Genomic DNA, 57,671 nt, shown 5'->3' on the forward strand with positions numbered 1-57,671 from the left:
GCGGACGGCTCCTACACCATCCCGGAGGGCAACCTCTTCGCCCCGGGCACCGAGAAGACCCGTCCCGAGATCTATGCGATGGGCTTCCGCAACCCGTTCCGGATGAGCGTCGACGACAAGACCGGCATCGTGTACGTGGGCGACTACGGCCCCGACGCGGGCGCGGCCTCCGCGACGCGCGGCCCGGCCGGGCAGGTCGAGTTCGCCAAGGTGACGAAGGCCGCCAACTTCGGCTGGCCGTTCTGCACCGGCAACAACGACGCGTACAACGACTACGACTTCGCCACCAAGGAGTCCGGTCCGAAGTTCGACTGCGCCAACCTGAAGAACACCTCGCCGCACAACACCGGCCTCACGGACCTCCCGCCGGCCCAGGCCGCGTGGATCCCGTACGACGGCGGCAGCGTGCCCGAGTTCGGCACCGGCTCCGAGTCCCCGATGGCGGGCCCGGTCTACCGCTACGACCCGGACCTCGACTCCAAGGTGAAGTTCCCCGCGTCCTACGACGGTGACTTCTTCGCGGGCGAGTTCGGCCGCCGCTGGATCAAGCCGATCTCGCAGAACGAGGACGGCTCGGTCAAGGAGATCAAGACCCTGCCGTGGACCGGCACGCAGATCATGGACATGGAGTTCGGCCCCGACGGCGCGCTCTACGTCCTCGACTACGGCGTCTCCTGGTTCCAGGGCGACGAGCACTCCGCGCTCTACCGGATCGAGAACGCCGAGGACGGCTTCTCGCCGCTGGCCGAGGTCAGCGCCGACAAGACGTCCGGACCGGCCGGTCTCAAGGTGAAGTTCACCGGCTCCGCCAAGGACGCGGACTCGACCGACCTCACCTACAGCTGGGACTTCGGCGACGGTACGAAGGGCGAGGGCCTGACCCCCACCCACCAGTACAAGAAGATCGGCACCTACACGGTGACGTTCACGGCGAAGGACCCCGAGGGCAACACCGGCACCGCCAACGCACGCATCGTCGTCGGCAACACCGAGCCCAAGGTGAAGATCGACATCCCGGGCAACGGCAGCCTGGCCGAGTTCGGCAAGCCCGTCCCCTTCAAGGTGACGGTCACCGACCCGGACGAGACGGTCGACTGCTCCAAGGTCAAGGTCGCGTACAGCCTCGGCCATGACTCCCACGCACACGAGCTGACCAGCGAGATGGGCTGCGAGGGCACCCTCACGCCGCCTCCGGGTGACGGTGGCCACGACCCCAACGCCAACATCTACGGTGTCGTCGGCGCTTCGTACACCGACGGCGGCTCCAACGGCCAGGAGGCGCTGACCGGTACGGCCCGCGCCGTGCTCCAGCCGCTGCACCGCCAGGCCGAGCACTTCGGCAAGCAGTCGGGCGTCAAGGTCTACGACAAGGCCGGTGCCAACGGCGGCAAGACCGTCGGTGACATCAACGACGGCGACTGGATCTCCTTCAGCCCGTACAAGTTCTCCGGGCAGAAGAAGATGACCGTACGGGCCTCATCCGGCGGCGCGGGCGGCTTCATCGAGCTGCGCACCGGCTCGCCCACCGGTCCGCTGCACGGCTCCGCGTACATCCCGCCGACCGGCAGCTGGGACACGTTCCAGAACGTCGACGTGCCGCTGCGGGCCCTGCCCGCCAAGACCACCGAGATCTACCTGGTCTTCAAGGGCGGCGAGGGCGCGCTGTACGACGTGGACGACTTCGAGTTCTCCACCGAGCCGTTCAAGTCCGGCAAGAAGGTCCTGGTCTTCTCCAAGACCGCCGGCTTCCGGCACGACTCCATCCCGACGGGCGTCGCGGCCCTGAAGGAGCTGGGCGCACCGGCCGGCATCACGGTCGACGCGACCGAGGAGGCCGGACAGTTCACCACCACCAACCTCGCCAAGTACGACGCGGTGGTCTTCCTGTCCACCACGGGTGATGTCCTCAACGAGGCGCAGCAGAAGGCCTTCGAGGGGTACGTGGCGAACGGCGGCGGCTACATGGGCGTCCACGCGGCCGCCGACACCGAGTACGACTGGGAGTTCTACGGCGGCCTCGCCGGCGCCTACTTCCAGTCGCACCCGGCGATCCAGAAGGCCACGGTCCGCGTCGAGGACCACGACCACCCGTCCACCGCGCACCTGGACACCAAGTGGGAGCGCACCGACGAGTGGTACAACTACCGCACCAACCCGCGTGACAAGGCCAAGATCCTGGCGACCCTGGACGAGACGACCTACCAGGGCGGCACCATGAAGGGCGACCACCCGATCGCCTGGTGCCAGAGCTACGGCGGCGGCCGCTCCTTCTACACCGGTGGCGGTCACACCAAGGAGTCGTACGCGGAGCCGGCCTTCCGCACCCATCTGCTCGGCGGTCTGCAGTACGCCTCCGGCCAGGTGAAGGCCGACTGCAAGCCGGACACCGGCTACCGGGACATCTTCAACGGGGAGACCCTCGAAGGCTGGAAGCAGGCCGGACCCGGCAAGTTCGTGGTCAAGGACGGGGTCATGGAGACCGAGGGCGGCATGGGGCTGCTCTGGTACCAGGCCAAGGAGCTCAAGTCGTACTCCCTGAAGCTCGACTGGAAGATGCAGGGCGACGACAACTCCGGGATCTTCGTGGGCTTCCCGGCCTCCGACGATCCGTGGTCCGCGGTGAACAAGGGGTACGAGATCCAGATCGACGCCTCCGACGCGGCCGATCGCACGACAGGGGCGGTCTACTCGTTCAAGTCGGCGAACATCAAGGCCCGTGACCAGGTGCTTCGGCCGCCCGGCCAGTGGAACTCGTATGAGATCAGGGTCCAGGGGGAGCGCCTCCAGGTGTTCCTCAACGGAGTCAAGATCAACGACTTCACCAACACGGACCCCGCGCGGAGCCTGACCGACGGCTACATCGGTCTGCAGAACCACGGCTCCGCCGACCATGTCTCCTTCCGCAACATCCAGCTGAAGAACCTGCCCGTTCCGGGCGCCTAGTACGGCGTCGGGCGGCGGACGCCGGACCTCCGCCCGACGTCTCAGGTCCTGTCGCCCCCGGGTGAGCAGGACCAGGCCGGACCGGCTGTCCCCGAATTGATCACGGGGGCGGCCGGGCCCGGTCCCTCTCTTCCGGCGACGAACCGGCGACTGGCGGCATGGTCCGCCGGTGGCCGGGATCTGTCCGGTGGCCGGCGGCTCGTACCGCCGGCGGCCGGACTGTCCGGCGGCTGGGCGGCGTATGCCGACAGCGGCCGGCACTATCCGGCAATGGTCCGTGCACGACAGGAGGCTCCCTGTGTCCACGTCCGAAAGCTCCCAACCGCCCACCACCGCACCCGCCTTGGGAGTGTGGCTCATCGGTGCCCGCGGCTCCGTGGCCACCACCGTGGTCGCCGGCGCGGCGGCCGTCGCCGCCGGGCTGCACCCGGCGACCGGCATGGTCACCGAGACGCCTCCGTTCGCGGACTGCTCGCTCGCGCCGCTCGGGTCACTGGTGTTCGGCGGTCATGACACCAACAGCTGCCCGCTGCCCAAGCGCGCCGAGCACCTGGCCGCCGGGGGAGTGCTGCCGTACGGTCTGCCGGCCGCGGTCGGCGCCGAACTGGCGGCCGCGGACGCGGAGATACGGCCCGGCGGCCCGCTTCCGGGCGACGCGCGCACGGACGAGGAGCTGATCGACGCCTTCGCCGCGGACCTCACGGATTTCGTACGGCGCCGTGGCCTCGCCCGGGCCGTCGTGGTGAACGTGGCCTCGACGGAGCCCCTGCCCGATCCCGACTCGGACCGGCTGCCCGTCAGCTCGCTCTACGCTGCCGCCGCACTGCGGGCCGGGCACCCGTATGTCAACTTCACCCCCTCCACGGGGATGCACCACCCCGCGCTGGCCGACGCCTCCGCCTCCTCAGGGCTCACCTGGGCCGGGCGTGACGGCAAGACCGGCCAGACACTGCTGCGTTCCGTACTCGCGCCGATGTTCCTGCAGCGCGCACTCGACGTACGGGCCTGGTCCGGCGCGAACCTTCTCGGTGGCGGCGACGGTGCCGCGCTGGCCGACCCCGCCGCGGCGGCCGCCAAGAACGCAGGCAAGGAGCGTGTCCTTGCCGACGTGCTCGGTGCCGCCCCGCAGGGCGAGGTGCACATCGACGACGTCCCGGCGCTCGGTGACTGGAAGACCGCCTGGGACCACATCGCCTTCGACGGCTTCCTCGGCTCGCGGATGGTGCTCCAGACCATCTGGCAGGGCTGCGACTCGGCGCTCGCCGCACCGTTGGTCCTCGACCTGGCCCGGCTGGTCGCGCGCGCCGGGGACGTGGGTCTGACGGGCCCGCGCCCCGAACTCGGCTTCTACTTCAAGGACCCGGACGGCGAATCCTCCTCCCTCGGCGAACAGTTCACGCACCTGCTGTCCTTTGCCGATCAGCTGAGGGCCACCCGGTGACCGGCTCCCGGATACGTCGCCTCTCCTTGGCCGGCGCGCTGGTATTGGCGGGGGTTGTGGGGGCGGCTTGGTCGGGAGCGGGGCGCGGTGGTGGACGTCGGTCCGCGCCCGCGACCGGTGGTGTGGGTGGACGTCGGTCCGCGCCCGCGACCGGTGGTGCGGACGGAAGTCGGTCCGCGCCCGCGACCGGTGGTGCGGACGGACGTCGGTCCGCGCCCGCGACCGGTGGTGCGGTGACGGTCGAAGGAACCGCCGCCACGTCACCGGGCGAGCCTGGAACGCGACCCGGGCCGCCGCCCGGAACTGGTGATGTTTCCGCTGGGGAGAACGTTGTCAGTGGTGCGGGCGGCACGTCGGGCGCGAGCGGTACACCTCCGGAGCCGGGCGGCGCGCCGTTGCGGGAACGAGAGGTGGCATCGGGCGGCGAGGCCTCAGGTGTCGTGCCGTTGTGGGACCGTGGCGTGGCATCCGGCGGTCAGGCGTCGAGCGACGTGCCGCTGGGGGATCGCACCGGCGCTGCGCGCGGCCAGGCGTCCGGCGCCTCACCGCGGGGAGGCGCCGTCTCCGACGGGCAGCCGAACCCCGCGCACCGGCCCGGCACTGTCCCGCACGCGGAGGCACTCCCCGACGCGGACCCACCAGCACGCCACCGCCCTCGCCTCGGCGACTGGGCCGAACTCCTGCGCGTCTCCGCCCTGTTCACCGTCCCCGGTGACGCCCTCGCCGGCGCCGCGGCGAGCGGTGCGCGACCGCGCGGGCGCACCCTGCTCGCGATCGCCTCCTCCCTCTGTCTGTACGAGGCCGGGATGGCCCTCAACGACTGGGCCGACCGCGAGGTCGACGCCGTGGAGCGCCCCCACCGGCCCCTGCCCTCGGGGCGCATCACCCCGTTCGCCGCGCTCGCCGCGGCCGCCGGACTCACGGCTGCCGGGCTTGCGCTCGCGTCGCTGGCCGGGCGGCGTCCGCTCGCCGTCGCGGGCGCGCTTGCCGGCACCGTGTGGGCGTACGACCTGGGTCTGAAGAACACCCCGGCGGGTCCGCTTGCCATGGCCGGAGCCCGTTCGCTCGACCTCCTCCTCGGCGCCGTCGCCACCACCGGCCGGGTGCGCCCCGCCCTGTCGGCCTCCGCGCTGCTCGGCGCCCACACGTTCTCCGTCACCACTGTCTCCCGGCGCGAGGCGGAGGGCGGCTCAACCCTCGCCCCGCTGACGGGACTTGCTGTCACGGCGGTGCTGTCGCGTGCGGTGGCACATGGGCGCGTGGGGAGCGGGACGGCGGTCCCCGGACCGGCTGGCCCGACGCCCTCACCCCACCAGCTCCCGGCGGGCCGAGGAGTCGCAGCCGCCCTCGGCCTGCCGGGCCCCACCCCCACCGACAGCCTGCGCTCCGCACTGGGCGCTCTGTACGCCCTCACCGCGGCGCAGCCCCTCTTCCATGCGCTCCTCAACCCTTCGCCCCAGCTCACCCAGCGAGCCGTGGGCGGCGGGATCCGCGCGATGATCCCGCTCCAGGCGGCCCTCGCGGCCAGGTCGGGCCACCCCGGCGTCGCGGTGGTCACCGCGTCACTTGCCCCCGTCGCCCGCCGGTTCGCACGGAAGGTGAGCGTCACATGAGCCTCCGTTTCGGCTACGGCACCAACGGCCTGACCGATCTGCGCCTCGACGACGCCCTCGGCCTGCTCGCCGACCTGGGGTACGAGGGCGTCGGTCTCACCCTCGACCACATGCATCTGGACCCGATGGCGCCCGACCTCGCGGCCCGCACCCGCCGGGTGGCCCGCCGCCTCGACCAGCTCGGCCTCACGGCGACCGTCGAGACCGGCGCGCGCTATGTCCTGGACCCGCGCCGCAAACACGGCCCGTCCCTCCTCGACCCCGATCCCGACCGCCGCGCCGCCCGCGTACGGCTGCTGATCCGCGCCGTACGCGTGGCGGCCGACCTGGGTGCGCATGCCGTGCACTGCTTCAGCGGCATCAAGCCCGAGGACACCGCCGACGATGTGGCGTGGAAACGGCTCACCGAGGCGATCGTCCCGGTGGTCGAAGCGGCCGAGGGCGCGGGCACACCTCTGGCGATCGAGCCCGAACCCGGGCACCTTCTCTCCTGCCTCGCCGACTTCCACCGGCTGCGCACGGATCTGGGCGCCCCGGAGGCTCTCGGGCTCACCCTCGACATCGGTCACTGCCAGTGCCTCGAACCGGCATCGCCGGCCGACTGCGTCCGGGACGCCGCACCTTGGCTGCGGCATGTGCAGATCGAGGACATGCGCCGCGGCGTCCATGAACACCTCCCCTTCGGTGAGGGCGAGATCGACTTCCCGCCCGTCCTCGAGGCGCTGGCCGCCACCGGCTACCAGGGCCTCACCGTCGTCGAACTTCCCCGGCACTCCCACGCCGGTCCCCAACTGGCCGAGGAATCCCTCGAGTTTCTGCATCTGGCCCAGGCGGCCGCGGAACGCCGCGCACAACAACGCCGTACGGCGGGAGCCGAACACCGGGAGCAGGGGCGGCCCGCCCCCGGACCGGTCACGCCGCGCCCGGCCGTCCAGGCGGCACCCCTCGACGCCCAGCCCGCCGAAGGAGGCAGGCCATGACCGGCACCCCCGCCCTCGGGGCACTCCGCGCCCGCCTCGAATCCGCCCTGGACGACGAAGCCCGGACCTGGCTCGCCCAGGCCCTGACCACGGCGGCCGCCCACCGGGCCGACACCGACCAGACCCACCCCGATGGCGCCGCCTCGCACCGTGCCGACCCCGACCAGGCCCATGCCCACCCGTCCGCCCCAGGCCAAGGACCCGTCCCCACCTGGGAGTTGCGCTTCGCCCAAGCCGGCCGCCGCTGCGGACCCGAGCACGCCGATGACGCCCGGCTGCTCCTCCTGCACGCCGCCCGCGCCGACGCCGCCACCCTCACCCGCCTCTACGAGCAGGGCACCGCCGCCGAACGCCGCGCCGTCCTGCGCGCCCTCGGGCACCTCGTGCCCGGACCCGAGGCGCTCGGGCTCACGGAGGACGCCCTGCGCACCAACGACACCTCCCTGGTGGCCGCAGCCGTCGGCCCGTACGGCGCCGAGCACCTCGACGCCCACGCCTGGCGGCATGCCGTACTCAAGTGCCTGTTCACCGGCGTGAGCGTCGATGCCGTCGCCGCACTCGCCGACCGCGCCAGAGGCGACACCGAACTCGCCCGCATGCTCGGCGACTACGCGCGCGAGCGCACCGCCGCAGGCCGCCCCGTCCCCGGCGATCTGCAACGCGTCCTGGCCCTCACCGAGGCGCTGACCGAGGCGCTGACCGAGGGTCCCACCGAGCAGCCCGCCGAAGCCGCCTCCGCCGCGTCCCCCCAGGAGTCCTGATGCGCATCTTCGACCCCCACATCCATATGACCTCCCGCACCACCGACGACTACGAGGCCATGTACGCGGCCGGTGTCCGCGCCGTCGTCGAGCCGGCCTTCTGGCTGGGCCAGCCCCGCACCTCCCCGTCCTCCTTCTACGACTACTTCGACTCGCTCCTGGGCTGGGAGCCCTTCCGCGCGGCGCAGTACGGGATCGCCCACCGCTGCACGATCGCCCTCAACCCCAAGGAGGCGAACGACCCCCGCTGCACCCCGGTCCTCGAGCAGTTGCCGCGCTATCTGGTCAAGGACAACGTCGTCGCCGTGGGCGAGATCGGGTACGACTCGATGACCCCGGCGGAGGACGCCGCACTGTCCGCCCAGCTCCAGATGGCCGCGGACGCCGAACTCCCCGCACTCGTGCACACCCCGCACCGCGACAAGCTCGCCGGTCTGCACCGCACCATCGACGTCGTCCGCGAGTCGGCGCTGCCACTGGACCGGGTGCTGCTCGACCATCTCAACGAGACCACGGTCAAGGACGCCAAGGACGCCGGCTGCTGGCTCGGTTTCTCCGTCTATCCCGACACCAAGATGGACGAGGACCGTATGGTCGCGATCCTGCGGAGCTACGGACCGGAGCAGGTCCTCGTCAACTCGGCCGCGGACTGGGGCAAGAGCGATCCGCTGAAGACCCGCAAGGTGGGCGACGCGATGCTCGCCGCCGGGTTCACCGAGGACGAGGTCGACCAGGTCCTGTGGCGCAACCCCCTCGCCTTCTACGGTCTCAGCGGCCGGCTCGACCTCGATGTCGTGGGCACCGAGGCCACGCACGAGGGGAACTCGATTCTGCGCGGAGGTGAGTGAGCCATGCGCTTCCGTCACCCCGACGGCTCCACCGTCCACCTCGCGTACTGCACCAATGTGCACCCCGCCGAGACCCTCGACGGTGTGCTCGCCCAGCTCCGCGACCACTGCGAACCCGTCCGCAAACGGCTCGGCAGGGACCGGCTCGGCATCGGTCTGTGGCTCGCGCGCGACGCTGCCCGCGCGCTGATCGCCGACCCCGCCGCGCTGCGCGGGCTGCGCGGCGAACTCGACCGGCGCGGCCTCGAAGTGGTCACCCTCAACGGCTTCCCGTACGAGGGCTTCGGCGCCGAAGAGGTCAAGTACCGCGTGTACAAACCGGACTGGGCCGACCCCGAACGCCTGGGCCACACCACCGACCTGGCCCGGCTGCTCACCTCGCTGCTCCCCGACGACGCCACCGAAGGCAGCATCTCGACGCTGCCGCTCGCCTGGCGCACGGCCTACGACGACACCCGCGCCGCCCTCGCACGCGACGCCCTCACCACCCTGGCCCAGCGCCTCGACGCGCTCGAGGAGCTCACCGGCCGCTCGATCCGTATCGGCCTGGAACCCGAACCCGGCTGCACCGTTGAGACCACTGCCGACGCGATCGCCCCACTGGCCGACGTCGGTCATGACCGCATCGGCATCTGCGTCGACACCTGCCATCTCGCCACCTCCTTCGAAGATCCGGGGACCGCACTCGACGCCCTGGCCGTCGCGGGCATCCCCATCCACAAGGTCCAGCTATCCGCCGCACTCCACGCCGAGCAGCCCCAACTGCCCGAAGTCCGCACCGCGTTGGCGGCCTTCGACGAGCCCCGCTTCCTGCACCAGACCCGCACCCGCGCGGCCGGCCGGCTGCACGGCACGGACGACCTGGGCGAGGCCCTCGGCGGCGACGCCCTGCCCGAGACCGCACCCTGGCGATCCCACTTCCACGTCCCGCTGCACGCGGCTCCGGAGCCGCCCCTCACCTCCACGATCGATGTCCTCAAGGACGTCCTGACCCGCCTGGTGGGCGGCCCGACACCGCGCACCCGCCACCTCGAGGTCGAGACGTATACCTGGCAGGCGCTGCCCGACGCACTGCGTCCGCGCGCCCGCACCCAGCTCGCCGACGGCATCGCCGCCGAACTCACCCTCGCCCGGGACCTCCTCGTCGACCTGGGCCTCAAGGAGCTGCCGTGACCGTCGCCCCGACCCCCGACACCGCGAACTCCGACGGCGGCCCCACCCCGCTCCTGGTCCTGGACGTCGTCGGCCTCACCCCCCGTCTGCTCGCGCACATGCCGAACCTCAAGTCCCTTGCCGCGGACGGCTCCCAGGCCACCCTCGGCACGGTGCTGCCCGCCGTGACCTGCGCCGCCCAGTCCACCTTCCTGACCGGCACCATGCCCGCCGAGCACGGCATCGTCGGCAACGGCTGGTACTTCCGGGAACTCGGTGACGTCCTGCTGTGGCGCCAGCACAACCGCCTGGTCGCGGGCGACAAACTCTGGGACGCCGCACGCCGGGTGCACCCCGGCTACACGGTCGCCAATATCTGCTGGTGGTACGCCATGGGCGCGGACACCGACATCATCGTCACCCCCCGTCCCGTCTACTACGCCGACGGCCGCAAAGAGCCCGACTGCTACACACGGCCACCGGCGCTGCACGATGAACTCACCGAGAAATTCGGCACGTTCCCCCTCTTCACCTTCTGGGGCCCGGGCGCGAATCTCACCTCCTCGCAGTGGATCATCGACGCGACCCGCCACATCATGCGCACCCGCCGGCCCGATCTGACGCTCTGCTACCTCCCCCATCTCGACTACGACCTGCAGCGCTTCGGCCCCGACGATCCGCGCTCGCTGCAGGCGGCCAGGAATATCGACAGGGCCCTCGGCCCGCTCCTGGCCGACGCCAGAGCCGAAGGCCGCACGGTGGTCGCCCTCTCCGAGTACGGCATCACCAAGGTCAGCCGCCACGTGGACATCAACCGCGCCCTGCGCAGGGCAGGACTGCTCGAGGTGCACACCCAGGACGGCATGGAGTACCTCGACACCATGGCCTCGCGCGCCTTCGCCGTCGCCGACCACCAGCTCGCGCATGTGTATGTGCGCAGCCCGGAGGACATGGACGCGACGAAGCAGGCCCTTGCCGGTCTCGAAGGAATCGACGAACTCCTCGACGACGAGGGCAAGAAGAGCCACGGCCTCGATCACCCGCGCTCCGGCGAGCTCGTCGCCATCGCGGAGCCGGACGCCTGGTTCACGTACTACTACTGGCTCGACGACGAGCGCGCGCCCGACTTCGCGCAGCTCGTCGAGATCCACCGCAAACCCGGCTATGACCCGGTCGAACTCTTCATGGACCCCCTCGACCCCTATGTGAAGGTCAAGGCGGCCAAGGCCCTGGCACGCAAGAAACTCGGCATGCGCTACCGCATGGCGGTCGTGCCCCTGGACCCGTCACCTATTCGCGGAAGCCACGGCAGGCTCCCCGAAGATCCGCAAGACGGTCCGCTCATCCTGTGCTCCACCCCCCGCGCTGTCGATGGCCCCCTGAAGGCCACCGATGTGAAGTCGCTGTTGCTCACCCTCGCGGGACTGGCCTGAACACGGCCCGCTCCCGCTGCCCCGATCCACCACTCAACTCAACCAGACACCACTGACAACGCTCCAAAACAAAGGAGTTCCCGCATGACCCGCACACCTCGTACTCCTCAGGACCCGGAGCTCGCCCAGCGCCTCAGCAGACGCAACGTCCTGGGCGTGGCCGCCGGAGTCTCGGCCGCCGCCTTGATCGGCGCCGCCGCGACACCGTCCGCCGCGGCGGAAGCGCAGACGCAGGGCGACCTGCCCGGTCGGGGCCGACCTGTCCTGCCCGAAGGCCGCCTCGGCATCCAGCTCTACAGCCTGCGCGACAAGGTCTCCACGCTCGGCTTCGCCGCCGTGTTCGCGGAGCTCCAGAAGTACGGCTACGACGAGGTCGAGTACGCCGGCTACACCCAGGGCTCGGCGGGCGCCATCACACTGGCCCAGCTCAAGCAGGTCACGCGTGACCACGGCCTCAACGCGATCGGCAGCCACGTCGGTTACTACTCCAACGACCCGAACGCCTACACGTTCGCGACGAACCTCACCAAGGTCCTGGACGACGCGGAGGCGCTCGGCCTCAAGCACATCGGTACGGCCTCGGGCCCGTTCCGCTACGGCGACACGGTCGACGCGTGGAAGCGCGCCGCCGAGGAGTTCAACACGTACGGCGCCGCTGCCAGGAAGCGCGGCATGAAGTTCTACCAGCACAACCACTCCGAAGAGTTCATGTTCGCCTCGGACAAGCCGAACGTCCGCCTCTACGACGTGCTGCTCGCCGAGACCGACCCCGACCTGGTCTTCCTGGAGATGGACATCTTCTGGGCGTACGCGGGCCAGTTCCGCTTCTCGAAGCAGGTGGACGGGACCCCGCGCCCCTTCGACCCGCTGCGGTACGTGCTCAAGCAGCCGCACCGCTATCCGCTGTTCCACGTCAAGGACGGCACCAAGGACCCGACGTCCACGTACGGCTACCGCATGACGGACGTCGGCGACGGCGACATCGACTACAAGAAGTTCCTCTCGGAGGTGACCCGCAAGTCCCACAACGGCCGCCGCTACCACCACTGGCAGGCCGAGCACGACAACCCGGTGGAGTCCTTCGCGTTCGCCCGCAAGTCGAGCGAGCACCTGCACTCGCTGCGGGAGCGGTGCGGCGACTGACCGCGTACGACCGACGAAGCCCCTGGCCAGGCAGCCAGGGGCTTCGCTTCGGTCAAGGTCGTGCCGGCGTCCGATTCAGATCAGCACTTCACCACGCTTCGGGCGTACGGCCCGGTGGAGAACGGGCTCACGGTGCTGAATCGTCGCTTCTCCCCGTACGGGATCTTCTGGCAGCCGTCGTCGGGGGCGTAGGCGAAGTCGACCTTGAAGCTTCCGGTCCGGGCACAGTTCTTGACGACGGCCCAGGCGCTGTCGTTGTCCCCACCCTTGTCGGTGATGAAGGTGGAGGTGGAGCCGTAACACGGGGGAGGCGGGTCGGCGAGAGCGGTTGCGCTTCCCAGGCCGACGGCCGACACGGTGACCACGGCGACAGCCGCTGTTCTGAGAACGATCTGCAGTTGTCTCGACACGAGAATCCTTTGAGTCGACGCTGATGGGATATGTCCGGTGACTCGATTAGCGTGCGCCCCTTGCGAGCCACGGAATACATTTCCAGGATTTCGTTGATTCCGGGTGTTTGTTGAGCAGCATCTGAGATTGCATTTCCCCGACCGTGGATGATCTCCAGATCCGCTGCCCAAGCATTCTCGTGACGCAAGAAAGCGGGGCACCGGTAGTGCCGGTGCCCCGCTGAGTTTCGCTCAAGTCACTTGGCCTCACTCCACCTCTCGACTGATTGGCTGAGGATTGGCATCGACCTTGGCGACCTTTACGCGCCCCGGTTGAGTCAGAGTCATGGAGACGAATCCCGCGAAGACGGCGATGCTTCCGGCGAGGATGAATGCGCCGTTGGCGCCCCAGGCGCTGTACACCATGGCGCCGAGGCCGGATCCCGCCAGGCCTGACACCAGCTTGGAGCTGTAGACCATGCCGTAGTTGGAGGCGTTGTTGTTCTCACCGAAATAGTCCGCGGTCATCGCCGCCATCATCGGGAAGACCGCGCCGCCGCCGAAGCCGGAGATGCTGGAGAACAGCAGGAACAGCGGCAGGTTTCCGGCGTTGGCGGAGGCGAGCAGCGCGTATTGCGAAACGCCGAGGATGAAGAAGACGGTGACCAGGCACTGCTTGCGGCCGTACAGGTCGGACAGCCAGCCGATCACGCCGCGTCCGGTGCCGTTCACGACGGCCTTCAGGGCCATTGCCGTGGCCACGATGCCACCGGCGAAGCCGGCCCCATCGCCGAGCTTGACCTGGAAGGCGATGCCGAAGATGTTCACGCTGGAGGAGCACAGCAGGCAGAACCACATGATCGCCACCCGCCCGGTCTTCCAGGCCTCCTTCGGCGTGTACTGCCGAACCGACGGCGGGTTCTTCTTCAGGGACCGGCGAGCCCGCGGGTCGTCCGGCGGGTTGAGCGGGTCGACGTCGTGAGGCCACCAGTTCTTCGGCGGGTCCTTGAAGAAGTAGCCGGCGACGATCACCACCGCTGTGAGGAACAGCCCCACCAGGATGAGAATCCAGCGGAAGTTGGTGGTGTCCATCTGGTTCTTGAAGATGAAGACGAAAGGCACCGAGCCGTAGGCGAAGCCGCCGTTGACGAAGCCGGTCTTGCCGCCTTTGCGCTCCGGATACCACTTGCCGACCATGTTCACGCAGGTCGCGTAGACGAAGCCGGCGCCCATGCCGCTGAACATGCCGAAGCCGAGATAGGCGACGATGACATGCGGCGTATAGGCCAGCGAGAGATAACCGAGCAGCGTGCCCAGCGCGCCCAGCATCATCGCCGTCCGGGCCGGCAGTTTGCCGGACTCGCGGAGTTTGCCGGCAGGGAAGGCCACCGCCGCCTGGAAGAAGACCCACACGCCGAGCAGCCAGAAGACGTGCAGATGATTCCAGCTGTGCGCGGTGGCCAAGGTCTCCTCGGCGGACGCGAACGCGTACTCCGCCGAGGAGATGGCCATCATGGCCACCCACGGAAGGATGACCATCCACTTACGCTTACGTCCCAGGATGTCGACGTCGGTCTCACCGACCCGGTACACCCGGCCGTTCTTGTCTGTCAGCTCCCGATATGGAACCGACGTAGGCAGATCAGTTGTAGTCATTGAGCTTCAGCACCCCTAGCGTCGAAGAAGCCTGGCCAGCGCCCCCTGTCCAACTTCCTTCTGGTGCCGGGGCCTGCGGCGAGCGGTCACCGCAGGCCCCGTGGTGAGCTCGGTCAGCTCATCGACCGCCCCCCAACAACCCCGCCGCGCGCGCCCAGCGGTACTTCGCACCGAGCACCGCGACCGGCTTCTCCGTGGTGTAGGGGTAGGCGACCACGCCGTGTTCGAAGAGGTACTGGCAGGCCTCTTCGACCTCAACATCGCCCGCGAGCGACGCGACGACCGGCTTCTCGATGCCGCGTTCCTTGAACTCGGCCACCACCTTCGCGGTGAGCTCGGCGAAGACCATCGGGGGAGTGACGATCGTGTGCCAGTAGCCGAGCACCAGGGAGTGGATCCGTGGGTCCTCGAGTCCGAGACGGATGGTCGCCTCGTACGTCGAAGGGGGTTCGCCGCCGGTGATGTCCACGGGGTTGCCCGCGGCACCGAACGGCGGGATGAACTTCCGGAAGGCCGCGTCCAGATCCTCCGGAATCTCCATCAGCTCGAGGCCGTTGTCCGTCACCGCGTCGGAGAGCAGCACACCGCTGCCGCCCGCGCCGGTGATGATCACGACGTTGTCGCCCTGGGGAGTGGGCATGATCGGCAGCGCGCGCGCGTACTCGAGCATGTCGTTGAGACCCGGCGCCCTGATGACGCCGGCCTGCTTGAGGATGTCCTCGTATACGGCGTCGTCGCCGGCCAGGGCCCCGGTGTGCGATCCTGCCGCCTTGGCGCCGGCCGCCGTGCGGCCCGCCTTGAGGACCACGACCGGCTTCTTCGGCACGGTGGCCCGCGCAGCCTCCACGAAGGCCCGGCCGTCCTTGAGGTCCTCCAAGTGCATCGCGATGCAGTCGGTGTTGGGGTCCTCGCCGAACCAGGTGAGCAGATCGTCCTCGTCGAGGTCCGACTTGTTGCCGAGGCCGACGATCGCCGACACACCCGTCTTGGTCGACCGCGCGAAGCCCAGGATCGCCATCCCGATGCCGCCGGACTGACTGGTCAGCGCCACGCCGCCCTTCACGTCGTACGGCGTGCAGAACGTGGCGCACAGGTCGTGCCACGTCGAGTAGTAGCCGTAGATGTTGGGCCCGAGCAGCCGTACGCCATGGCGCTCGGCGATCTCCACGATCTCGTCCTGGAGGGCGTGTTCACCGGTCTCGGCGAAGCCGGAGGGGATGAGCACGGCGTTCGGTATGCCCTTGCGTCCGACCTCCTCGAGCGCAGAAGCCACGAACTTGGCGGGGATCGCGAAGACCGCCACATCCACCTCACCCGGAACGTCCGTGACACTCTTGTACGCCTTGCGGCCCAAGATGTCATCGGCCTTGGGGTTCACCGGATGGATCTCTCCGCCGAAGCCGCCGTCGATCAGGTTGCGCATGACCGAATTGCCGATCTTGCCCTGCTCGTTGGAGGCGCCGATCACGGCGACCGAGCTCGGCTGCATCAGCCGCTTCATCGACCGCAGGATCTCCTCGCGACCGTACTTGCGGCGCTCCTTGGGCACCTCATCCGTCAGGATCACGCGGATGTCCGCGGCCATCGCACCCTCGGGCGTGGCGATCACCGGGTTGAGGTCGACCTCCACGATCTCCGGGAAGTCCGTGACCAGTTCGGAGACCCGGCGGATCTGCTCGGCGACCGCCCAGCGGTCCACCAGCGGGGCGCCGCGCACGCCGCGCAGGATCTCGGCCGCCTTGATGGAGTCGAGCATCGACTGCGCCTCGTCCGGGCTGACGGGCGCGAGCCGGAAGGTGACGTCCTTCAGGACCTCGACGAGCACACCGCCGAGCCCGAAGGCCACGACCTTGCCGAACGTCGGGTCGGTGACGGCACCGACGATCACTTCCTGCCCCGGCGGCAGCATCTGCTGCACCTGGATCCCGTCGATCTTCGCCTCGGAGTTGTACGCCCTGGCGTTCTCAATGATCTTGTAGAAGGCGGCCTTCACGTCGGCGGCGCCCTCGACTCCGACGATCACGCCGCCCGCGTCGGTCTTGTGCAGGATGTCGGGGGAGACGATCTTCAGGACCACCGGTCCGTCGAAGCGCGCCGCCGCGGCCACCGCCTCGTCGACATCACGGGCCAGCTCCTCGCCGGGTACAGCGATGCCGTACGCGTCGGCGATCACCTTGCCTTCCGGCGCGGTGAGAGTGCTGCGCCCCTCGGCGCGTACGGAGTCGAGCAGGGCCCGCACCGTCAGCGCACGGTCTTCGGCCATCACTTCAGATCACTCCAGTCGACTTGAGCAGACGGATTTCCTCGTCGCCGAGCCCGAGCTCGCCGACGTAGACCTCTTCGTTGTGCTCACCGAGCAGCGGCGAACTGACCACGTCCACCGGGGAGTCGGAGAGCTTGAGGGGGGAGCCGACCGTGGTGAACTCACCGCGCTCGGGATGCGGGACCTTCACGACCATCTCGTTGGCGACCAGCGAGTCGTCCTCGATGATCTCCTTGGTGGAGAGAATCGGACCGCAGGGGATGTTGTGCGCGTTGAGCTTCTCGAGCACCTCCCACTTGGGCAGGGTCGAGCTCCACTCCTCGATGAGCTGGAACATCTTGTTGAGCTTCGGAAGCCGTGCCTCGGGTGTCGCCCAGTCCGGGTCCTCGGCCAGCTCGGGCCGTCCGATCAGCTCGGATATCGGCTTCCAGCCGACGGGCTGCACGATCACGTACACCCAGTCGTTCGGGCCGCCCGGCGCGCACTTGACCGCCCAGCCCGGCTGGCCACCGCCGGAGGCGTTGCCCGAACGGGGAACCTCGTCACCGAAGTCCTCGTTCGGATACTCGGCGAGCGGCCCATGGGCCAGGCGCTGCTGATCGCGCAGCTTCACCCGGCAGAGGTTGAGCACGGCGTGCTGCATGGCCACATTGACCCGCTGCCCCCGGCCCGTGCTCTCCCGCTGGAAGAGGGCCGCCAGAATGCCGGCGACGGCGTGGATGCCCGTGCCCGAGTCGCCGATCTGCGCCCCCGTAGCGAGCGGGGGACCGTCCTCGAAGCCCGTGGTGGACATCGAGCCGCCCATGGCCTGAGCCACGACCTCGTACGCCTTGAAGTTGGTGTACGGGCCGTCGCCGAACCCCTTGATGGAGGCATAGACGATCCGGGGGTTGATCTCCTGGATCTTCTCCCACGTGAAGCCCATGCGGTCCACCGCGCCGGGGCCGAAGTTCTCGACCATCACGTCCGAGCGGCGGATCAGCTCGGTGAGGATCTCCTTGCCGCGCTCCGTCTTGGTGTTGAGGGTGATGCTCCGCTTGTTGCAGTTGAGCATCGTGAAGTAGAGGGAGTCGACATCGGGCAGGTCACGTAGCTGCTTGCGGGTGATATCTCCGGTCGGGGCCTCCAACTTGACCACGTCCGCGCCGAGCCAGGCGAGCAGCTGTGTCGCCGATGGTCCGGACTGGACATGTGTCATGTCGAGGACGCGGACGCCGTCCAGTGCCTTCGTCTGTGTCATGGCACAGCGCTCCTCTACTTGTTCCTGGTTTGGTGGGTCTGGTGGTGCGGCTGGTTCACGGATCCGGGGAGGTACGCGTCCGGGTCGATCCGTACGGCGACGAGCGCCGGTCTGCCCGATGCGCGGGCACGCTGCAGGGCGGGGCGGATCCCGGCGGGATCCCGGACGTCCTCGCCGTAACAGCCCTGCAGCCGGGCCTTGTCGAGGCAGCGGGAGACGTCGCCGGTGTGCGCGACGATCCCGATGAAGCGGAGATGAGGGCGGACCAGGGCCTCGAAGTCCCAGTCCGCCGAGGTGGACGGATCGCCGTCATAGAGGACGACGCTCTCCTTGTCCGCGTCCGCCCGCCGTACGGCGAGCGCGAACGGGATGCCGGCGCCGGCGGTGCCGACGGGACCCGGGTCCATCCAGTGCCCGGGAGTCCTGGGCTGTACGAGCCGGCCGGCAAGATCGGCCGACCAGGGGTCGTCGGCGATGAACACCGAGTCCTCCGTGAGGAATTGATCGATCTCGGCCAGCAGCCGGAAGGGGTGGACAGGAGCGGCATCCGAGGTCAGATGCCGCTGCCACAGGGCCTGCGCTGTCTGCTCGGCGGTCCGCAGCTCGTGTATCCACTCCTTGCGACGCGCGGCCGCACGGTCCGGGCGCGGCTGGAAGGCGCGCCCGGCGGCGGCCAGTGCCACGGACCGCAGGAGCCGGCCCCCGCCGCCCGTCTCGATCTGTACGAGCGTCGCGTGCGGGGAGAGCCTGCTGCCGTACGCGGCACGGAAGTTGCGTACGGAGGAGGGAGCCCCCACCACGAGGATCACGTCGGATCCCGCGAACGCATACGCCCGTGAGTGCTGGAAGTGTTGCGGGTCGCCCGGCGGCAGCGTGCCGCGCGCCGCGCCGTCCGCGTAGGCCGGCATGCCCAAGGTGCGGATGAGCTCGACCGCCGCGTCCGTGGCGCGGTCGGTCCACACCAGGCTGCCGAGGACGACCACCGGCTGCTCGGCGTGGGCGAGCAGATGCGCGAGGCCCTCGACCTCAGGGAGCGCGTCGGCCGCCGGCCGTGCGAGGTGCGCGGTGATCAGACCATCGGGCATGGCGAAGTCCCTTCTCTCCCTGAGGAGTCGGAGCGCACCCGGGCCGCCGGAAAAGCGGCCGTGAGCAGCGCATCAGTGCTGTCGCGGTAGATTGCATACAGTCGACGAATACTGTATGAAGCTTGTTATCCCGCATCCGGTGGGTGGTGTCCAGGGGGCGTGCGGCACTTTCGAGTCAGGAGCCGAAATTGGACCTGTACGAGCACCAAGCCAGGGAACTCTTCGCGGACTACGGCGTGTTGGTGCCGAACGCGGAAGTAGCAGACACCGCCAAGGAGGCCCGCGCGAGTGCGGAACGCCTCGGCGGCAAGGTCGTCGTCAAGGCACAGGTGAAGACCGGCGGACGGGGCAAGGCGGGCGGCGTCAAGCTGGCCTCCGACGCCGCGGCGGCCGAGATCACGGCACGTCAGATCCTCGGTATGGACATCAAGGGCCACACCGTCCACAAGGTGATGCTGGCTCAGCCGGTGGACATCGAGAGCGAGTTCTACGTCAGTTACGTGCTCGACCGAGCGGCCGGGCGGTTCCTCGCCATCGCCTCCGCCGAGGGCGGCATGGACATCGAGGAGGTCGCGGCGACCCGACCCGAGGCGGTGGCCCGTATCCATATCGACCCCACCGAAGGCGTCACCGCCGAGAAGGCCGCGGAGATCGCCGCCGCGGCACAACTCCCGCCCGAGAGCGCCGACATCCTGGTCCGGCTGTGGACGGTCCTCACCAAGGAGGACGCCGTCCTCGTCGAGGTCAACCCGCTCGTCCGTACCAAGGACGGCCGGCTCATGGCCATCGACGGCAAGGTCACCCTGGACGACAACGCGCGTTTCCGGCAGGCCCGTTGGGGCGACGGCGAGAGCGCGCACGACGATCCACTGGAGGCCAAGGCCGCCGAGAAGGGCCTCAACTACGTCAAGCTCGAAGGCCAGGTCGGTGTCATCGGCAACGGCGCGGGCCTGGTCATGTCCACCCTCGACGTCGTGGCCGGCTGCGGCGCGAAGCCCGCGAACTTCCTCGACATCGGCGGCGGCGCCTCCGCCCAGGTCATGGCCGACGGGCTGTCCGTCATCCTCTCCGACCCGGAGGTGAAGTCCGTCTTCGTCAACGTCTTCGGCGGCATCACGGCCTGCGACGCGGTGGCCGACGGCATCGTCCAGGCGCTCGGCGAGGTCAACCTCACCAAGCCCCTGGTCGTACGGCTCGACGGCAACAACGCCGCGCAGGGCCGCGCCATCCTCGACGCCCATGCCCATCCGCTCGTCGAGCAGCAGCCCACGATGGACGGCGCCGCCCAGCGGGCCGCCGACCTCGCCGTCGCCAAGTAGCCGTCACCCACAGGACACAGGAGCAGACCATGGCCATCTTTCTGACCAAGGAGAGCAAGGTCCTCGTCCAGGGCATGACCGGCGCCGAGGGCATGAAGCACACCCGCCGTATGATCGCGGCCGGCACGAACGTCGTCGGCGGCGTCAACCCCCGCAAGGCCGGGCAGACGGTCGACTTCGACGACCGCGCCGTGCCGGTGTTCGGCGGGGTGCGCGAGGCGATGGACGCGACCGGCGCGGATGTCACGATCGTCTTCGTGCCGCCCACGTTCTGCAAGGCGGCCGTCATCGAGGCCGCCGACGCCGGGATCGATCTCGCCGTGGTGATCACCGAGGGCATCCCCGTACACGACTCGGTCACCTTCGTCGCGTACGCGAAAGAGCGCGGCACCCGCATCGTCGGCCCCAACTGCCCCGGCCTGATCACCCCCGGCCAGTCCAACGCGGGCATCATCCCGTCCGACATCACCAAGCCCGGCCGGATCGGCCTGGTCTCCAAGTCCGGCACACTCACGTACCAACTCATGTACGAGCTGCGGGACATCGGCTTCTCCACCTGTGTGGGCATCGGCGGCGACCCCGTCATCGGCACCACGCACATCGACTGCCTGGAGGCCTTCCAGGCGGACCCCGACACCGAACTCATCGTGCTCATCGGGGAGATCGGCGGCGACGCGGAGGAGCGCGCGGCCGCGTACATACGCGAGCACGTCACCAAGCCCGTCGTCGGATACGTAGCCGGCTTCACCGCGCCCGAAGGCAAGACCATGGGCCACGCCGGCGCCATCGTCTCCGGCTCGTCCGGGACGGCGAAGGCCAAGCAGGAAGCGCTCGAAGCCGTAGGAGTACGGGTGGGATCCACCCCGTCCGAGACGGCGCGCCTGGTCCTGGAAGCCCTCGACACCGAGCGCTGACCCGGACCCCGGCCGCGGGCCACCTGGGACCGTCCCAAGTGGCCCCGGCCACAGCCGAGTTGCCGTACTACGCCCTACCGTCTGGTAGCGAGCGCCATAACCCCGCCCCGACTGTGCACCGTGAGCGGAGACCCTTCATGGCAACAACCCTCAACACCTCCGACACCCTCGCCCTCAAGCCAGGGACTTCATGGAGCGACGCCTGGCAGCGCTGCCTCGCCGTCGCCCCCGAGGCCTTCCAGGACGACCGCGTCCGCAATCTGTGGAACGGCACCTGGCAGGCCGACGGCCGCGCCCTGCCGGCCACCAGCCCCGTCGACGGCAGCCCGATCGCCGGACCGCCGCGCCTCGACTCCGAGACCGCGCGGGCCGCGGTCCGCGCCTCCCTCGACCAGCACCGCGCCTGGCGCCACGTGCCGCTCGAGGAGCGCCGGGCCAAGGTCGCCGCGACCCTCGACGCCCTCACCGAACACCGCGAACTGCTCGCGCTGCTCCTCGTCTGGGAGATCGGCAAGCCCTGGCGCCTGGCCCAGGCCGACGTCGACCGTGCGATCGACGGCGTGCGCTGGTACGTGGACGGCATCGAGCCCATGCTCGAAGGCCGCTCCCCGCTCGACGGCCCGGTGTCCAACATCGCGAGCTGGAACTACCCGATGTCCGTCCTGGTCCACGCGATGCTGGTGCAGGCCCTTGCCGGCAACGCGGTGATCGCCAAGGCCCCGACCGACGGCGGCGTCGCCTGCCTCACTCTTGCCAGCGCCCTCGCCGTACGCGAAGGCATCCCCGTCACGCTCGTCAGCGGCAGCGGCGGCGAACTCTCCGAGGCCCTCGTCCGCTCCCCGGAGATCGGCTGCGTCTCCTTCGTCGGCGGCCGCGACACGGGAGCGGCGGTGGCCACGGCCGTCGCCGACCTCGGCAAGCGCCACAACCTCGAACAGGAGGGCCTGAACACCTGGGGCATCTGGAACTTCTCCGACTGGCCCTCCCTTTCCGCCGTCATCCCCAAGCTCTTCGACTACGGAAAGCAGCGCTGCACCGCGTACCCGCGCTTCGTCGTGCAGCGCTCCCTGTTCGACCAGTTCCTCGACGCGTACCTCCCGGCCGTACGGGACATCCGCATCGGCCACCCGCTGGCCGTCGCCGACCCGTCCGACCCGCTGCCGTCCCTGGACTTCGGCCCGCTCATCAACGCGGCCAAGGCCAAGGAACTGGCCGACCAGGTGGCCGAGGCGATCGACCGCGGCGCCGTGCCCCTGCACCGGGCCTCACTCGCGGACGGCCACTTCCTGCCCGGCCAGGACACCTCGGCGTATCTGACCCCCGTCACGCTCCTCAACCCGCCGCCCTCCTCACCGCTGCACCACGCGGAACCCTTCGGCCCGGTCGACACGATCGTCCTGGTCGACACGGAGGCGGAGCTGCTCGCCGCGATGAACGCCTCGAACGGCGCGCTCGTGGCCACCCTGTCCACCGACGACAAGTCGACCTACGAGCGGCTTGCCCCGCAGATCCGCGCCTTCAAGGTCGGCCACGGCAAGCCCCGCTCACGCGGCGACCGCGAAGAGCTCTTCGGCGGCTTCGGTGCCTCCTGGCGCGGCGCCTTCGTCGGCGGCGAACTGCTCGTCCGCTCGGTCACACATGGCCCGGCGGGGGAGCGGACCCCCGGCAACTTCCCGGACTACCACCTGATGCCGTAGCGGCACATCGTCGGGCGTTCGCTCCTCAGCCGATCCCTTGGTCTCCTCAGCTGGTCTGCTCAGCCGATCCCTTGGTGATCCGGATGAAGGGCGAACGCCCGGTCCGCGGCCTGTGGCACCGCGGCCTCCACCGCCTCCACGAGCAGCGCCCGGTGCCGCAGCAACGGCCGGCTGCGACCGGCGGGCGCGAGCAGCAGCAGGTCGTCGAGGCCGGCGATCATCCGTCGAGTGACCTGGGGCTGGTCCGGTGCATGCAGACGGATCTCCGCGAACCCCAGATCGACCAACTCGTCCCAGCCGGGCACCGGTTGGATCAGTCGCACCCGTCCGCGCCGGTCGCAGTGCCGCACGGCCTCCAACGGTTTGTCGACCAGCGCGGCCAGGAACTGGACGATCCGGTCCAGGGCCTGGACAGCCGTCGTCGGATCGTTCACCGCGGGCGACAGCGCGCGCAGCGCGATGTCCGACAGCTGCCGCAGCCCGAACCCCAGATCCTGATGGAAGGTCCGCTCGACGCCGACCGACACGGTGTACGCGAGTGCCCGGCGCGAAGGCGCCGCCCCGCCGTGCACCGCGAGCACCGGAGTCCCGGGCACGACGAAATCCCCGATCCGCGGAATCAGCCGCAGCGTGGTGCCCTGCTTGCGAGCCGCCCGCACCAGCCGCGCGATATGCACGTCCCGCAGCACGCCGGCCCGCCCGTGATGCGCGATCCGCGCGGTCTCGACCGCCGGCTCCCAGCCTGCTGACCGAGCCGAGGGCTGCTTGTCCACCACCCGGAACGCCTCGCGCGTGATCCGGTCGATCACGAAGCCGACCCGCATCATCCGCAGCGTCCCGTTCACGTAGCCGATGAACAGGAACAGACTCAGCCCCACCATCACCAGCGCGAGCACGGCCTGGACCATGGGCACGCTGTCCACGGCGCGCGGGTCGGGCTCCCCGTCGTACGACATGAGCACGAGCAGCGAGAGCAGAAACGTCGCCAGAAAGACGGTGAAGGTCAGCTTGGCGATCCGGGACCGCACGAAGATCCGCACCACCCGCGGACTGAACTGCCCACTGGCCATCTGCACGGCCACGAGCGAGATGCTGAACACCACACCGATGAAGGTCATCATCGCCGAGCTGATGGCGGTGACGACGGCCTTCACGTCATCGGCGAACCCGATGGCGCGGGTGAGCGCCCGGTCGTCGTCATCGGCCCGCAGCGCTTCGAGAATCTCCTGATCGGTATACGAGGCCACCAGCCACAGCCCGAAGATCACGACGATCCCGGCCGTGGGCGCGAACCAGAAGCTGTCACGCAGATGCTCCCGCAGCGGCGACAACGGCCTCGGCAAACGCCCTGGTACGCCATCCGTGACGACACGATCACTCATGGTGAGACGGTAGATCGGCCCGGCCCCGCACCCCCGCAGCCGCCCCGAATACGCAGGTGAAAGGCACTCCGAAAGCTTGGTATTGTTGTCCATGTCGCCGCGGGGAACACCCCGTGAACGACAGACACCTTGTCCGGGTGGCGGAATGGCAGACGCGCTAGCTTGAGGTGCTAGTGCCCTTTATCGGGCGTGGGGGTTCAAGTCCCCCCTCGGACACTCGAGAGCAATGAAGCAGGCTGCGACGGAAGTCGCAGCCTGCTTTTGCGTGCGCGGAAGGGTCGCCGATTCCCCTGAGGCGCTGCCCGGTCGAGGCCGTTCACCGGTCCGTGGACGAGCCGAGCTGCTGTCTGGCCCGGAGGCGGGAATCCCGCAGGCGCTCCCGGCTGTCGTGGCGGCCGGGCCCGTCGGGGTTCCGAGGTGCCGGAACGCTGTGACGGGTGCCGTCCGACTGCGTGGGCGGGTGGGCGGTGAGGTCCAGCGCGGCCGCGAGCGCCCGCAGGTTCGGGCGCTGGAACAGCAGGAGCGGGTCCACGTCGCGGCCGAGCACGGTGCTCAGCTCCGCCCCGAATTGCAGCAGGGTGATCGAGGTGAAGCCGGCGTCGAAGAAGTTGACCGTCTCGGACACGGGGCGTCCGAGCACCGCCGCCGCGGTGTCCTGGAGCCGGTCGACGAGTGACGCCGCAGGCCCGCCGGAAGCGGCAGTGCCCGGGGCGGCCGGCTTGAGATTCGCGGACAGGGACAGGCGGTCGACGATCGTGATCGTGGCCGGCAGCGCGGGCGCGGCGAGCACTTCGGTGAGATGCGCGCGTACGGCTGCCTCCGGCGGAGGCGACTGGGGGGCCAGGGGCTGTACCCACAGCCGTAGCGCCTGGTGGTCCTCGTCGCCGACGAGTTCGGCCACCGCGTCCCCCACCCCGGGACAGCCGCGTGCCGCGGCCTCGACCTCGTCGAGCAGGACGCGGTGGGAGTTGACCAGCACCTGCCGATCGAGGCGGCCGACCAGGTGGAGCAGCCCGGTCGCGTCACGCCGGACGAGGTCGCCGGTGCGCACCAGACGCACGGAATCGGTGACGAACCGCTCGGGCGCCTCGGTGAGGTATCCGGACGCGATCCACGGCTCGCCGACCCGGAGTTCACCGCGTTCTCCGTCGGCGCACCGGTGCCCGTCCTCGGTGAGGAGCTCGACGTGTCTGCCGGGCAGCGGACGGCCGATGGGTACGTGGGAGGTGTCGGGGAGCGGGTCGTCGGGGTCGAGGCGGTGTGCGACCACCAGTTGCGGGGTCTCGACGCATCCGTAGCCGTTGACGATCACGGCCTTCGGGGCCCGTGATCTGATCAGTGCCGCTGTCGCGGTGGTGAGCGGGGCACCGCCGCAGATGACCACGCGCAGGTGGGGCAGCAGCTGGGTGTCCCGGGCCGCGCCGAGGACGAGGGCCAGCAGCGTCGGCGTCGCGCTCAGGACGCTGATCCGCCGGGTGTGCAGCCAGTGCGCCAGCCTCGTGAGGTCGGCCTGCTCGCCGGGCGAGGGCAGACACAGGCATGCGCCCGTCCGTACCGCGAGACCGATGTCGCGCAGAGCAGGGTCGTGGGCGGGTCCGCTGAGCAGGGCGATGCGGTCGTCGGCGCCGACCTCGAGCCAGCTGGCCAGGTCGGCGATCGCGGTGTCGGTGACGGGCGTCGGTATCAGGACCGGGAGCGGATCCGCGGTCGTGCCCGAGGTGAAGAGCACATGTGCCGCCGTGGGGAGGCCGGGCGCCTTCCGGACCGGCGTGGGCAGGGCTGCCGGCGGGCCGTCGTCGTCGGGGAAGGCATGGCAGGCGCGGCTGCCCAGAACCGCCGCGTCCCGGCGTGCCCGCGGCCACGCGGCATCGATCAGTACGGGGGTGACCTCGGCGCGCATGCAGGCGAGCAGCCGCTCGACGAAGAGCCGGTCCCGTCGTGCGGGCAGGGCGACGAGGTCTCCGGGGCGAGTCGTTGCGCGCACCTGCGCGGCGCGGGCGGCGACGGCACGGTCCAGCGTGTGCCGGTCGACGAGTTCGTCGCCGGTGTCGAGCGCGGGGGCGGAGGGCTGCTCGGCCGCCGTACGGGAGAGGAGTTCGGCCGTCGAGGGCGCGTGCGCGGGGGCGGCTGGTGCGGTGCTGGGTCCGCCGGTTCGCGAAGGCGGCAGAAGCTCGACCAGCGGGCGCTGTGGTTCCGTCGCGGCGGCCGAGCAGACCTGCGCCACCTGCTCGGCGAACTCGGTGAGTTCGGCGAGGTCGTGGGCTGCTGACTGCTGCGGGACGACGAAGTGCATGCGGTAGCCCGCAGCCGCGCGGGTGACGTACAGGCTGAGGTCGAACAGGGCCCACCCGGGTGCGAGGTCGTGCTCGGCGCTCGCATGGTCGCCGAACCGTGCCGGCGGAGCCGCCCCGGTGAGGTCGTTGAACCACAGGCGGATGAGCGGACTGCGGGATGCGCGCGAGAGCTGCAGACCGTCGAGGATCTCGTCGTAGGTGGGCGTCGCGTGATCGACGGCGTCGAGGAGCGTCAGCCGTGTCGCCGCGCACGCCTCGAGGACGGTGCGCCCGTCCGCGGCGGGATCGCCGGGGTCGAGGAGGAGTGTGTCGAGCAGGAAGGTGACGGTCTGCTCGTCCGCCGCCTCCGAGACCCGCACGCTCGGCACGCCGACAACACCCGGGTCGCCGCCGGATCGTGCGGCGAGAACCGTCGTGGCCACGGTCAGGAAGAAGACGGCAGGCGTGAGTCCGGCGCCGCGCAGCATCGAGTCCACCGCTCGGCCGGCCAGGGGTGGCAGGTCGACGGTGAGAGTGGTGCCGCGGTGCCCGTCAGGACCGGATGCGAGGGGGGCGGGCGCGGCCGGGGCGGTGCGGGCGGCCAGGCGCCGGCGCCACCAGTCGAGATCGGCTCTCCACCGTGCGGAGTCGGCGAGTTCGCCTTGGCGGCGGAGGTGGGGCAGTAGCCCGGGGGCCGGGCGCGGCCACTGCGGTGCGGAGCCGTCACGGCGGGCGGCGTAGGCGGTGGCCAGGTCGTCGAGCACGATGTCCGAGGCGCGCAGGTCGCTGATGAGGTGGTGCATCACCAAGGCGATCCAGGTGCGACCGGTGCCGGGCGACCAGATGAGTCCGCACCGCCACAGCGGTCCGGCGCCGAGAGGGATCGGCCGGTCGGCGAACCGGCGCAGTGCGGCGTCGACTTGGCCGCTCACGTCGTCGTGCGAGGAACCGCGGACGACGTCGATCATGGGGGGCACGGACACGGTCTCGTCGAGGACGATCTCGGCGCGGGCCGGTGAGGGTTCGACGACATGGCAGCGCAGGGCGTCGTGCCGGCCCGCCAGGTCCGCCAGGGCGGCACGCAGCGGCGCCGGCCGCACCTGGGCGTCGAGCGTGAGGACCCGTACGACGTTGTAGGCGGGGGAGTCCGGATGGATCCGGTGCCAGGTCCAGACCCTGCGCATCGCAGGAGAGATGGGCGCCGATACGGGGTGATGGCCGGCGGTCGTTTCCGGGGCGGGGGGACGTGGGCCGGCCGGGGCGGGTCCGTGCGCGGCCTGCTCGACCAGCGCGACGAGGTCGTTGAGCGAAGGGTTGTCCCTGATGAGGGCGGCGAGGCCGAGTGTGGCGTCGAGTTCGGTGCCGATCCGTGCGATCAGTCTGGCGGCCAGCACCGAGTGTCCGCCCGCTTCGAGGAATCCGGCCTCCGGATCCGTATCGCCGAGCAGATCGGTCCAGATGGCGTGCACTTGACGGGCGAGACCGTCGTGGGGGCCGGTCATCGGCGCTCTTCCGAAGGGGCGGCCGAATCCGCCTGGAGCACGAGCTGTGCCAGCGCGGCCCGGTCCACCTTGCCGTTCGCGGTGAGTGGGAGGGCGTCCAGGCGGTCGAGATGGCTCGGGATCATGTACGGCGGAAGACGGGATGCCAGCAGCTCACGCATCTCCGCGGCGGCCGTCCCCTCTCCGCGGCAGGTGTAGAAGCCGGCGAGCGTCCGATTCCCCGCGCGGTCGCAGGTGACGACGGCGGCCGACCGGATGTTCTGCGCACTGGCCATCACGGCCTCGATCTCCTCGAGTTCGACGCGGTATCCGCGGACCTTCACCTGGTGGTCGATCCGGCCCAGCAGCTGCATCTGCCCGTCCGCCCTCAACCGGCCGCGGTCCCCGCTGGCGTACATACGCTGCCCTGGCCGGAACGGATCGGGGACGAAGCTCCGCGCGGTCTGTGCGGGGTCGCCGTGGTAGCCGAGGGCGAGGGAGTCCCCGGCCGTGTAGATCTGGCCGGCCTCACCGGGGGCGGCGGGCTGCCGCTGTTCGTCCAGGATGTAGTAGTGGGAGCCCTTCAGCGGGCGTCCGTAGGGAATGCTCGGCCACTGCGGGTCCACGGTGTCGATCTCGTAGAAGCACGACCAGACGGCAGTCTCGGTGGCGCCGCCCAGATTGACGATCCGGACCTTGGGAAAGACCTCACGGGTTTCGTCCGGCATGGAAAGCGGGATCCAGTCGCCGGCGAGCAACATCAGGCGCAGCGACGTGCGTTGCCGAGGGGGCGCGTCGCCGCCGGTGAGGAACGGCAGGAGCCAGGCGAACATCGAGGGTGCCGAGTTCCACAGGGTGATCTCCTCGTCGAGCAGTACCCGTGCGAGCTCACGGGGTTCGGCGAGTTCGGTGTCGTCGGCGATGCGCAGGGCGCCTCCGGCCGACAGCACCCCGAAGACATCGAATATGGAGAGGTCGAAGCAGAACGACGTCACCTGCAGAAGTCTGTCGTCGGCATGGACAGCGAACTGTTCGGCAGAAGCCGACAGCGTATTCATCAGTGCGCTGTTGCTGACCGCGACACCTTTGGGGCGGCCGGTGGAGCCCGAGGTGTAGATCACGTAGGCGACGTCACCCGGCCCGGCCGAGACGGGCGGCGGGGAATCGGGCTGCCGGGCGATGTGCCACCGGGTGTGGATGCGCTGGGCGCACCCGCCTGTCGAGTCCGGCGGAAGGTCCGTACGGCGCAGCACGGTCGTCCGCCCACCCGGCGTCGGTGGCTGCAACGACCAGGCCTGGTCCGGTGCTTGCACGAGGGGACCCGGGAGGAGTACGGCACCGCCGGGCCGCACGACCGTCGCGAGGGAACTCAGCGCGGCCGGGGAGGGTGCCGCGGTCAGGACGGCCAAGTCGACGGTTGTGGACAGGAGTTCATCGAGGCGTTCGGGGTCGCCGGCGACCAGATCGGCGAACACGCCGTGGTCCTCGGCCCACTCGGCTGCCTTGCGCAGCGCGTCGTCGTCCGCGTCGACGGCGGTGAACAGGTCCACATGGGGTCCGACAAGCTTCAGGAGCTCGCCCTGCCCCAGACCGATCTGCAGTACGGTGCGGGCCTGTTCGGCGAGGACGCGGTCGGCGATCTCCGCGAAGTCGCTTGCGGTGGCGCCTTGTTCAGCGGCCGGCAGGGCGGGCCGCGGCTGCGCGGGGCGTTCTGTGTGGACATCGAGGAGCACGATCTCGTCGAGATCGGGACAGACGGCCGTCAGTTGCTCGAACAAGGCCAGGTCCTCGGCGAAACCGAGAAGGCAGCGGACCCGTGTCGAGCGCAGTACGTACGCCGTCCGTTCGAGCGGCCACTTGTCGCTGATGGGCACGAACGCGGCCCCCGCCAGCGCGGTGCCGAGTATCGCGACGACGGAGCCCGGGGTACGGCGTCCGATGAAGGCCACATGGTGTCCGGCTTCGATACGGCGCTCGTGCAGGAGCCGGGCGACCTGAGCCGAGAGCTTCAGGAGCTCCTGGTAGGTGTGGACGACGCGGTCCGCTTCCACGACGGCCGGTGCGTCCGGCGTCCGCCGCGCCGCACGCGCCACGAGGCTCACCGCGGTGACCTCGTCCGTGGAGTCCTCCACGTCGGGCGGGCGGGCCGAGATCGCCCGACCTGCCGGCGCCGCGTGCGCGGGTCGGGCGGCCGTGATGTGCGCTACCCCTGCCGCCACCGCTGCGCCGAACGCCGCCTCCTCCTCGTGCAGCGCCAGATGGGAGCCCTCGACGCGGCGGTGCAGCGGCTGCGCGCAGACGTCGTCCCAGGCCCGGAGCGTCGGCTCGGGTACCAGCCAGTCGGAGTCGAAGCCGACGACACAGCTGGGCACGGAAAGCGGGGGACGTGGCCGGTAGCGGTAGCTCTGCACCACCGAGAAGTCGGCGTGCAGTGGTTTGGCGAAGAGTTCGGCCATACCCGGGACTTCGAGCATCTCCGGGGCGGCGAGCCCCATCTCGACGGCCGCGCCGAGGAATTCCCTGCCGGGGGGATGCGTCGTGACCGACGGGTGCCCGATCCCGGTCTGGGGAGCGCGAGTTCCGCACACGACGAGGCCCATCGGCGGAGTTCCCGCGTCGGTGAGTCGTGCGGCCGCTTCGTAGGCGAGCCACCCGCCCATGCTGTACCCCAGGAGCACGATCCGTTCCACCGGGAGTGCTTCCACCGCCTCGAGCAGCCCGGAGACGACGTCGTCCGCATCGCTCAGGCAGGGGTCGGACAGCCGGGGGCCGTGTCCTGGCAGGTCGACGAGGACCAGCACGCTGTCGCCGGGCAGGTGCTGGTGCAACGGCCGGAACGCGCGGCCCGAGCCGCCGGCGTACGGCAGCGCGATCACGACGGGACCTTCCCCGTCCGGATTGATCACGTCGCTGAACCAGGACGACGAGAATGCGGTCATACGGATGCCCTCCGATCTCGCGTGGTCAGCGGGGACCGGGTCTGGGCGTCGTCGTGGACGACGACGCGCAGTTCGCTGGTGTGGGGTCGGCCGTCGGGCCCGGCGAGCCACAGCTCGTCCGGGGCAGGCAGCATCTCGGTGAAGGTGACCGCGGTGGCGGCGTCGGAGGCGACGCTCCGGCGCAGACCTCGCGCGAGATTACGCAGGGACAGCGGCGCGTCCTGGTCGACGAGGTAGGGCTTCGGCTGGTCCGGGGTCCGGGCGAACAGCCAGCGCGGCATGCCGAGTTCCCGCAGCCGACCGCGCAGCGCGCGATGGCGGTAGTCGTTGTCGACGGTGTAGGGGAGTTCCGAAGCCGGCACGTGCCAGGTCTCCCGCGCGATGACCACATCGTCGAGCAGCAGCCGGGGCTGGTGGGCGGCGCGGGGCCGGATGCCGAACCGGTCGGCCACGACCGCGGTGAGGAATTCGCCGATCACCTCGGTGAGCGGTGCCTGCCAGTCGCCGTCGGCGGAGCGGACGAGGAGCCTGCCGCCGTCGTCCCGGTCGACGAGCAGGGCGGCACCGGGCAGCGCCGTCCTGCCCGAGGGATGGCCCTCGTCCGCGGCCCAGGACCAGTACTGGTAGAGCTCGGGAAGGTCGAGGGCGAGGGGCGGGTAGGTGCGCGAGGTGACCGCCGGGGACGCGGCCGGGTAGACGGGCACGAACCGGCCGTCCGGGAAATCGGCCGCGGTCGCCGCACGCAGCTCCGCACGGTCGTCCGCCTGGGTGGCGAAGGCGCGGTTCTCCAACGTGTTGACGGCGAGGTGCAGTTCGCCGAGCACCCACTGCGGGCGGCGGCCGGGGAGGGCGCGGAGCATCAGGTCCGGACTGTGCTGCCGGGCGGCACGCCAGCCGACCTCGCCGGCAGGGAACAGCCGACGCACCAGCGGGGCCATCGCCGCGGTGCTGAGCCGGACCGAGGACGCCGAGGATTCGGCTGCCGTGGCGAGCAGTTCGGCCCAGCGCGCCTGAAAGTCGGCGGTGACGCGCGAGACGGCGGTGCCGGGCTGTCCACTGAGGATGTCGCCGGAGGCCATCACCAGATCGCACAGGGCCACCGGCCGTCCCGAGGCGGCGCGCAGGGACTCCGCACGTGCGGCGAGGTCCCGCTCGAGCTCCGCTCCGTTCTCGCACACGAGCCAGCGGGCGGTGTCCAGGAGGAGCCCGAGCGGGGCACGGAGATCGTCGATCAGGTCGGTGCCGATATCGACGTCGAGGTCCCGCCGGCAGTCCTCGTACACGATGCAACGTCCCAAGTCGCGATCGGGTTTGGCGCGTTGCTCACCGACTCCGGTCAGGGACCGGAACTCCGTGCCCAGCCGGTCCAGGGCGCCGCGCAGCGCCACAGGGTCGCCGGCCGCGTCCGCGACCGTGCCGACGGCCTCGTCCAGCTGGTCGAGTTCGGCCAGCAGTCCGCGGCGCAGCTTCTCGTCCGGGATCTGCGCGAGATGTGCGCGCAGCACGTCCTCGGGCCGGTCGGTGACCGGGATGGGCAACCCGATGAGGACCGCTCCGGTTGCCGCGAGCCGCTCCAGCGCCTGCTCGGCGGCGGGCGCCGTACCGGGAGGCCCGTACGCGCCGAGCAGCTCACCCACTCTGCGCGGCCGATCGAGGAGAGCTGCCAACGCGGCCTCGTCGGCGTCGAGGGGCTGCGGGCGGCGTCGTGGCCGGCGCAGCACTCCGCCGTCGAAGGAGCATGCCGGGTGGCGGCGCGCGATCAGGTGGGTGTGGAGGGCCGGCCGAGCGGCGAAGGTGCGGGCGATCGCGTCCACGGCCCAGTGCTCGCGGAAGACGGTGCGGCTGCGCAGGCCCGCACTGCCGCGCGTACGGACGCCGGGGTGGTCGTCGCCGAACCGTGCCCAGGCGACGGGGCCGAAGAAGCCGATCGTCTCGTTCTTCGCGCAGTAGCGCTGCGCGAGGAAGGCGACGAGCGCTTCGCGCTGGTCCCTGCGCGAGAGCTGTCCGTCTTTGTCCGCGGTGAGTTGGGCGGCGTAGCGGCCCAGCCAGTTCCGTATGAGCGCCGGATTCTGCCAGGTGACGGCCTCGAGGAAGGCGGGTTGTGTGACGACGGAGCGTACGGCCGCCGCGGAGGTCTCGCGGCTGCGGGCGTCGGAGTCGTCGTCCGCACAGGAAGGCACCGCGAACGTGTCGAGCCACGAGAACGGCATGCCCGCGCTGCGCAGGGCGGCCAGCCGCCACAGCGACCAGTCGTCGTGCAGCGGGAGACGATGCGCGGGACCGGTCGCGGCCTCGGGGGCGGCGGAGGTGTGCTGGGCGACCGTCATCGCCGCACCCGCTGGTCGATGACCTCGGAGAGTTCGGCCAAGGTGGGGGCCTCGAAGAGGAATCCGACGGTCAGCTCGATGGCGAACAGCTCCCTGATCTGAGCCATCAGATCGATCGCGGTCAGCGAGTCGCCCCCCAGGTCGAAGAAGTCGTCGTCGGGTTCGATCCGGTCGTGCCCCAGTGTGAGCACCCACAGGTCGCGTAGTCGGTCCGAGGTCGAGGCGGGCGTATCCGCCGGGGAATCAACGGCCGGTGCCGCAGGCTCCGTCGGTGCGTCTGCGCGTTCAACTCCCGGTAGTGGCAAGGGAGTCTCGATACGAGGGGATGGGGATGCGGGTGGCCCGGAGGCGGGGTGCGCGGTGGACGGCACCGGCACCGGCAGGCCGTCGCGGTGCGGGCGGACCAGCACCTGATCGGGGGTGTCGCAGGAGAGCAGACTCATCAGGATGCCGGTTCCGACGGAGGGGGCGATGCCCATGCGGTCCTCGGTGTCATCGCTCTGTTTCTCGAGTTCGGCGGCCAACGCGGTCCGGTCCGCCTTCCGCATCGTGAAGCCTTCGACGGCGACGAGTACGCGACCGTCGGAGCCGATCACGTCGATGTCCGCCACGAGTTGTCCCGGGCGGGTCTCCTTCTTGCGGATGTGGACGGCGAGCTCGTCCTGGAGCGGCGCGAAGACCGTGAGCCCTCGGTAGAGGAAGGGCAGATACGCCTCGTCGGCGCGTTCCTCGGGGCCGGGTCCCGGGCTCCCCCGGAGCGCGGAGGTCGCCACGTCCAGGAGGGCCGGGTGCAGCGGGTGCGTGCGGAGATCGTCGCTGAACTGCGAAGGGAGGCGCAGCTCGACCAGCCTCTCGTCCGCGCTGTCCCGCACCTCCAGGACCGAGCTCCAGCGCGGTCCGAGCGTGAACGCCCCGGCCGTGGAACCGGACGTCGGACGAGTGCCCTCGCGCAGTGCCGCGAGATCACGGGCGGGTGCCTCCATGCGCCGTCGTTCGATCCGTCCGGTGGCGTGCGTGACCCACCGCGCGGTCGTGTCGTACGCGGGCTGGGACCGGACCTCGAAACGATGCCGGTCGCCGTCGGGGACGAACACGATGGTGACGCGCCTCGCCCGACGCGCGGTCAGGGGCGCGACGAAAGCCACGTCGGAGAGCACGAGCGCGTGATCGGCGGCCGTGGGCACGGTGTGGTCGTATGCGCGCGTGACCAGATCCAGATGCGCGGTGCCGGGGAGGACGGGGGTGCCGTCGAGCCGGTGCTCGTCAAGGGTCCAGGTGTCCGCGGCGTCGAGTCCGGTCGTCCAGTGCAGTTCACCCGCGAAGGACGCACCGTCGGGCCGGCTGGCCATGCCGATGCCGGTCCAGCTCGGGTAGTTGATGCTCAGCACCCGGTGGGCGGGGAACAGGTCGGGACGCGTGCACAGGTCCATGACCCCGTTCGCCGCGGCGTAGTCCCCGCCGCCGATCAGGCCGTCGACAGCGGCACGGCTCGAGAACAGCACCACCCAGTCGAGTACGGGCCGGCCGGCGAGCGCTTCGGCGAGGGCGAGGGTCCCGTGCACCTTGGGGCGCAGCACCTCGGCGGCTTGCGCCGGGTCACGGGCCTGCAGGATCCCGTTGCCCGCGACGCCCGCGAGATGCAGCACTCCCTGGACCGGCCCGAAGGCGGCCGCCACGATGTCGAGGGCGCGCCGCACCTGCCGCGGGTCGCCCACGTCGCAGGCGAGGAGGCGGATCTCCGCCCCCAGCGCGGTGGCGTCCCGGACAGCGGCCGTCACCTCGGACGACCAGGCGTCGATGGGCTCTTGGGCGGCGGGAAGGGTGCGGCCGAGCAGCGCGATACGGGGCCGGATGCCCGTGGCGGCGATGCTGCGCATGAGGGCGAGGCCGAGCGCGCCCATCCCTCCGGTGATGACGTACACACCACCGGAGCGAAGGGCCGAGGTGCGGTCGGGCGTGACGCGCAGCGGCAGCTCCCGGCGCACCCAGCGCTGACGCCCGCGCAGCGCGACGACGAGGTCTTCGTCGGCCCGGCAGAGTTCGTCCCGCAGCCCGCCGACGGGAGTGTTGGGGGAGAAGTCGATGACCTTGCAACGCTGCCGCGGAAGCTCGGCGGCCAGCGTGCGGACGAGCCCGTGGACGCTCGCCTTCACCGGGTCGACCGGGTCGGCACCTGAGACGTCGACGGCGCCCGAGGTCAGCGCGATGAGTTCGGGGACACGGCCCGTACCGCCGGTGCGCAGCCCGCGCTGTACCAGCGCGAGTGCGCTGAAGAAGCTGTCGTCCAGCTGCTGTTGGACGTTGGCCGTGGCGGCCGGCGGCCAGGGAGCCGCGGCGATGGCATGCACCAGGAGGTCGGCCTCGGTCCCGCGGTGGGCGAGTGCGTCGAAGACCTGCCGGGTGTCGGCGGCGACACCGGGCCGGATGCCGAACTCGTCGCCGTCGTCGCGGTAGGCGTCGGCCGGGCGGATGCGGATCGTCCGCATCCCTGCGCGTTCGAGCGCGGCCACCACGTGGTCGGCACGGTCCTCGGCGGCGGGCAGGAAGACGACGGCTGTGGACCCTTCCCGGGTGAGATTCGGCGGGGTCACAGCGGAGGAAGTCCAGTGCAGGGACGAGAACAGGCCCGGCTGGCCGTCCTCCTGGGCGATAGCCGACGGCGCCGGCTGTCGCGCCGTGGACGCTTCGGCGGTCTCTTCCGGCGCGGTCCCGGCGGGGGCGGGAGCCGCCTGCGGCGCGTCGACCCAGTACCGCTTGCGCTGGTACGGATAGCCGGGGAGCGGGATCCGACGGCGCAGCGGAGCCTGCCCGACGGCCTCCCAGGAGACGTCGCCGCCGGCCGTCCACAGGTGTGCCGCGGCGGTCAGTACGGAGGCCATGTCCTGTTCGGCACGGTCGCCGGCGGCCGTCCCGCCGCGTCGCGGCAGCGTCGGCGCCACCGTGATGGACGCCTCTCGGACCCGCTCGTGGCGGCGGGCCAGATCGGTGAGCACCTGCCCGGGACCGACCTCGAGCAGCACATTGGGACCGGTCCCGACCAGTGTGTCGAGCGCCGTGGCGAACTGCACGGGCTCCACGAGCTGACTGACCCAGAAGGCCGGGTCGACCGCCTCGTCGGCGGAGACGATGCGCCCTGTGGCCGCCGAGTACACAGGCAGGGCCGGTGGCGCCAAGTCCACGCCGGTGAAGACCTTTTCGAAGGAGCGGGCGGCGTCCCGGAGCAGGGGTGTGTGAAAGGCACTCGACGTGGGCAGCCGGGTGCAGGCGACACCACGGGTGGCCAGCTCCTCGGCCACGTCGGCGAGGTCGTCGTCCGACCCGGCGAGGACCACCTGGTCGGCTCTGTTGATCACGGCCACGGTGACGGTCCCGGTGAGGACGTCGTGCAGCGCGTCCGTGTGGGTCGCCACAGCGAGCATGCCACCGCCCGCAGGGTGATCGCGCATCGCCCGGGCGCGGGCCAGGACGAGTGCGGCGGCAGTGTCGTGATCGAAGATTCCGGCCACGGTCGCGGCTGCCAGCTCGCCCAGGCTGTGGCCGAGGAGCGCCGCCGGACGGACTCCCGCCTCCCACCACATGTCCGCCAGGGCCAGTTCGGTGGCGAACAGGAGAGGCTGGGCGAGGGAGGTCTCCGTGATATCGAGTCCCGCGGTGCCGCGCCAGCACTCGCGCAGCGGCAGGTCAGGGGCGTCCAGCCGGTCGAGCCACTCGTCGAGTGCGCGCGTGAAACCCGGCACGCGCCGGTAAAGGCCCTGAGCCATCTCCACATGCTGGGAACCCTGGCCGGGGAACAGCAGACAGACGGACGGCGGGCTCGTCACCGGCTGCCGCGACGTGAGGACGCGACCGGTGCCGGCCGCCGTCAAGGCTGTGGCCGCGTCGTGAGCGCTGGTGCACACGGCGGCCGCCCGGACCTGATGGGTCTGCCGGCCGTGCTGCAGGGTCGCCACCGCGTCCGCGAACACCTCTTCCCCCAGTTGCAGGAAGGCATCGGCGAGAGAGGCGCGGACGGCGGGTTCGGCGTCCGCGGTGGGGCTCGACCAGACCACCGGACGCGGTTCCTCCCGGGGGAGGGTGCGCGGCAGGACAGGGGGTTCCTCCAGCACGACGTGGACGTTGGAGCCACCGATCCCCATGGAGCTGACGCCCGCGAGGCGTGGCCGCTTCGGGTCCCGCGGCCAGGCGGTGAGCCGGTCCTGCACCCGGAAGGGGGAGGACGCGAGATCGTGCCGGGGGTTGGGCGACCGGTAGTTGATGCTGGGCGGCAGCTGCTCGTGTTCCAGCGCGAGCACCGCCTTGATGAATCCCGCCAGGCCGGCCACCGGCCCCAGATGCCCGATGTTGCCCTTCACCGACCCTATGGAGCAGCTGCCCGCCGGGAGTTGCTCCTCGGCCAGGCCGGTGAAGGCCTCGGTGAGCGCGCTGATCTCGATGGGATCACCCACGACGGTGCCGGTACCGTGCGCCTCGACGTAGGAGATGTCGCCCGGCCGTACACCGGACACCGCCAGTGCTTCCCTCACCACCGCACGCTGCGCGGCCGCGTTGGGCGCGCCGAAACTGACCTTGTCGGATCCGTCGTTGTTGATCGCGCTCCCGCGGATCACGGCACGGATGTGGTCATGAGCGGCGAGCGCATCGGGAAGCCTCTTCAGTACGACCGCACATGCGCCCCCGCCGAACACGGTGCCGTCGGCTTCCGCGTCGAAAGGCCTGCAGTGGCCGCTTGGGGACTGGACCCCTCCTTGCGACCAGAGATAGCCGTGCCCGTACGGGAAGTCGATGCTGGCCCCACCGACGAGAGCGGTGTCGCAGTCGCCGGTACGCAGCGACTGGCACGCCATGTGCAGGGCGACCAGGGTGCTGGAGCAGGCCGTCTGCACGGTCACGCTGGGCCCGTGCAGATCGAGTTTGTACGAGGCCATGGTGGCGATGTAGCCGCCGAGGTTGAGGGAGGCCACCTCGGAAAGGGGAAAGCCGAGCGCGTCCTTGCGGTGGCGCAGGTGGTGCTCGTCGTAGAGCGGCGCGCCGGCCGAGGCGAAGACCGCGGTGCCGGCGCTGAGAGTGGTGGGGTCGTAGCCGGCGTTCTCCATGGCCGTGTGGGCCGCTTCGAGGAACAGCCGGATCTGCGGGTCGCAGGTCCGCGCTTCGCGCGGGGTCATGGCGAAGAGGTCGGCGTCGAAGTACTCGGCGTCCGGCGCCAGAGCGGCCGCCTTGACGTACGCGGGGTGGGTCAACAGCTCCTCGGGGACGCCATGGTCGCGCAGATGCTCGTCGCTCAGCGCCGCGACGGACTCCTTGCCCCGGACGAGGTTCAGCCAGAAGGCGTCGACGCAAGACGCGCCGGGGACCCGCGCTGCGACCCCGACCACCGCGATCTTGTCGTCATCGTCCACTGAGGCCTCCTCGATCAACGACACGCGATCTCTTGGAAGTTACGGCGAGGGTGGGGAATGGTCGTGTCGCCGAAACAGGCGACCGATCACCGTTCCCGGGTCGGTGAGGCGGGGATGAGGAGGGAGCGCAGGGGTTGCAGGCTGCATCCGCGGAAGCGCTTCGCGGGCAGGGATCCGGTACCGAAGTCGATCAGTGTGGCGCCTTCGGCGATGGCGCGGGCGATGGGTTCGTAATAGGTCAAGTTGAAGTACTGGCTGTGGTCCGGTGCGGCGTAGTCACGGCCCACCGCTCTGACCGCCCAGGTGCCGCCGCGGCGGTGCACCACCGAGAAGGCCACCGGTCCACCGGGCAGATAACCCACCAGTGCGCGCACTTCGGAGCCCGGGGTCATCGCGAGCATGGCCAGGTAGAACTCCGCCTCGAGCGGGTCCGCGGTGTCGCCATGGCGCCGTTGTGTCTGTGCCAGCAGCGGGGCGACCTCCGCCGCCACCGCGGACAGCGGCTCGTCGCGTATGACGATCCCGCTGTCCGCGAAGGCACGGCGCTCCTGGCGGACCTGCCATCGGCGCTTGCGCGGCAGTGCGGCCAGATACTCGGAGAAGTCGCTCCATGCGATCGGCAGCACGGCCTTGTCGCGTGTGGCGGCCGCGAGGGCCTCCGTCTCGAATCCCGCGAGCCAGCGGGCCTGTTCGGGGTCGAGGTCCGGGATCAGGAGCTGTGTGCAACCGCCCGCCGAGGCGACCTCTCGGGCGGCTGAGATCAACGCGCGTGCGGCGTCGGCGGCGCACGCCGGCTCGATCGGGGACTTCAGGAGCAGGTGATTGCGATAGCCGCCGGCCCCACCGGCCGAACACAGTCGGGAGCCGGTCGTAGCGGGCCCGCCCTCGAAGATGTTCTCCGGGGCGAGGGAGGCATCGAAGGGCCGCGGGAGCCGGTAGAGGGGAAGCAGGCCGAGAGCAACGCCTGACTTGCTGCGCACCACCAAGTAGGTGATACGGGCGCCACGTCGGCGCTCCACTATGTGGTGGCGTTCCAGTTCCCCCAGGACGTGGTCGGACGCCGTGATGCCGAGTTCGGCCAGGAGACCGACGGACACCCTGTCGACTTCCTCGGTCCGCATTGCCTCACCTTGTCGCCTGCGGGCCCTTGGAATCGGCCCCTGTCGTAGGGGACATCGCAGGGCGGGCGGAAGGCGAGTCACCCGAACGAGCGGCATGACGCAGGAGGCGGCGGACCCAAGACTCGCTTCACAGGTTTGCCCGTTGAGCAGCTCGGCCGAGCAGTGCATTCGGCGGGGGCTTTCGTAGCCTACGAAACACCGACTCGCCTGGAAACCATCGACCGCTCGGCGAGCGAGGCGCAGCGTGGTGGAACGGACTCATCTTGGAGGAAGGCCGATGAAGGTGCACACGCTCAGTCGTGTGGAAGCGCGGCGGATCGCGGTTCGCGCACAGCTCCTGCACGCCGAGCGGCCGACGGCGCTGACCGACACGGTCCGGCATCTGACCCTGCTGCAGCTGGATCCGACCGCGGCCATCGCGCCGGCCGCGGATCTGGTGTCGTGGAGCAGGCTCGGTGCGGCCTATGCGCCGGACCACCTGGTCCAGGCGCTCAAGGAGCGGCAACTCGTCGAGATCGGGGCGACCGTACGACCCGTCGAGGACGCGGTGCTCTTCCGGGCCGAAATGGCCGAGATGCGGAGCCGGCCGCCGGTGGCCGACTGGGAGAAGAGGTTCCACGGCTGGCTCGAGGCCAATGACGCCTGCCGCAAGGACATCCTTTCCCGGCTCGAGGCCGGTGGTCCGCTGCTCTCGCGCGATATTCCGGACACCTGCGTGCTTCCGTGGAAGTCGACCGGGTGGACGAACGACCAGAACGTGATCCGGCTGCTGGGGCTCATGGCCGACCTGGGCGAGGTGGCCATCGCGGGCCGGCAGGGCCGCAACCGGCTGTGGGACCTGGCCGACCGCGTATACCCACAGGCTCCTGTGCCGGACCCGGAGGAAGCGTTGCGGGTACGCGACGAGCGGAGGCTGCGGGCGTTGGGGATCGCGCGCACCAAGTCGACCAAGGTGCCCATCGAGCCCTATGACGTCGGGGGTGCGGGCGAGGCGGCCGTCGTGGAGGGCGTCAAGGGCGAGTGGCGCGTCGACCCGGTGTATCTGGGGCAGCCGTTCGAGGGGCGGGCCGCGCTGCTGTCCCCCTTCGACCGCCTGATCCATGACCGCAAGCGAGCGGTGGAGCTCTTCGATTTCGAGTACGGAGTCGAGATGTACAAGCCCGTGGCGAAACGCCGTTGGGGCTATTTCGCGCTCCCGATCCTGTTCCACGACCGCCTGGTGGGCAAGCTCGACGCGACCGCGGACCGCAAGAAGGGCGTCCTGCGGGTCAACGCGGTCCACGAGGACGAGACGTTCACCAAGGAGATGACGGTGGCCGTCGACGCGGAAGTGGACGCACTGGCCGCATGGCTCGAACTGGAGGTGGAGCGTTCCTGAGCGGCGCATGCGGGGCACGAAGGGAGGCGGGGCGATATGAACGGCCCACGCCAAAGGTGTGTTGACCGGACCCACCCGCACCTGTGGGCGGTGAGCGACCTCCATGTCGGACATCCGGTGAACCAGAGCGTCGTCGACGGACTGACCGCGCAGCACCCCGATGACTGGCTGCTCGTCGCCGGCGACGTGGCGGAGTCCTCGTCACGGACCCAGGAAGTGCTGGCGGATCTGCGCAGCCGCTTCGAGCGGGTCATCTGGACGCCGGGCAACCACGAACTGTGGACGCTTCCGCGCGATGAGGACCAGAGCCGGGGAGTGGCGCGGTACATGGGCTTGGTGGAAAAGTGCCGCAAAATCGATGTGCTGACGCCCGAGGACGAGTACGTCACATGGCGCGCCCCGGATCAGGAATTCGTCATCGCTCCGGTCCATCTGCTCTACGACTACTCGTTCCGTGACCCCGGTGTCGATCTCGAAGAGGCTCTGAAGGCGGCATGGGACGCGGGGCATGTCTTCAGCGACGAAATGCTGTTGCACCCTGATCCGTATCCGACCCGCCAGGAATGGTGCCACGCTCGAGTGGCGTCGACCGAGAAGCGATTGGCCGAGATCGGGGAACGCCCGATCATCGTGGTCAATCACTATCCTCTGGAGGAAGGGCCGGTACGGCGGATGTTCTCCCCGCACCTGGGCATGTGGTGCGGCACGCGACTCACTGCCGAATGGCACAAGCGCTTCGCGATCCACACCGTCGTACACGGCCATTTGCACATGCCGCGTTCGTCGATGTACGACGGTGTCGCCGTCGAAGAGGTTTCACTCGGCTATCCGCGCGAGTGGGGAAATCGGGCGACACCGTTCGCACCACGGTCAATTGCGTGTGGAGTCGGCGGGTTTGAACATCAGGACACGGAAGCCCCGTCCCGTTCCAAATGAGTTGCGGCAGGAGAAGGTGCGCGCGGAGGAGCGGTTCGCGCGGCGCTGCCGGCATCGTCGATTTCTGTCAGAGTGACGAACTTGCCGAGGAGAGCGGCGCGGGTGAGTTCGGCCTTGTTTCCCACGTCGAGTTTGACGCGAATGCGTTTCACGTAGGTATCGACGGTGTGCTGGCTGATGCCCAGCCGGGTCGCTATCTGGCCGTGCGTTCTGCCTTGGGCTATTTGGCTGAGAACCTGCTGTTCGCGGTCCGAGAGCGTGGGTTGGCCCGCCTGGAAACCGCTGTCGGCGGAATGGGGACTCACGCGCGTCACGGGAATGTGACCGGCTGATCCGGCGGCGGCGAGCTGGATGGCGCGCACGATTCCGGCCCCGGGCTCGTCCTTGCTGACGACGGCTACGGCCCCTGCGTTGAAGTAATCTTTACCGTTTGCAGAGAGGTCGTTGGTGAGGATGAGTACCGCCATCGACCGGGCGGCTTGAGTGACGGTGCCGAGGTCTGTGCCGACGACCGCGTCGGCGTCGATGACGGCCACGTCTGCGAGCCAGCATGGCTCGTCGTGAGCCGAGGTGCGGGTGGCGACAATTCTGACTCCAGCCGCTGTGAGGACCTGACTCAGGCCGAGGAGGAAACAGGGGGAGGTCACGAGCAGATCTGTACGAATCATGCGTGCCCTAAGGAAGAAGGCGGCCACTGACGGTAACGCGATCGACGGACGTCAAGTGTGCTGGGTGATGCTCGCTGCGCTCTTCGCGGCGTCAGGTTCATCCGCGAAACGGGGACTGTAACGGGGATCATGGGTACCGCTGCGCGAGCGTGTCAACCTTCAAGTCGTCCTTCGAGTCGTCAGCGATGTGACACGCGTAGCGCGCTTCACAGTGAATGCCAGAACATTCGCTGAACGCAAGCGAGTTGGGCACAGCGAAGATGCGGAACCGACCCTTCAGCTTTCCGGATAGAGGCGCCGGAGCCCTGTGGCGCACTCGTGAGGTCGGAGGTTGTCAGCTGACGGGGGAGGGGCTAGCGTCATGATGCGCTTCAGGAACAACAGTCGATCAACGACCGGGAGAGACTGTAAAGATGGCCGAAGTTTTGCTGTATCACCACATCCAAGGCTTGACCGACGGGGTCCAGGCATTCGCAGAAGATCTGCGACAGGCCGGCCACACCGTGCACACGCCGGATCTCTTCGAGGGCCGCACCTTCGGGAGCCTGCAGGAGGGGATGGAGTTCGCGCGGGAAACCGGGTTCGACACCGTCCGGGCGCGTGGTGTGGCGGCCGCCGAAAACCTCGGCCCCGATCTTGTCTACGCCGGTTTCTCGTTCGGTGTGACGATCGCTCAGAAACTCGCCCAGACGCGACCAGGCGCGCGTGGCGCACTGCTTATGCACTCCTGCATTCCCGTCACGGAGTTCGGGGATTCCTGGCCCGACGGCGTGCCCGTGCAGCTGCACGGCAAAGAGGGCGACGAGTTCTTCGACGAAGACCTGCCGGCGGCACGTGAGCTGGCCAAGTCCACATCGGCCGCGGAGCTGTTCGTGTATCCCGGAGATCAGCATCTGTTCACCGACTCTTCACTCGATGCCTTCGACGCCGAGGCGTCCGCATTGGTGAGGGAGCGAGTCCTGAAGTTCCTCGCGTCGATCTGATCCCCGCCGCATGCAGTACGGCCCTCACGTCGAACTCCGTGAGGGCCGTACTGCATGCGTGCGCCCGCGACTTGGGGGGCGGGCGGACGGCCGGGCCGGCCCGGTCAAAGACGTACGAGCATCTTGCCCAGGTTGTGCCCGCGCATCATGTCCAGGAGCGCGCGGGGAGCGGCCTGGAGGCCCTCGGCGACGGTTTCCCGGTACTGCAGCTCTCCTTCGCGCAGCCACGCGGCGGCCTCCGCGATGAACTGATCCCGCAGATGCGCGAAGTCGCCGGCGAGAAAGCCCCGGAGAGTGAGCCGCTTCCCCATCGAGAGCGCCAAGTTCCGTGGTGCTGCGGGCGGTTCGTCGGCGTTGTACATCGAGATCGCACCGCACATGGCCACCCGGCCGTGCGGGCGCATGGCCCCGATGGCGACCTCGAGCTGCCGCCCGCCGACATTGTCGAAGTAGATGTCGATGCCGTCCGGCGCGGCGGTGCGCAGGGACCGGCGCAGGGCGCCGTCGTGGTAGTCGAAGGCGGCATCGAACCCGATACCGCGCAGATACGCGACCTTTTCCGGGGACCCGGCGGACCCGACCACCCGCGCGGCTCCTCTCAGCCGCGCGATCTGCCCTGCCGCGCTGCCGACGGCACCGGCGGCAGCCGATACGAAGACGACCTCACCGGGTCGCATCGCGGCCACATCGAGGATCCCCGCGTAGGCGGTGAGACCGGGCATCCCGAGCACTCCGAGATACGCCGAGGGCGGGGCGAGGCCGGGGTCCACCCTCGTCGCGGCGTCCTGCGCCACGACCGCGTACTCCCGCCAGCCGGCGTTGTGCAGAACGACGTCGCCCGGTGCGAAGAGCGCGGAACCGGACTCGATCACCGTGCCGACGGCGCCGCCTTCCAACGGCCGCCCGATCTCGAACGGCGGCACGTACGACGGGATTTCGTTCATCCGCCCGCGCATGTAGGGGTCCACGGACATCACCTGGTTGCGGACGAGCAGTTCACCTGCCTGTGGCTCGGCAACCACGACTTCAGCCATGCAGAAGTCTTCTTCCGACGGCCAGCCGAGGGGCCTCGAAGCCAGATGGATCTCGCGGCCTTTCATGGAGCCTCACGGTAGGTGCCGCCGCAGGAGCGGCGCCGCCCCAAGTTCCGGTGACAGGACGCCTTGCCGGGCATTGCCTAGCTTCAGTTGTCCCGACACTCGGCCCCTTGTCAGCAGTACGGTCGCGCACGCGCGGGTGTCGCCCCTCTTGCTGGAGGTTCACCGTGGCGCCGAAGGAACAGCTCGTGATGTCGCGTACCGTCTCCGAGCTGTTGCGGGAGCGTGCCGGCGAGCGGCCGGACGCGATCGGCTACACCTTCCTGAGCGACGGCGAAGCCGAGCGGGAGGTGCTGAGCTATGCCGACCTGGACCGCAGGGCATGCGCCATCGCTGCCGGGCTCCATGCCGCGGGCGCCCGACGCGGGGACCGTGCGCTGCTGTTGCTGGCTCCGGGACTCGACTACATCTCCGCCTTCTTCGGCTGCCTCTACGCCGGAGTGGTGGCGGTGCCGTCCTATCCGCCCGACCCGTTCCGGCGCGAGCGCACCCTGCCCCGCCTCATGGGTGTCGTGGACGACGCCGACCCTGTCGTCGCCCTGACGACGGCGGATCTGCTCGGGTTCATCGACAGTCTCGGTGAGGATGCGCCGCGCCTGCGGAAGCTGCGCTGGATCGCGGTCGACGGCGTGCCCGACGAGGCGTCCGCTCCCGCCGCCGTCGATCCGGGGTCGACGGCCTTCCTGCAGTACACCTCGGGTTCCACGGCCGCACCGCGTGGCGTGATGGTCTCGCACGAGAATCTGCTGCACAACCTCGGCATGATCCAGCGGTATTTCGGCACCGACGCCGACACCCAGGCCCTGATCTGGCTGCCGCCGTACCACGACATGGGTCTCATCGGCGGTCTGCTGCAGCCGTTGTATTCGGGCTGCCCGGTGACGCTGCTCTCGCCGCTGCACTTCATCGAGCAGCCGATGCGCTGGCTGCGAGCGATCTCCGGCCTCGGTGTCACCGTCAGCGGCGGCCCCAACTTCGCCTACGAGCTCTGTTCCCGCCGTGCCACCGAGCAGGAGGTGGCCGAACTGAATCTCAGCTCCTGGCAGGTGGCGTTCAACGGGGCCGAACCGACCCGCCCGGAGACACTGGACAGGTTCGCCGCCGTCTTCGGTCCCGCAGGGTTTCGGGCGGAGGCCTTCCTGTCGTGTTACGGCCTCGCCGAAGCCACATTGATCGTCAGCGGCACGGAGTTGGGCAAGCCGGTGCCTCGCCTCCACGTCGATCGCGACGCACTGGCCGGCAACACGGCCACCGCGTCCGGTACGGACTCGGACGTGGCGCTGGTCTCCTGCGGATACGGGGCCGCGGACCAGGAGATCGTGATCGTCGACGCCGCGGCCGGGCAGCGCTGTCCTGAAGGTGTCGTGGGCGAGATCTGGGTGCGGGGACCGAGCGTCGCCCGCGGCTACTGGCGTCGCCCCGAGGAGACCGAGCGCGTGTTCGGCGCACGCCTCGCGGGCGAGGACGCCGGCTATCTGCGCACCGGGGATCTCGGATTCCAGCTGGACGGACGGCTGGTGGTGACAGGGCGGCACAAGGACCTGCTCATCGTCCGCGGCCGGAACCACTATCCGCACGACATCGAGTTCACCGCCGAGCACGCGCACCCCGCGCTGCGGGTCGGCTGCTCGGCGGCCTTCCAAGTACCCGACGACAGTGCCGAGGACCGGCTCGTCCTGGTGATGGAGGTGCGGGGGCCCTCCGAAACCGCCGACGGCGCAGAGATCGCCGCCCGGGTTCGTGAGGCCGTGGCCCTGGTCCACGGTCTGCGAGCCCACACGATCCTCTTGGTGCGCGCCGGTACGGTGCCGAAGACCTCCAGCGGCAAGATCCAGCGCAGTCTGTGCCGCGCGCGCTACCTGGCGGGCGAGCTGACGGAGGCCGTGCAGAGCCTGACCGCGGCCACCGCGCCCGAGGTCGATGCACCGGCGGGGCCCCGTGACGACGTGGCGTACCAGCTGCGTGCCCTCGTCGCGGAGCTCGTCGATGTCGCGCCCGGCAGCCTCGATATGACGACTCCGCTGCTGGCGATCGGCCTGGACTCGCTCGCCCTCGTGACGCTGCAGCACCGCCTCGAGGCCGCGTTCGGCGTCACCGTGCCGCTCGGCGACGTGCTCGCCGGCGGGACCATGGAGGGGGTTCTCGAGCAGATCATGGACGGCCGCTCACAGCGCGTCCCCGGGGCGGCCGGGGCGGCGCACCGGGTCGGGGCCCCGTCGCCGGCTGCCGACGCGGCCGGCGAGGTGCGGGCGCCGCTGTCTCGCGGCGCGCGTGAGATCTGGCTGATGCAGCAACTCGAGCCGGACAACCCCGAGTTCACCGTCGCCACCGCGCTCCGGCTGCCGGAGTCGGTCGATCTCGGCGCGCTGCGCAAGGCACTGGACGCCGTCTGCGCCCGGCACTCCGTGCTGCGTACGACGTTCGAGGTGAGGGACGAGGAGCTGGTACAGATCGTCCACCCGCGGAGCCGGGTCACGGTCGGCGTGCACGAGGTGCCCGAGCTGGACGAGAGTGCCCTCACCGAACTCCTGGACGCCGTGGCGAGCACCCCTGCCGACCTGACCACGGGTCCGCTGCTGCACGTCGACCTCTACCGCTACGCCGGTGGTGAAGTGCTGCTGGTGCGGATGCACCACATCATCACGGACTTCTGGTCCAGCGCGCTCCTCGCCCGTGAGTTGGGCGCCTTCTACACCGCCTGCGCCGCCGGCAGGGAGCTCTCCCTGGCGCCGCCACGCGCCGCCTATCTCGATGTGTCGGCCTGGCGGAACGCCGTTCTCTCCGACCACGAACGCATGAGCCGCATGGAGCGCCACTGGCTGGAACAACTGGCGGTCGGAGCGGACACCGCCTGGCCACGGCTCGCCTTTCCGCAGACGGAAGGGGGCGGGTGCGACGGCGGCGCGATCGAGTTCGCGCTGTCGCCGGAACTGACGGACGCGCTGCGCGCGCGGGCCGCCGAGGAGAACGTGACGGTGTACGTCCTGCTCCTGGCCGCGTTCCTGACGGTTCTGTACCGGACCACGGGGCAGCACGACCTGGTCGTCGGCACCCCCATGATGGGCCGCACCCGTCCCGAGTTCGCGGACGTGGTCGGATGCTGCGCCAGCACCTCGCTGATCCGCTGCCAAGCGGCCGACGACCTGCCGTTCTCCGCCCTGCTCGGCCGGGTCAGAGCGCAGGTCATCGGTGCGCTGGAGCACCAGGACTACCCGATGTCCCTGCTCCGCGAGCGCCACGGCGTCGGTGGACGCGGGCATCTCGTGGACGTGTTGTTCACCGTCAATCAGGCACCCCCGCGCCCCGCCACGGGTCCTCGGGCGCAGGAAGCGGCGGAGCCCCGGCCGGCGGGCACGGTGGCGGCTCGGCCCGCGGGCACGGTGGCGCACGACGCGAGCGAGCTCGCCGCCCTGGCCCAAGTGGGACCCTCCGCGGTCCGCGGCCGGCTGGGGTCCCTGCCGGTCGAGAAGTTCCCGCTGCCCATCGGCGGGGGCGCCGTCCCCGTGGAGGTCGTGATGGCCGAGGTGGCCGGTGCCGCCCACGGTCTGCTGAGATTCCGCGCGGGCTCGCTCGACGCACCCGTGGCGGACCGCATGGTGCGGGACTATCTGGCGGTCCTTGAACAGGTCGCCGCCGACCCGGATGTGACGCTCGCCGGTCTCGCCGACCAGGTCGCGTAGTCAGCTGCGGATGAGGGAGAGCGTGGCCGAGATCTCCTGGGTCAGGGCGCGCGATCCCTCGTCGGAGAGCATCCAGTGGTCGGTCCTCAGCTCAACACTGCGGAACAGCCGCTGAGTCTGCGTCTTCCAGCGGGACTGCTCCGCCGCGGGGACCGTCGGGTCGTCCGCTCCGCGCGCCGTCAGAATCGGGACGGGGAGCGCGGGGGACGCGGTGTGGGCGTAGCCGTCGAAGATCTCCCAGTCGGCTCGCATCGGCCGTTCCAGTACGTCGAGGAAGTCGGCGTCGGCCAGGAGCGCATCCGGCATCCCGCCCAGGGCGGCGGTGCGCGCGATCATGTCCTCGCGGGACAGCCTGCTGGTGCCGGTATCGGGAATGAGCTCCGGCGGCCGGCAGCTGCAGACCACGAGCAGCTGCGGATCCGCACACGGCAGCCGGACGAGCAGCCGCGCGATCTCGAAGGCGACGATCGATCCCGAGCAGTGCCCCAGCAAGCCGTAGTCTCCCGAGAAGGCGGCGAAGTCGTCGCACCTCGCTGCTTCTTCGACCTCGGCGAGCAGTGCATCGAGCGTGCGGTGCGGTGCCTCGCGGACCCGGCGTCCGCGCCCGGGCAGCAGCGCTCCGCTGAGGGCGATCCCCTCCTGCGCCGCCGCCGCGCGCAGTGGGTGGAACAGGGTGGGTCCTGCCGCGATATGCGGGAAGGCGAACAGCTCGAAGCCGCCGGTTGCCTTCCGATAGGGAAACAGCTTGTCGATGGGCGGCATCCGTACTCCCTCCACGACCGTCATCCAGGTGTGCACAGTCAACCCGGCCCCCGCGCAGGTCTCCTGTCCGGTGTTCGAGTGACAGGCCACGACGACGCGCGCCGGGACGAGTGACAGGCCCGGTGCCCTCGCGCCGGTACCCGTTTTCTGCGACGTCACCGAGCGCCGGACCCGCACTTAACGTGAACGCTGTGGCCTCTCATCCTTCGCCCCATGCATCCGATCGGACCGACGCGGCCCCCGCCGACGCGGCTCCCCTCGCCTCAGACGGTCGGGCGACGTCCCGATCCGCTGTCGAAGAGGGCATCGGCGGGATCTTCCGCGACATCCTCCGGCGCGACGACATAGGCGTGCACGACGACTTCTTCGATCTCGGCGGAAGCTCGCTCATGGCCGTACGGGCGCTCGGACGGATTCACGAGCGCTACGGGGTGCGCGTCCGTGCGATGGACTTCTTCGAGTCCCCCGTCGTGGCCACCTTGGCGCAGCACGTGGTGGACGCCGCGCCTGCCCAGTGGCCGGAGGTCGGCCGGCGGCCCGCGGGAGCCGAGCCCGTACTCTCGTACGACCAGCAGCGGCTCTGGCTCGAGGACCAACTCCTGCCGAGCGCCGCCTACCACGTGCACGGCCGGCAGCGGCTCGGCGGCGACCTGGACGTGGCCGCCCTGGACGCCTCGCTGCGCGCCATCATGGACCGGCACGAGGCACTGCGCTCCCGGTTTCCCGTACAGGACGGCCGGACCGTGCAGATCGTCGACGACCTCGCGGACGACTGGCATCTGCGGTTCGAGGATGTGAGCGACCGACCCGACCGCGAGGACAGGGCGCTGGAACTGATGGACGCGGACGCTGCCGCGCCCTTCAGCCTCGAGCAAGGCCCTTTGGTGCGCTGCCTGGTGATCCGGATCGGCGAGGCCGAACATCTGCTGAGCATCACCGCACACCACATCGTGTGCGACGACTGGTCGGTCGGTGTCTTCGTACGGGAGCTGTCCGCCCTGTACGCCGTCGGCGGCGATCCGCAGCGGGCCGAGCTGCCCCCGCTGGACATCCAGTACCGCGACTTCGCCGTATGGCAACGGCAGTGGCTGACCGGCGAATACCTGCAGCGGCACGTGGACTACTGGCGCGAGCACCTCTCCGGCGCCCCGGCCTCCCTGGCGCTCCCCAGCAGGCGGCGCGGCACGCCGGACGATGTGCCGGTGGGCGGACGCGTATCGGCCGCGCTGTCACCAGCCGATACGAGCGCGCTCGCAGAGCTGTGCCGCAAGGCGGACGCGACCTCGTTCATGGCACTGCTCGCCGGCTTCGGGACGGTGCTCAGCCGCTGGTCGGGCCAGGAGGACGTGGTGATCGGGGTGCCGATCACGGGGCGGTCCGACGCACGCCTGCAGAACCTCATCGGCTTCTTCGTCAATACGCTTCCGTTCCGCCTCGACCTCAGCGGTGACCCGACGTTCGCCGAACTTCTCGCCCGGGCCCGCGCCACCGCGATCGGCGGATACGCCCATGCGGAAGCACCACTTGACCTGCTGGTCGGCGAGCTGCCCGCGACCCGGGTCCCGTCCCGGACACCGCTGTTCCAGGTGATCCTGAACGGGGTCGACACCCCGGAGGTCCACCCACTCGCAGGCACCACGGGGGAGTTGCTCGACACTCCCGCCCGGCCCAGCAAGTTCGAGCTGACCTTGAGCGCTCGCGAATGGGACGGGGTCCTCCGGTTCGACCTGGAATTCGACGCGAACCGCTACGAGCGGGCCATGGTCGAACAGCTTCTGGAACAGATGACGGAGATCCTCAGGACCGCGGCCGGCGCTCCTGACCGACCTCTGAGCGAGTACCGGCCGGCCGTGCCCAGTGAGTCGCCGAGCGCCCTGACGCACGGCGGCGCGGCAGGTGGGTCTCCCGCACCGGCCCCCGGGCTGCTGTCAGCGGCCGACCCCGACGCGGTTGCGGTCGTCGACCGCGACGGCGAGTGGACCTACCGCCGTATCGACGGGGTGGCGGACCGAGTCGCCCGGGCGCTGACCCGGCGCCTCCCCGTCCACACCCGGAACCGCCGACTCGACGACCCCGAGGGCCGGTTCGTCCTCGTATGGGAGCCGTCGGCCGTCTGCGCCGCCGCACTTCTGGGGTGTCTGCGGGCCGGAGTCCAGGTGTCGCTTGATCGCTCGGGCGAGGTCTCGGAAGGCCCCGGCAGTTTGGCGGCGCGATCCGACGGATCAGGCCTCACGCTGCGCCTCGGACCGGACGAGAGCCACGTCATCGATGCCGGCGAGGCGCCGAGCGACGGGACGGAAGCGGGCACGGCGGGCGCCGTCGCGCCAGGTGGCGGCCCCGACTGGGCCGTGGCCCGGTACGGGTTCGGCTCCCACGACCGTTTCGCCGTGCTCTCCGGCTCCACCCACCATGTGATCTCGGCCCTCCTGACCGCCTTCGCCGCGGGAGGGACCGTGGTCCTGTTCGACCCTGCGTCCACCGGTGAAACGAACGCGCCGGCCGCGGAGTTGGACCGCGCCGGCGTCAGCGTGCTGTACGCGGGACCGGCGCCGCTGCGCGGCCTGGCCGGTGCCGTCCTGCCCGCCCTGCGCCACGTCATGGTCGAGAATGCGGGGTCCTTCGTGGCACAGGATGTCGCCGCGCTGCGCCGGACGGCCCCACAGGCCCGGTGCACGGGCCTGTACGGAACCGGGCCCGATGGCCGACCCGCGGCGGTACACGACGTACCGGAAGAGTGGGCCGCGCAGACGGCGCCCCTGCGGATTCCGCTCGGCCGTGCCGTCCACGGCCCCGTGCGGCTCGTACGGCGAGGCGGCCAGGACGCGGCGGTCGGCGAAGTCGCCGAACTGCACACAGAGGGCGGTCGGAGCGGGGACTTCGGGCGGCAATGGGCCGATGGGACCATCGAGTTCGTCGGTACGGCCGGCGGCGATCTGTCGGCCGACACCCTCCAGGTCATGTGTGCGCTGCGCGAGCTCGAGGGAGTGGTCGATGCCCTCGTGGTGGACTCGGCGGAAGCCGGCGCCGGCACGGAACTCGTCGCCTATGTGGTCACCGCGGACGGCGAGTTCGACCCGGCCGCGGCCCAGCCGCGGCTCGCGGCGCGGCTGCCCGACGCACTGCTCCCGCGCCATGTCGTGGAGCTCGAGCGGCTGCCGCTGACCCCGGACGGCACGTACGACCTGGCCGCTCTGCCACGTCCGGAGCCGCGCGAGACAGCCGACCGGTACGTAGCCCCGCGCACCCCCGTGGAGCGGCAGCTCGTCGAGATCCTGGCGGTGCTGCTCAAGAGCGACCGTATCGGCGTCCATGACAGCTTCTTCGAGCTGGGCGGATTCTCGCTGCTCGCGACGCAGCTGAACATCCGGATCAGGGAGACCGTCCATGTGGACCTCACCCTGCGCGACATCTTCGCCTCGGCGACGGTCGAGATGCTGGCGCGGCGCATCGCCTACCGGCAGGCCGAGCAGGAGCCCGCGGACGACGTCGAGGCGCTCCTGAGCGACCTGGAATCCGAGGCCACCCGCCACGCCTGAACGGGCGGTCCACCCAGCGCTGAGGGGCTGATCCCCGGGTACGCATACCCGGCGATCAGCCCCTCGGTTCAGGTCCGTTCAGAACGTGAAAGTCCGAACGGGGCCCGTTCAGAACGTGAACGTCCGCACGGCGATGGTCTGTCCGGACAGCGCCGGGAAGCCGGCCCAGCTGGTGCCGGTGGGAAGCCGGGGTGCGTCGACGCCGTCCGGCAGACCGGAGGCGGTGGACAGGACGCGCAGGCGCAGCGGTCCGTCGCCCTTGGTGCGGATGGTGAGGTCGACGCCCGATTCCGAGGGTGCGGCGTAGCGGAAACCCCAGCCCCACGGTTCGGTCAGCGCGGCGTCGGAGGCATCGATGGCCTTCCCGTCGACCGTGGCGCCCCGCACCGTGTGCTTGGTGGTGTCCGCGAAGACGTCGACGAGGAACGTGCCGTCGGGCACGGCGAGGTGGAGGCGTACGGTGCGCTCCCCGGTGGCGGAATCGACGTCGTCGGGCGCCGCACGCGTGATGCGCGGCTCGGGGATGTCGCGGGCTTCGCTCGCGCGGCCGTGGTGCAGCGGCGCCCCCGCGAGGGACGGTATCCGCTCGTCCATCCGCGTGGGTCCGGTGGTGAGCAGCCGCCCCACGGCGGGCTGCTCCGGCCCGCCGCGGCTGAGCCAACTGGCCTTTCCGGTATCGGCTTCCCAGGCATACGCGAGGCTGACCGGGCGCGGATTGCTGTCGTCGTACCCGTTCGACGAGGCGGCGACCGCCACCGCTGCCGTCGTACCCAGGAGCAGGCACGCCCCAAGGGCCGCGGAGACGCGGCGGCTCGGCCGTGGCTCGATGAGAGGGAGTGCCGTCGCGGCGAGCAGCGTCAGCATCAGCAGGGGCGCGGCGCTCAGTTCGAGCCCGACCGCGGTCGTCACCAGGACCGCGACGGGCAGCAGCAGCACGGTGGCCGGCAGAGCCGCGGCCCCGACGGCCACCAGGTGCAGCGGCGAGCGCGGTTCGGCATGCAGCGTCGCGGCCAGGGCACCCAGGCCGAGCAGAGCCGGCCATGTGAAGAGGTAGGCGCCTCCGGGCAGAAGTACGGCGCAGACCACGGCGAGCACCACAAACCAGCCGAGCACACCGGTGGTTGCCTCCACGGGCGACATACGGCGCCGTGCCCACCGGTACCAGACGAGCAGGACCGCCACCATCAGGAGCGCCCCCGCCAGAAGGTAGGGCTCCGGTCGGTACACGGCACCGATGCCGAATCCGAACGCGGGCTGGAGCGCGGTCAGCAGCCACCAACCACCGAACCCGACACCCGCGGCGGCCACGAGGACGGCCGTGAGCGAGCCCGCCGCGAGTCCGGCCCGGGCGGGCCGAAGTCCGTGGCGCCGGCCGCGGATCAGGACCAGGACGAGGGCCGCGAGCGCGAGGAGGGCCAGCGGCAGGGTGAGCCAGTCCGGGTAGGACACGATGGTGCCGAACAGGGAGAAGTACGTGGCCTCGGCTTCGTCTTCGGCGAGGTCGGCCGCGCCCAGGGAGCGCACGGCGGTGAGGGTGCTGTCTCCCATGTGCTGAACGCTTCCGGCGTTCACGTGGGCGATGTCGTCATGGGCCGTGTGGTAGCGGGCGACGCCGCCCATGTAGGCGAGGTTGATGCCGCGCATACCGTCGGCGGTCAGGACGGTGAGGTCGGTGTCGTTGGGAAGCAGGCTGTACAGCGCGCCCGCGAACGACGTGGTCACCACGTCGGAGTCGGCGATCGCCGAGGTCAGACCGCCCTCCATCTGGAACATCAGGGCAGGTCCCGAAACACCGCGGGCTTCCATGTTCACGACGGCGACCCGACCCGGATCGCCGACCACTCCCGAATCGACGAACGCCTGGGCGCCGAGCAGACCGGCCTCCTCGGCGTCCGTGAACAGCACGTCGATGTCGTTGCGCGCCTGCGGCAGGGAGCGGAGCGCACGGACGATCTCCAGGATCGCGGCGACATTGGCGCCGTTGTCACTGGCGCCGGGACCGGTGGGCACCGAGTCGTAGTGGGCCACCAGAAGGACCCGGCCGGTCGGATCCGAACCCGGAATCCGCGCATGGACGTTGCTCACGTTGGCGACTGTCGGATAGCCGTCCGTCGGCAGGCGGGAGGCGACCCGCGTCTGCACGGTGGCGTCGGCGTCGAGACCGCGCAGCTCACGGACGAGGTAGTCACGCACGTCCGCCGCCGCCGCGGAGCCCGTGGGGTGCGGAACCGAGGCGATGTCATCGAGCCTGGCGAGGGCGCGCTCCGCGGAGAACTCCGTGTCCGGTACGGAGGCCGGCCTCGGGTCGGGGGGAGACAGGGACCAGACGCTCGCCATGCCGGTCAGCAGCAGCACGAGGGCGATCGTGAGCGACACCGCGCGCCGGTGCCACGTCGTCGGCGACGGCCCGCGCTGCGCGGCCGAGGACGGCGGTGTCTGCTGCTGGATCGTCATAGGCGTTGCCGACCTGTCATCAGAGAGCACTGTCCTATCCGGGCCCATGATCCGGCAGCCGCCACGGGCCCGAGCACTCCCCGGTTTCAGGGACTCCTGCGGCGCTCACCCGGCCGCGTCCGGTCCTGGACCTGACCCCCGCCCCACCCTCAACGGCTGTGCTGTGAAAGGGGGACAGGCCGGGCCGCGACGGGACGGTTACGGTGAGCCCACGCTTCGCGCCGGCCGGCGGTAACCGGCCGGCAACCGTGAGCGCTCACAGGGGGAGAGGGGCCCATGCGGCTGCGGAGTCAGACGGTCGAGCAGCGCGACTCACCCATCAGCACCGCCTACGACCTGCTCGACGGGAGTGCGTACGCGGGCAAGGTGCTCGATCTCGCGCAGGCGGCGCCGCAGTATCCGCCGGCCCCGGTGGTGAGCGAGCACGTGGCCGATCTGGTGCGCCGGGGAGAGGGCAGCGAGTACACCGAGGTGCCCGGAATCCCTCGGCTGCGCGCCGCGCTGGCAGCTGAACTCAGCGAGGCGTACGCAGGGCGGGTGACCTCGGAGAACGTCGTCGTCACCGCGGGCTGCAACCAGGCGTTCTCGCTGGTCGCCTCGGCACTGGCCGGCCCGGGTGACGAGGTCGTCCTTGCGCTGCCGTACTACTTCAACCACGACATGTGGCTCCGTATGAACGGCATCGTGCCGGTGTACCTGGAGCCCGATGACGACCTGGTGCCCCGCGCGGCCGACACCGAACCGCTGATCACCGGGCGGACGCGCGCGATCGTGCTGGTCACCCCTGGAAACCCGACGGGCGTGACGGTGCCCCCGGCGGAGATCGCCGCGTTCGCGGCGCTGGCCGCAAGGCACGGCATCGCACTGGTGGTTGACGAGACATACCGCTCGTTCCGGTCCACGGACCGGCCGGCGCACGACCTCTTCGCGGACCCGGCCTGGTCGCGGACCGTGGTCAGCCTGCACTCCTTCTCGAAGGACCTCGCTGTGCCCGGCTACCGGGTCGGAGCCGTGGTGGCATCGGCCGAGCTCAATCGCGAGGTGTGCAAACTCCACGACTGTGTGGCGGTCTGCGCCCCGCGGATCGGTCAGGAAGCGGCGTGGGCGGGACTCACGTATGCCCGGCAGTGGAGAGACGACCGCGCGCGGGAACTCGCACGCCAGAGGGCTTGGCTGAGCGAGGCGATGGCCGAGCGTCCCGGCGGGTTCGAACTCCTTTCGTGCGGCGGGTTCTTCGGCTGGATCAAGCATCCCTTCGCGGATCGCCCGACGGCGGATGTCGTGGGCGGGCTCGTCCGTGACCACGGGGTGCTGATGGTCCCCGGAACCGCGTTCCTGCCGGATGACCGGGGGACCCTGCGGATGAGCGTCGGCAACGCGGATCTGGCGGCCATCTCCGAACTCGCCCTCCGCCTACGGGACATGGGGGCCGATTGATTCCGTCAGATAGGGATCCGGTTGATTCCGTCAGGTGGAGATCCGGCCGCCGGTGTCCTGGCTTCACGTGACAGTGCAGGCAGACGGCGCGGCAGTAACTTGCCTCTAGTTCCCAGCAGTCGACATCCGATGAGCGAGGCCCCATGAATCCGTTCGACGATCCCGACGGCATCTTCCTCGTACTCGTGAATGACGAGGAGCAGTACTCCCTGTGGCCGGCCGCTCTCGAGGTCCCGGCCGGATGGAGCGTCAGCCGTGCGGCGGATACGCGCCAGGCGTGCCTCGACCACATCGAGTCGGCCTGGACGGATCTGCGGCCGCGCAGCGCCCGACTCGAAGGGGTCGGAGCCGACAGGCAACCGGCCCGGCGCGGCGGAGCGACTTAGTGGACACCAGCATCTTCTTCTTCTCCGCGGACGCGGAGGCGGGAGGAGCTGCCGCGGATCAGTACGCGTTGGTGAAGGCCGTCGCCGCACGTATCGACGACAGTGCCATGTGCGGATTGTGGACGCCTGAACGGCACTTCAACGTGTTCGGCGGTCTGTACCCCAACCCTTCGGTCCTTGGCGCCGCCCTCGCCGTGTCGACCAGCAGGGTGGCGATCAGGGCGGGCAGTGTGGTGCTGCCCCTGCATGATCCCGTGCGCGTCGCCGAGGAGTGGTCGGTGGTCGACAACCTGTCGGCGGGACGCGCGGAGATCGCCTTCTCCGCCGGATGGCACGCCAACGATTTCGCCCTGGCGCCGGAGGCCTACGAGGGGCGGCTCGCAGCCCTTGACGACGGCATGGACCGCTTCCTGCGACTGTGGCAGGGGGGCGCCGAGAAGCGCACCGACGGCAACGGTGACCAGATCTCGGTCATGACGTATCCGCGCCCGTGGCGGCCCGACATTCCCCTGTGGATGTCCGGACAGTCCGAAACGACCTTCGTACGCGCGGCGCGGC

At 70.3% G+C, this 57,671-nt stretch carries 35 protein-coding genes and 1 tRNA gene (2 of these 36 only partly in view); 21 read left to right on the top strand and 15 right to left on the bottom strand.

Going from position 1 to position 57,671, the window contains the following annotated elements:
• The 9 genes from ABT367_RS00475 to ABT367_RS00515 all read left to right on the top strand — a co-directional run.
• Window positions 1–2,943, top strand: partial view of a ThuA domain-containing protein gene (locus tag ABT367_RS00475; RefSeq protein WP_352247991.1) — the 3' portion only. 792 nt of this gene lie to the left of the window's left edge; only the last 2,943 of its 3,735 coding nucleotides appear in the window; the start codon falls outside the window, past its left edge; it ends in the stop codon at window positions 2,941–2,943.
• 298 nt (window positions 2,944–3,241) lie between these two features.
• Window positions 3,242–4,384 (top strand): inositol-3-phosphate synthase, encoded by a 1,143-nt coding sequence (locus ABT367_RS00480; RefSeq protein ID WP_352247993.1) that lies wholly within the window; start codon window positions 3,242–3,244, stop codon window positions 4,382–4,384.
• Between the two features lie 461 nt (window positions 4,385–4,845).
• Complete coding sequence (locus ABT367_RS00485; RefSeq protein WP_434975367.1) at window positions 4,846–5,997, top strand: SCO3242 family prenyltransferase; 1,152 nt, start codon at window positions 4,846–4,848, stop codon at window positions 5,995–5,997.
• Window positions 5,994–6,977, top strand: coding sequence for a sugar phosphate isomerase/epimerase family protein (locus ABT367_RS00490; RefSeq protein ID WP_352247995.1), 984 nt, complete (start codon window positions 5,994–5,996; stop codon window positions 6,975–6,977). The genes ABT367_RS00485 and ABT367_RS00490 overlap by 4 nt, the downstream gene beginning before the upstream one ends.
• A complete protein-coding gene (locus ABT367_RS00495; RefSeq protein ID WP_352247997.1) occupies window positions 6,974–7,738 on the top strand; it encodes an EboA domain-containing protein in 765 nt (254 codons plus the stop codon). Before ABT367_RS00490 ends, ABT367_RS00495 begins: the two co-directional genes overlap by 4 nt.
• A complete protein-coding gene (locus ABT367_RS00500; RefSeq protein ID WP_352247999.1) occupies window positions 7,738–8,586 on the top strand; it encodes a TatD family hydrolase in 849 nt (282 codons plus the stop codon). Before ABT367_RS00495 ends, ABT367_RS00500 begins: the two co-directional genes overlap by 1 nt.
• A 3-nt stretch (window positions 8,587–8,589) precedes the next feature.
• Window positions 8,590–9,759, top strand: a complete 1,170-nt coding sequence (gene eboE / locus ABT367_RS00505; RefSeq protein WP_352248001.1) for a metabolite traffic protein EboE — start codon at window positions 8,590–8,592, stop codon at window positions 9,757–9,759.
• A complete protein-coding gene (locus tag ABT367_RS00510) occupies window positions 9,756–11,171 on the top strand; it encodes an alkaline phosphatase family protein (protein WP_352248003.1) in 1,416 nt (471 codons plus the stop codon). The genes eboE and ABT367_RS00510 overlap by 4 nt, the downstream gene beginning before the upstream one ends.
• Window positions 11,172–11,255: 84 nt before the next feature.
• Window positions 11,256–12,314: a sugar phosphate isomerase/epimerase family protein gene (locus tag ABT367_RS00515; protein WP_352248005.1), complete on the top strand. Its 1,059-nt coding sequence runs from the start codon at window positions 11,256–11,258 to the stop codon at window positions 12,312–12,314.
• 80 nt (window positions 12,315–12,394) lie between these two features.
• Here the strand turns inward: ABT367_RS00515 and ABT367_RS00520 are convergent, their stop codons facing one another.
• The 5 genes from ABT367_RS00520 to ABT367_RS00540 form a co-directional block, all read right to left on the bottom strand.
• A complete protein-coding gene (locus ABT367_RS00520; RefSeq protein WP_352248007.1) occupies window positions 12,395–12,724 on the bottom strand; it encodes a hypothetical protein in 330 nt (109 codons plus the stop codon).
• 246 nt (window positions 12,725–12,970) lie between these two features.
• Window positions 12,971–14,359 (bottom strand): OFA family MFS transporter, encoded by a 1,389-nt coding sequence (locus tag ABT367_RS00525; protein WP_352248009.1) that lies wholly within the window; start codon window positions 14,357–14,359, stop codon window positions 12,971–12,973.
• A gap of 118 nt (window positions 14,360–14,477) precedes the next feature.
• Window positions 14,478–16,622, bottom strand: a complete 2,145-nt coding sequence (locus ABT367_RS00530) for an acetate--CoA ligase family protein (RefSeq protein WP_352248011.1) — start codon at window positions 16,620–16,622, stop codon at window positions 14,478–14,480.
• Window positions 16,623–16,626: 4 nt separating this feature from the next.
• Window positions 16,627–17,862 (bottom strand): formyl-CoA transferase, encoded by a 1,236-nt coding sequence (gene frc / locus ABT367_RS00535; RefSeq protein ID WP_352248013.1) that lies wholly within the window; start codon window positions 17,860–17,862, stop codon window positions 16,627–16,629.
• A 14-nt stretch (window positions 17,863–17,876) separates the two neighbouring features.
• Window positions 17,877–18,947, bottom strand: a complete 1,071-nt coding sequence (locus ABT367_RS00540; RefSeq protein WP_352248015.1) for a thiamine pyrophosphate-dependent enzyme — start codon at window positions 18,945–18,947, stop codon at window positions 17,877–17,879.
• Between the two features lie 188 nt (window positions 18,948–19,135).
• Here ABT367_RS00540 and sucC point away from each other — a divergent pair, with 188 nt between their 5' ends.
• The 3 genes from sucC (at window position 19,136) to ABT367_RS00555 (ending at window position 22,877) form a co-directional block, all read left to right on the top strand.
• Window positions 19,136–20,266 carry an ADP-forming succinate--CoA ligase subunit beta gene (gene sucC / locus ABT367_RS00545; protein WP_352248017.1) on the top strand — a complete coding sequence of 377 codons (1,131 nt, stop codon included), beginning with the start codon at window positions 19,136–19,138 and terminating at the stop codon, window positions 20,264–20,266.
• A gap of 29 nt (window positions 20,267–20,295) precedes the next feature.
• Entirely contained in the window at window positions 20,296–21,180 is an 885-nt protein-coding gene (gene sucD / locus ABT367_RS00550) for a succinate--CoA ligase subunit alpha (protein ID WP_352248018.1), read from the top strand.
• Window positions 21,181–21,317: 137 nt separating this feature from the next.
• Window positions 21,318–22,877, top strand: a complete 1,560-nt coding sequence (locus ABT367_RS00555) for an aldehyde dehydrogenase family protein (RefSeq protein WP_352248020.1) — start codon at window positions 21,318–21,320, stop codon at window positions 22,875–22,877.
• A gap of 59 nt (window positions 22,878–22,936) precedes the next feature.
• Here ABT367_RS00555 and ABT367_RS00560 read toward each other — a convergent pair whose 3' ends face one another.
• Window positions 22,937–24,259: a DUF2254 domain-containing protein gene (locus ABT367_RS00560; RefSeq protein WP_352248022.1), complete on the bottom strand. Its 1,323-nt coding sequence runs from the start codon at window positions 24,257–24,259 to the stop codon at window positions 22,937–22,939.
• Between the two features lie 131 nt (window positions 24,260–24,390).
• Between ABT367_RS00560 and ABT367_RS00565 the strand changes: the two genes are divergently transcribed.
• Window positions 24,391–24,475, top strand: a tRNA-Leu gene (locus tag ABT367_RS00565).
• Between the two features lie 100 nt (window positions 24,476–24,575).
• On the opposite strand, the gene ABT367_RS00570 is transcribed toward ABT367_RS00565, so the two are convergent.
• The 5 genes from ABT367_RS00570 to ABT367_RS00590 all read right to left on the bottom strand — a co-directional run bounded on the left by ABT367_RS00570 (window position 24,576) and on the right by ABT367_RS00590 (window position 39,796).
• Window positions 24,576–28,034, bottom strand: coding sequence for an AMP-binding protein (locus ABT367_RS00570; protein ID WP_352248024.1), 3,459 nt, complete (start codon window positions 28,032–28,034; stop codon window positions 24,576–24,578).
• Window positions 28,031–30,952 carry an AMP-binding protein gene (locus ABT367_RS00575; protein WP_352248026.1) on the bottom strand — a complete coding sequence of 974 codons (2,922 nt, stop codon included), beginning with the start codon at window positions 30,950–30,952 and terminating at the stop codon, window positions 28,031–28,033. Before ABT367_RS00575 ends, ABT367_RS00570 begins: the two co-directional genes overlap by 4 nt.
• Entirely contained in the window at window positions 30,949–33,279 is a 2,331-nt protein-coding gene (locus ABT367_RS00580; RefSeq protein WP_352248028.1) for a lantibiotic dehydratase, read from the bottom strand. The genes ABT367_RS00575 and ABT367_RS00580 overlap by 4 nt, the downstream gene beginning before the upstream one ends.
• Window positions 33,276–38,675 (bottom strand): type I polyketide synthase, encoded by a 5,400-nt coding sequence (locus tag ABT367_RS00585; protein WP_352248030.1) that lies wholly within the window; start codon window positions 38,673–38,675, stop codon window positions 33,276–33,278. The genes ABT367_RS00580 and ABT367_RS00585 overlap by 4 nt, the downstream gene beginning before the upstream one ends.
• 86 nt (window positions 38,676–38,761) lie before the next feature.
• Window positions 38,762–39,796: a GNAT family N-acetyltransferase gene (locus ABT367_RS00590; RefSeq protein WP_352248032.1), complete on the bottom strand. Its 1,035-nt coding sequence runs from the start codon at window positions 39,794–39,796 to the stop codon at window positions 38,762–38,764.
• Between the two features lie 277 nt (window positions 39,797–40,073).
• Here ABT367_RS00590 and ABT367_RS00595 point away from each other — a divergent pair, with 277 nt between their 5' ends.
• The gene (locus ABT367_RS00595) at window positions 40,074–41,174 is read left to right on the top strand and encodes a DNA glycosylase AlkZ-like family protein (protein ID WP_352248034.1); all 1,101 of its coding nucleotides are present in this window, start codon (window positions 40,074–40,076) and stop codon (window positions 41,172–41,174) included.
• A 90-nt stretch (window positions 41,175–41,264) separates the two neighbouring features.
• Complete coding sequence (locus ABT367_RS00600) at window positions 41,265–42,110, top strand: metallophosphoesterase family protein (RefSeq protein ID WP_352248035.1); 846 nt, start codon at window positions 41,265–41,267, stop codon at window positions 42,108–42,110.
• Here ABT367_RS00600 and ABT367_RS00605 read toward each other — a convergent pair.
• Window positions 42,077–42,646 carry a response regulator transcription factor gene (locus ABT367_RS00605; RefSeq protein WP_352248037.1) on the bottom strand — a complete coding sequence of 190 codons (570 nt, stop codon included), beginning with the start codon at window positions 42,644–42,646 and terminating at the stop codon, window positions 42,077–42,079. The two genes, ABT367_RS00600 and ABT367_RS00605, sit on opposite strands and share 34 nt — an antisense overlap.
• Window positions 42,647–43,191: 545 nt before the next feature.
• Here ABT367_RS00605 and ABT367_RS00610 point away from each other — a divergent pair.
• Entirely contained in the window at window positions 43,192–43,761 is a 570-nt protein-coding gene (locus ABT367_RS00610) for a dienelactone hydrolase family protein (RefSeq protein WP_352248039.1), read from the top strand.
• A gap of 104 nt (window positions 43,762–43,865) precedes the next feature.
• Here ABT367_RS00610 and ABT367_RS00615 read toward each other — a convergent pair whose 3' ends face one another.
• Window positions 43,866–44,861 (bottom strand): NADP-dependent oxidoreductase, encoded by a 996-nt coding sequence (locus ABT367_RS00615; RefSeq protein ID WP_352248041.1) that lies wholly within the window; start codon window positions 44,859–44,861, stop codon window positions 43,866–43,868.
• A gap of 164 nt (window positions 44,862–45,025) precedes the next feature.
• On the opposite strand from ABT367_RS00615, the gene ABT367_RS00620 reads away from it, so the two are divergent.
• Window positions 45,026–48,538, top strand: a complete 3,513-nt coding sequence (locus ABT367_RS00620) for an AMP-binding protein (protein ID WP_352248043.1) — start codon at window positions 45,026–45,028, stop codon at window positions 48,536–48,538.
• Here the strand turns inward: ABT367_RS00620 and ABT367_RS00625 are convergent, their stop codons facing one another.
• The gene (locus tag ABT367_RS00625; protein WP_352248045.1) at window positions 48,539–49,300 is read right to left on the bottom strand and encodes a thioesterase II family protein; all 762 of its coding nucleotides are present in this window, start codon (window positions 49,298–49,300) and stop codon (window positions 48,539–48,541) included.
• Window positions 49,301–49,491: 191 nt separating this feature from the next.
• On the opposite strand from ABT367_RS00625, the gene ABT367_RS00630 reads away from it, so the two are divergent.
• Window positions 49,492–52,836 (top strand): condensation domain-containing protein, encoded by a 3,345-nt coding sequence (locus ABT367_RS00630; RefSeq protein WP_352248047.1) that lies wholly within the window; start codon window positions 49,492–49,494, stop codon window positions 52,834–52,836.
• Between the two features lie 108 nt (window positions 52,837–52,944).
• On the opposite strand, the gene ABT367_RS00635 is transcribed toward ABT367_RS00630, so the two are convergent.
• A complete protein-coding gene (locus tag ABT367_RS00635) occupies window positions 52,945–55,290 on the bottom strand; it encodes a M20/M25/M40 family metallo-hydrolase (protein WP_352248049.1) in 2,346 nt (781 codons plus the stop codon).
• A 276-nt stretch (window positions 55,291–55,566) separates the two neighbouring features.
• On the opposite strand from ABT367_RS00635, the gene ABT367_RS00640 reads away from it, so the two are divergent.
• From ABT367_RS00640 to ABT367_RS00650, 3 genes are all read left to right on the top strand, one after another.
• Window positions 55,567–56,727 carry an aminotransferase gene (locus ABT367_RS00640; RefSeq protein WP_352248050.1) on the top strand — a complete coding sequence of 387 codons (1,161 nt, stop codon included), beginning with the start codon at window positions 55,567–55,569 and terminating at the stop codon, window positions 56,725–56,727.
• 143 nt (window positions 56,728–56,870) lie between these two features.
• The gene (locus ABT367_RS00645; RefSeq protein WP_352248052.1) at window positions 56,871–57,113 is read left to right on the top strand and encodes an MbtH family protein; all 243 of its coding nucleotides are present in this window, start codon (window positions 56,871–56,873) and stop codon (window positions 57,111–57,113) included.
• Window positions 57,113–57,671 carry the 5' portion of a MupA/Atu3671 family FMN-dependent luciferase-like monooxygenase gene (locus tag ABT367_RS00650; RefSeq protein WP_352248054.1) on the top strand. It continues 473 nt past the right edge of the window, so the window shows 559 of its 1,032 coding nt (coding positions 1–559); it begins with the start codon at window positions 57,113–57,115; its stop codon lies off the right edge, out of view. Before ABT367_RS00645 ends, ABT367_RS00650 begins: the two co-directional genes overlap by 1 nt.

The sequence above is a fragment of the Streptomyces mesophilus genome, from assembly GCF_040300965.1.
Lineage (GTDB): Bacteria > Actinomycetota > Actinomycetes > Streptomycetales > Streptomycetaceae > Streptomyces > Streptomyces mesophilus_A.

Excerpts from the sequence above, each read along its gene's own strand:
- ABT367_RS00490 (WP_352247995.1), top strand. The coding sequence starts at position 5,994 with ATGAGCCTCCGTTTCGGCTACGGCACCAACGGCCTGACCGATCTGCGC.
- ABT367_RS00495 (WP_352247997.1), top strand. The coding sequence starts at position 6,974 with ATGACCGGCACCCCCGCCCTCGGGGCACTCCGCGCCCGCCTCGAATCC.
- ABT367_RS00500 (WP_352247999.1), top strand. The coding sequence starts at position 7,738 with ATGCGCATCTTCGACCCCCACATCCATATGACCTCCCGCACCACCGAC.
- eboE (WP_352248001.1), top strand. The coding sequence starts at position 8,590 with ATGCGCTTCCGTCACCCCGACGGCTCCACCGTCCACCTCGCGTACTGC.
- ABT367_RS00515 (WP_352248005.1), top strand. The coding sequence starts at position 11,256 with ATGACCCGCACACCTCGTACTCCTCAGGACCCGGAGCTCGCCCAGCGC.
- ABT367_RS00525 (WP_352248009.1), bottom strand. The coding sequence starts at position 14,359 with ATGACTACAACTGATCTGCCTACGTCGGTTCCATATCGGGAGCTGACA.
- ABT367_RS00530 (WP_352248011.1), bottom strand. The coding sequence starts at position 16,622 with ATGGCCGAAGACCGTGCGCTGACGGTGCGGGCCCTGCTCGACTCCGTA.
- frc (WP_352248013.1), bottom strand. The coding sequence starts at position 17,862 with ATGACACAGACGAAGGCACTGGACGGCGTCCGCGTCCTCGACATGACA.
- ABT367_RS00540 (WP_352248015.1), bottom strand. The coding sequence starts at position 18,947 with ATGCCCGATGGTCTGATCACCGCGCACCTCGCACGGCCGGCGGCCGAC.
- sucD (WP_352248018.1), top strand. The coding sequence starts at position 20,296 with ATGGCCATCTTTCTGACCAAGGAGAGCAAGGTCCTCGTCCAGGGCATG.
- ABT367_RS00555 (WP_352248020.1), top strand. The coding sequence starts at position 21,318 with ATGGCAACAACCCTCAACACCTCCGACACCCTCGCCCTCAAGCCAGGG.
- ABT367_RS00560 (WP_352248022.1), bottom strand. The coding sequence starts at position 24,259 with ATGAGTGATCGTGTCGTCACGGATGGCGTACCAGGGCGTTTGCCGAGG.
- ABT367_RS00570 (WP_352248024.1), bottom strand. The coding sequence starts at position 28,034 with ATGACCGGCCCCCACGACGGTCTCGCCCGTCAAGTGCACGCCATCTGG.
- ABT367_RS00575 (WP_352248026.1), bottom strand. The coding sequence starts at position 30,952 with ATGACCGCATTCTCGTCGTCCTGGTTCAGCGACGTGATCAATCCGGAC.
- ABT367_RS00580 (WP_352248028.1), bottom strand. The coding sequence starts at position 33,279 with ATGACGGTCGCCCAGCACACCTCCGCCGCCCCCGAGGCCGCGACCGGT.
- ABT367_RS00590 (WP_352248032.1), bottom strand. The coding sequence starts at position 39,796 with ATGCGGACCGAGGAAGTCGACAGGGTGTCCGTCGGTCTCCTGGCCGAA.
- ABT367_RS00595 (WP_352248034.1), top strand. The coding sequence starts at position 40,074 with ATGAAGGTGCACACGCTCAGTCGTGTGGAAGCGCGGCGGATCGCGGTT.
- ABT367_RS00610 (WP_352248039.1), top strand. The coding sequence starts at position 43,192 with ATGGCCGAAGTTTTGCTGTATCACCACATCCAAGGCTTGACCGACGGG.
- ABT367_RS00615 (WP_352248041.1), bottom strand. The coding sequence starts at position 44,861 with ATGAAAGGCCGCGAGATCCATCTGGCTTCGAGGCCCCTCGGCTGGCCG.
- ABT367_RS00625 (WP_352248045.1), bottom strand. The coding sequence starts at position 49,300 with ATGCCGCCCATCGACAAGCTGTTTCCCTATCGGAAGGCAACCGGCGGC.
- ABT367_RS00635 (WP_352248049.1), bottom strand. The coding sequence starts at position 55,290 with ATGACGATCCAGCAGCAGACACCGCCGTCCTCGGCCGCGCAGCGCGGG.
- ABT367_RS00640 (WP_352248050.1), top strand. The coding sequence starts at position 55,567 with ATGCGGCTGCGGAGTCAGACGGTCGAGCAGCGCGACTCACCCATCAGC.
- ABT367_RS00645 (WP_352248052.1), top strand. The coding sequence starts at position 56,871 with ATGAATCCGTTCGACGATCCCGACGGCATCTTCCTCGTACTCGTGAAT.